Raw genomic sequence first — 56703 nt, 5'->3', positions numbered from 1 at the left:
CCGGCAACGTCAAACATCAGGCCGTCAACGCGGTGACGGCTCAGCGCCTGCGCCGAAACTTCGACGGCGACGGCTTCGACATGACGCTCACGCATGAGCGCGAGGAGCGCGTGCATTTCGCTGGCCTCAGGCGTCGTGAGACGCGACACGATGACCTGACCCGCGATGTGGCGTTCGGCTGTCGACGATAGGCCAGACACGACGCCCAGCTGACGCAGGATGCCCTCCAATAGGTGCGACACGCTCGTCTTGCCATTGGTTCCGGTCGTTCCCAGTAACAGCGGGAGGTCATCGTCTGCGCCCGTGCCGTACGCCCAGGCGCTCATGTCGCCGAGCAGCGCTCGCGGGTCATTAACGATGAGAATCGGCAGACCACTGGGTTCAGCGAGCACGGCACCAGCCTCGTCGGTGACGACGGCCACAGCACCGGTGTCACCCGCGCGCTGCGCGAACGACGCGCCGTGCGTGTTCACGCCGTTGATCGCAACAAAAATCTCGCCGGGGCGCAGATCGGCGGTTGCCAACGTGAGGCCGGAGAACGTGATGTTGTCAAGGTCGCCGAGCGTGCGCGTAGCAAAGCGGTCAGCGAAGGCTCCGAGGGCCTGCTGCGGTGGGTTTTCCGGGCGCAGGACGGGAGGCAGGTTTGAGGCAGGAGTGTCTGTAGACATGTCGCTTCTATCATCCCACCTTGCGGCTGTCACAAAGGTGAGCGTTGTAGCCTCGGCGTGTGACTGTGCTCGCCTTCATCATCGGCATTCTTGTGATTGTCGTCGGACTCGCCGTATCTATCGCCCTGCATGAGATCGGCCACCTGGTGCCCGCGAAGCTCTTTAAGGTGCGCGTTGGCCAGTACATGATCGGTTTCGGGCCGACGCTGTGGTCGAAGAAGTTCGGTGAAACCGAGTACGGTTTCAAGGCGATTCCGCTCGGTGGCTACATTTCAATGGCGGGCATGTACCCGCCGACCGCGGGCGATGCGAAGACGGGGAAAGCCGGTGGCGGCTTCTTCCGCACTATGGTGCAAGACGCCCGCGACGCGAATGACGAAACGATCGGCGCCGACGAAGACCGCGTCTTCTACAAGCTGCCGACCTACAAGCGCATCATTATCATGCTCGGCGGCCCGCTCATGAACCTGCTGTTCGCCGGTGTGCTGTTCACGGTGATTTTGAGCGGCATCGGCATTCAGCAGTCGAGCAACACGATCGCCACGATTAATGAGTGTGTGATTCCGGCATCGTCGACGCAGACCGAGTGCACGCCCGACGACCCGGCGTCTCCTGCAGCCGCCGCCGGCCTCAAGCCGGGCGACACGATCACCGCGATTGACGGCAAGCCCGTCGAAAACTTCGTTGAGGTCTCCACTATCATCCGCGACAACCCGGGCACCGAGCTCAGCTTCAGCATTCTGCGCCCGTCGTCGAGCGGCGGTGAGGCCGAGCCCCTCACGCTCACCGTTACGCCGATGCTGGCGCAGCGCCCCGCGGTCGATGACAAGGGCAACATCGTTACGAACGCTGACGGAACCACGCAAATGGTTGACGTCGGATTCGTCGGCTTTGGTCCGACGCAGGTTCTCACGCCGCAGCCGCTTTCCGCAGGTATCGAGCAGACAGCGTCGAACGTGGGCGCGGTTGCCGGAATTATGGTCGAACTGCCCGTCAAGCTTTACAACACGGCTGTCACCCTTGTGACCGGCGGTGAGCGCGACCCCAACGGCCCGATCAGTGTTGTCGGTGTTGGTCGAATTGCCGGCGAGGTCGCGGCGATCGATGCGCCCATCGCGACGCGCGTCGCTGGTGTGCTGAGCCTCGTGGCTTCCCTGAACATCGCGCTGTTCGTGTTTAACCTGATCCCGCTCCTTCCGCTCGACGGCGGTCACGTCGTCGTCGCACTGTGGGACGCGATCAAGCGTGGCTGGGCAAAACTGTTCCGTCGCCCCGCCCCCAAACCTGTGGACGCGACCAAGCTGGTTCCGCTGACCTTCGTGGTCGTGATAGCGCTCGTCGGCATGGGCGCGCTGCTGCTCATCGCCGACATCGTCAACCCGGTTCAGCTGTTCTAAACCGGGTGTGGGGCACCGTCACCGGCACCCCACACGACGATTAAGCGAGCGCAGCGCGTACGAGGCGCTCGAGCGTGTGGATGCCGTCTTTCGACAGGATCGACTCGACGTGCCCTTGCACCGACGCGACCTTTGGGCCGCGTAGCGCGTAGACATCACCCGTGGCGGCGTCGGCAGACACCGTCACATCGCCGACCAGTTCGGTGCCCGGCGTGACGCGCGCCGTGAACGTGTTGTAGAAACCGATCGTTGCGGGCTCGCCGAACACGTCAACGCTCTTCTGCACGCCCTGGTGCGGTGACGCCAGCGGCGCGAGCTCGATGCCCAACTGGTCAGACAGAATCTGGTGGCTCAAGCACACGGCAACGAGCGGCGCGCTCGTGGCACGGCGCAGCGCAACGACCTCGCGCATGCGGGTGATGCGGGGGCTGGAACCATCACGCGGGTCGCCGGGGCCCGGGCCAGAAACGACGAGGTCGGCGGCGCGCACCGCGTCGTCCGTGACTTCGCTCCACGGCGTGATCGTGACGTCCAGGCCGAGGTGGTGAAGCTGGTGACCCAGCATCGTCGTAAACCGGTCTTCAGCGTCGACAACCAGCACCGAGGTTCCGGTGAACGCCCCACCAGCCGCGGACTGCGCGTTCAGCCAGAACGGGGCCAGGCGCTCGTTGCGTGAGACCAAAAGCTCGGCGATGTCGGGGTCGGCAGCGAGCGACGGGCGTTCGGCAGGCTGGTCGGGGTCGACGGGGGTGTCGCGCGTAATCGCTCCGATCGCGCCCAGCACGCCGGCGGCCTTGCCGTGCGTTTCGCTCACTTCGCCCTCGGGGGAGGAGTGGCGCACCAGCGTTGCGCCGACCGGAACGCGCAGACGGCCGTTCTCGATGTAGGCGGTGCGAATCAGAATGGGGGCGTCAAGGTCGTGGCCGCCCTCAGCGTTGGGCGTGAACAGCGCGGCAACACCCGAGTAGTAGCCGCGCGGCGCCGACTCGTGGCGACGAATGGCGGCACACGCGTTTTGCATGGGAGAGCCGGTCACGGTCGGCGCAAACATCGTTTCGCGCAGCACGTCACGCGGGTCGAGGCGGCTCGAGCCCCGCAGCATGTACTCGGTGTGCGTCAGGCGCGACATTTCTTTGAGGTGCGGGCCGGTGATGCGCCCGCCGTCGCTACAAATGGCGCTCATCATCTTGAGCTCTTCGTCAACGACCATGAAGAGCTCCTCCGTCTCCTTTGTAGAGCGGAGGAATTCGGAGAGCGTCTCTTTCGTCGCGCCACCCGCCGGGTGTCGGAACGTGCCGGAGATCGGGTTCATCGTCACGACACCGCCCTGCGATGACACGTGCGCTTCGGGGCTTGCGCCGACCGCGATGTACTCTTCGGTGACGACCGCAAACGTCCAGTAGGCGCCACGCTCATGCTCGAGAAGGGCATTGAACCATGTGAGGGCCGCCGTGCGCGGGTCGGCTTCGACACCCGCGACGTAATCCCGGCGGATGACGAAGTTGGCGCCTTCCCCCCGGCCGATCTCATCGCGGATGACGCGGCGCACGATCTCGGCGTAGTCCTCGTCCGTGATGTCGAAGCCAGCATCGGCGAGCGCGATGGGCGCCGCAGGCAACGTGTCGAGCGCTTCGGTGCGGGGAAAGAAAGCGTGGTCAGTAACGATCAGGCACCGCAGCGGCGCATCGTCATCGTGCGCTTCGAATCCGCGCTCGCGCACCTGGCGGTACGGGACCATCGCGAAGACTTCGCGGGCGGTTCCGTCAGCGGCGTGAAGCGGAATGTCGGCAAGCAACTCGACATCGGTGACCTCTCCGGTGAGGACTTCAACGTCGTCGGAACCCTGGCGTGCGAGAAGCACGAACGGCGCGTCGAGGGGGAGTGCATCAAGCAGGCCAGACATGAATTCTTTGCTCCTGTTCACGGCGGCATAGACAAAAAAGACCGCCCAGTGGGGACGGTCTCTTCGAAGAATCGCGAACGCACCGCCTAGGAGGCGGGCCACCAGGAACGGTTCGCGATCATGGGGCGAGGTTATCAGAGGAACGGCGTACGCCGCGCCAATAAGTCAACTCATTGCACAGAGTTGCTCAGCGCTCACACACCCGGTTCGGCGTAGGCTGGATACGTGCCAGCAGTTAATCTCGGAATCCCCACCGCTCGTGAAATTCTTGCGCCCCGTCGTAAGTCTCGTCAGATTCGCGTGGGCAAGGTTCTCGTCGGCGGCGACGCCCCGGTGAGCGTGCAGTCGATGACGACGACACCAACGACCGACATCAACGCCACGCTGCAGCAGATTGCCGAGCTCACCGCCTCGGGCTGCGAGATCGTGCGCGTTGCCGTGCCGAGTCAAGATGACGCTGACGTGCTGCACATCATTGCGGCGAAGAGTCAGATTCCGGTGATCGCCGACATTCACTTCCAGCCGAAGTATGTCTTCCAGGCGATCGACGCTGGTTGTGCCGCGGTGCGCGTTAACCCGGGCAACATTCGCAAGTTTGACGACCAGGTCGGTGCCATTGCGAAGGCAGCGAAGGAAGCTGGTGTTTCACTGCGCATCGGCGTCAACGCCGGTTCGCTTGACCGCCGCTTGATGGAGAAATACGGCAAGGCAACGCCGGAGGCTCTCGTCGAGAGCGCCGTGTGGGAGGCCTCGCTGTTTGAAGAACACGACTTCCACGACTTCAAGATTTCGGTCAAGCACAACGATCCGATCGTCATGGTGAAGGCCTACCGTCAGCTTGCTGAGCGGGGCGACTGGCCGCTGCACCTCGGTGTGACTGAGGCAGGCCCGGCCTTCCAGGGCACGATCAAGTCGGCCACCGCCTTCGGAATTCTGCTGTCTGAGGGCATCGGCGACACGATTCGCGTCTCGCTGTCGGCGCCGCCGGCCGAAGAGGTCAAGGTCGGTCACCAGATTCTGCAGTCACTTAACCTGCGCGAGCGCAAGCTTGAAATCGTTTCGTGCCCATCGTGCGGTCGCGCACAGGTCGACGTCTATACGCTCGCGGAGCAGGTAACCGAGGGTCTCAAGGACGTCACGGTTCCGCTTCGCGTGGCCGTCATGGGTTGCGTTGTTAACGGCCCCGGCGAAGCTCGCGAAGCTGATCTCGGTGTGGCGAGCGGTAACGGCAAGGGTCAGATCTTCGTCAAGGGTGAGGTCATCAAGACCGTGCCTGAGTCCGAGATTGTCGCGACGCTCATCGACGAAGCGCGCCGCATCGCCGAAGAGATGGGCCCCGACGCCTCGATCGGAACTGCCCAGGTCGTCACCGGCTAAGAGCCCCGCTCACCGTCGCCGCATTGCGGCAATCACCCTCGCCGCCACCGTGGCGCCGTTCGACTCGGACTGCACCGCGCTCGTGTCGACAGCACGCGCGACGGAGCTCGGGCTCACACCGCGCAATTTCGACGAGACATCGAGCGACGGTCTCGGATGGGAGCCGTTCTACGCCGACAGTGCTGCGCGGATCGGTGCCTTCTCGTGTGGCTGGGTGACAGCAGATGGCATCTCGTATTCGAGCATCCAGGTCATACCGTCGGCCGCGATCAGCGACAGCCTTCGACAGCAGTGGCCAGAGTGGTTCACAGGGGAGTGCGTTTCGATCTTCGAAGATTGCCAGCACCTCATTGAGGCCAATGGCATTGCGGTCGTCGTGAACGCCGCGCCTGACGTTCGAGACGAAGTCGTCGGTGACGTCACCGACGCCCTGGAATCAGCGGACGAACCTGCCATCGGAACGCTACCTCTCGATGCGTGGCAAGAACCTCTGACCTGTGACGTTGTCATGGGGGTGGTGAAAGAGTGGTCGCCGACCGACGAGCTTGAGCCGGGCTTGCCGACAGATGTCATCGGCGTGGGTCCCTTCACCGAGGGGCTACGTGAGACAGCACCCTACGTGTGGTGCCCACTCACGGGTTATCAAGAGAACACGATGATCGCGGCGGTCATTCAGCCCGGGCACGGAGCGCCCAGTGAAGCGCGCCTCGAAGCACTAAAGGCTGAGCCTTACACCGTACTGGGCGCCGACAACGCCTGGGTCGTGCGAGAAATGCCGTACTCGATGACAACGGCTGTCGTGGCCGTTGTGGGATCAAACCGGGTCACCATTGCGATGGGATCACAGACGCGATCGGAAGAAGAGCTGGTGGGAACCGCGACATCGATCATCGCCGAGCTCCTCGCGCGACACCGGTAACCAAGCACCTGCTTGGTTATATTTCCATTTCCGAAAGAATTGCCAATCTTTCTTCTCAAAGTGGTCATTAATTGCTGATCTTTGAGAGGCGTTGCGGATAGTGTTTCCACAGTCGCCTCATCCCCGGTGACTTTCGCTCACATTATTTGAGCATCGCGACTACAAGGCGTTGTGTGGCGCTCCTGCGCCCTGTTGAATTTCGCGAAGGCGAAGAGTTCGTCCGCAATGCAGCGGAGATGGAGAGAACATGGCAGTCATCGGCATTGTTGCCGAGGGGCCCGCAGAGACACGCGTCGCTGCAACGCCCGCTACGGTGACCCAGTTGGCAGGTCTCGGATACGACGTATCCGTCGCCGACGGCGCAGGAGAGCGTTCCAGCTTCTCCAATGGCGCGTACGAAAAGGCGGGCGCACGCATTGTGTCGCCAGCCGAGGCATGGGGCGCCGATATTGTGCTCGCTGTCGCTGCTCCGGAGCAGGCACAGATTGACCAGATGCGCGCCGGTGCCGTTTTCGTCGGAATCCTCGCGCCAGCGTTGAGCCCCGACCTGCTTGCGGCCCTCGCCGCCCGTGGCGTCACCGCTCTCGCAATGGACTCCGTGCCTCGCATTTCCCGCGCGCAGTCGATGGACGTGCTGAGCTCGATGGCAAACATCGCGGGCTACCGCGCCGTCGTCGAAGCCGCTCACGAGTTCGGTCGCTTCTTCACCGGCCAGGTCACCGCGGCCGGTAAGGTTCCGCCCGCGAAGGTGCTCGTCGCTGGAGCCGGTGTCGCCGGCCTCGCTGCGATCGGTGCCGCATCGAGCCTCGGCGCGATCGTTCGCGCCACCGACCCGCGCCCCGAAGTTGCTGACCAGGTCAAGTCGATCGGTGGCTCCTACCTCCCCGTCGAGGTTGAGGTTGAGCAGTCCACCGACGGTTACGCGAAGGCCACGAGCGAGGCTTACGACAAGCGCGCGGCCGAGCTGTACTCCGAGCAGGCTGCTGACGTCGACATCATCATCACGACCGCGCAGATCCCGGGGCGCGCCGCTCCCGTGCTGATCACCGCAGCCGACGTTGCATCCATGAAGTCTGGTTCCGTCATCGTTGACATGGCTGCCGGCTCCGGCGGAAACGTCGTCGGTTCGGTTGCTGGTGAAAAGATCGTCACCGACAATGGCGTCATCATCCTCGGCTACACCGACCTCGCCGGCCGCCTGCCTACCCAGGCATCGCAGCTGTACGGCACCAACCTCGTCAACCTGATGAAGCTGCTGACCCCCGCCAAGGACGGCCAGCTCACGCTCGATTGGGACGACGTCGTGCAGCGCAACGTCACCGTCACCCGTGACGGCGACGTGACGTTCCCGCCGCCGCCCGTCAATGTCTCAGCCGCACCTGCTGCTGCTCCCGCAGCCGAGGTGCCGGTCGCGGCAGCGAAGAAGGGCATGAGCGCGGGCGCCAAGACCGGTCTTATCGCTACCGGTATCGCCGCTCTCTTCCTCGTCAACGCGTTCGCACCCGCACCGCTGCCGCAGCACTTCACGGTGCTGATGCTGTCGGTCGTCATTGGTTTCTATGTGATCGGCAAGGTGGCACACGCGCTGCACACGCCGCTCATGAGCGTCACCAACGCGATTAGCGGCATCATCGTGGTCGGTGCGATCACGCAGCTCAACACGGACGACATCGTGGTGCAGATTCTGGCGGCCGTAGCCGTGCTGCTCGCCAGCATCAACATCTTCGGTGGCTTCGCGGTAACGCGGCGCATGCTCGCAATGTTCTCCCGCGACCCCCGCTCCGAGCGCTAACCCGGCACCGCCAGAACGAGGAATACTTTCGTGTTTGAATCCATGTCTTCGACGGCCGCTGCCGTCGCGGGTGCCGCGTACATCGTTGCCGCCCTGCTCTTCATCCTCAGCCTTGCTGGACTCAGCAAGCACGAGACCGCCAAGAACGGTGTGCGCTTCGGCATCATCGGTATGGCACTCGCACTCGGTGCCACCATTTGGGTGTCGTTCCAGACCGAGAACCCGTCGATCCTGGGCTTCGGCCTGCTGATCGCCGCGATCGTCGTCGGCGCCATCATTGGCCTCTGGCGAGCACGCGTCGTTGAGATGACGGGCATGCCCGAGCTCATCGCGCTGCTTCACAGCTTTGTGGGTCTGGCCGCCGTCATCGTCGGTTGGAACGGCCACCTGCAGCCGCCGCACTACACCGGTGCGCTCGCCGATATCCACCACGCTGAGGTCTTCATTGGTGTGTTCATCGGTGCCGTGACCTTCACCGGTTCGATCGTCGCGTTTGGCAAGCTGTCGGGCCGCATGTCGTCTAAGCCGCTCATGTTGCCGGGTAAGAACGTGCTCAACGTTGGTGCGCTTGTCGCCTTCGTCGCGCTCACAGTTTGGTATGTCATTACGCCGTCGCTCGTGCTGCTCATCGTCGTTACGGTGCTCGCGCTCGCCCTCGGTTGGCACTTGGTCGCCTCGATCGGTGGCGGCGACATGCCGGTCGTCGTTTCGATGCTGAACTCGTACTCCGGTTGGGCCGCTGCCGCCGCCGGTTTCTTGCTCAACAACGACCTGCTCATCGTCACCGGTGCCCTCGTTGGCTCCAGCGGTGCCTACCTGTCGTACATCATGTGCAAGGCCATGAACCGCTCCTTCATCTCCGTCATCGCGGGTGGCTTCGGTATCGCAGCCCCCAAGAAGGACGGCGAAGAGGAGACCGGCGAGCACCGTGAGGTCAGCGTCGATGACGCGGCCGCCATGCTCAAGGGTGCGTCCTCCGTGGTCATTACGCCCGGATACGGCATGGCCGTCGCCCAGGCGCAGTACCCGGTTGCTGAGCTCACGCAGAAGCTGCGCGACCAGGGCGTCGACGTTCGCTTCGGTATTCACCCGGTCGCCGGGCGCCTGCCCGGCCACATGAACGTGCTCCTCGCCGAGGCGAAGGTTCCGTACGACATCGTGCTCGAGATGGACGAGATCAACGACGACCTGGCTGAGACCGATGTCGTGCTCGTCATCGGCGCGAACGACACGATCAACCCCGCGGCGGCTGAAGACCCGTCGAGCCCGATCGCTGGCATGCCGGTGTTGCGGGTGTGGGAAGCCAAGAACGTCATCGTGTTCAAGCGCTCGATGGCCGCTGGCTACGCGGGCGTGCAGAACCCGCTGTTCTTCCGCGAGAACGCCTCGATGCTGTTCGGCGACGCCAAGGCGCGCGTCGAAGACATCTTGCGCGCACTCTAAGCACATAGACCGACCAAGCGCAGCAGGCTTGGTCTGGGCCGCTCTTCCAGGCACGGGGGAGCGGCCCTTCCTTTGTTTCGCCGCGGCGCGCGGGGTGTGAAGATGGACGCATGCAACCCACCACCGTCACGTTTCCGTCCGGCGCCCTCACCGAAGAGACCACCGTCGCCGATGTCAGGCCCCACGCGGGTGGTTCCGTCGTCATCCTGCAGCAGACGCCGTTTCACCCGGTCGATCACACGTGGCCGGATCAGCCGGGAGACACCGGAACACTCACGGCTGACGGAACCACGGTGCGCGTTGCGAACACCGTGATGGTCGCGATTGACGACGCTGGTGTGCTCGCTGTCGGTGAGGAGATTCCGGTAAAGCGCGGTGCCGATGGGTGGGGCTGGCACGTTGGCCACCTTGTTGCTGAGCCGGTTACGTGGGGCGCCGGAACCACGGTGCAGGCGACCGTTGACGGCACGTTGCGCGCGGGGCTGAGCCGCGGCCACACCGCGTGCCACCTCGCCTCCCTCGCCCTGGACGCCGCGCTCGCCGAGCTGTGGCACAAAGACCCCGGAATAGACCCGCTCGGCAGCCCCAACTTTGAGGCCCGGGCGGGAGCCTCGAGCCAGATTCACCCTGACGGCAGCGTTGACACGTATCGCCTCGGTAAGAGTCTGCGTAAGGCGGGCTTCCGCCCCGACGACCTCGCCGCATCGCTCGCGCAGCGCGAAGCACAGATCAACGACCTGCTTGCCGCCTGGGTGGCGTCATCGGGCCGCTCGTGGATCGAAGTTGAGGGCGACACGATCGCCGACCGGCGCACGTGGCACTGCGCCTTGCCGGCGGGCGAAGCACACTTCTTGTGCGGCGGCACGCACGTCGACAGCCTCGACGCGTTTGCGTCGATCACCGTCGCGCTTGACCTCAGCGACCCGCAGCTTCTCGTCATGACGACGACCGTGGTTCCGTCCGACCACTGACGAGTCGCCGACTCAGCTGATGGTTCCGCCGGCTACTGACAGGTCGTCGGTCGTGTCGAGCGCTGTGCGAATCGCGACCTCGATGCCGCGCGCGATGTCGGCGAGGGGGAGTGTGGGCGTCGGCGCCGGCTTTTGCCCGTCGGCCCACGGCACGTGGATGAAGCCCGCGCGGGCGTGACCGGCCGCATCGATCGCTTGAAACATGACGTCGTTGCATACGAACGTGCCCGCGCTGAGCGAGAGTTCGGCGGGCACATTGGCCGCGGCCACCGCGGCGGTCATCGCCTTGACGGGGAGCGTCGCGAAAAGGGCGCTCGCGGCATCCGGAACCACGGGGGTGTCGACCGGCTGGTCGCCCGAGTTGTCGGGAATGCGGGCGTCGCGCAGGTTCACGGCAACGCGTTCGAAACTGAGTGCCGCGCGGTTGCCGGCCAGACCCGTCGCGATGATGAGGTCTGGCGCGTGTTCGGCAATGAGCTCGCGCAGTTTGGCCCCAGCCCCCGCGAACGTAACCGGCAAGACGGCCGTGACCAATGGTTCCGGCCCCTGCCAGGTCTCGGCGATCAGCCGTACGGCGTCGCCGGAGGGGTTTTCGGTGTCGTTTCCGAAGGGGTCAAAGCCCGTCAGCAGGATCGTTGTCACGCGTCGACCTTTCACAATCTCGTCGTAATCAGGCTACGCGTTCGGCGCCCGGCGGGTCGCGCCCTAGAATCGAGGAGTGGTAACACGACTCTCTAACTACTTCGTCCGTACTCTCCGTGAAGATCCCGCTGACGCGGAAGCCATCTCGCACAAGCTTCTCGTGCGCGCTGGCTACATTCGTCGGCAGGCGCCAGGCATTTTTGCGTGGCTGCCACTTGGCCTGCGCGTGAAGGGCAAGTTGGAGAACATCATCCGCGAGGAGATGGCCGCCGCTGGTGCCTTCGAAGTGCACTTCCCGGCCCTCCTGCCGCGCGACATGTACGAGGCGACGGGTCGCTGGGAAGAGTACGGCGACGCGCTGTTCCGCCTGCACGACCGCAAGGGTGCCGACTACCTTCTCGCGCCGACGCACGAAGAGGCCTTCACGCTCATGGTGAAAGACCTCTACTCGTCGTACAAAGACCTGCCGCTGACGATCTACCAGATCCAAGACAAGTACCGCGATGAGGCTCGTCCTCGCGCTGGCCTCCTGCGCGGCCGCGAATTCACGATGAAGGATGCCTACTCGTTTGACTCGTCAGACGAGGGTCTTGACGCGTCGTACCAGGCGCAGCGTGACGCGTACGAGCGTATTTTCCAGCGCCTCGGCATCGAGTACGCGATCGTTCAGGCTGACGCCGGTGCCATGGGCGGCTCGCGTTCTGAAGAGTTCTTGCACCCGACCGCGATCGGTGAAGACACCTACGTGCGTTCCGCCGGTGGCTACGCCGCGAACGTCGAGGCTTTTGCGACGCTCGCGCCCGAGCCTCGTTCGATCGAGGGTCTGCCCGAGCCGGTCATTTACGATTCGCCCAATACGCCCACGATCGAGACGCTCGTCGCGCACACGAATGCCGTGCTCGACGGTGACTATACCGCCGCTGACACGCTGAAGAACGTTGTGCTCGCTCTTACGCACCTCGACGGCACGCGTGAGGTTGTTATCGTCGGTATTCCCGGTGACCGCGAGGTTGACGAGAAGCGCGCTGAGGTTGCATTTGCTCCGGCTGAGGTCGAGCAGGCAACTGACGCTGACTTCGCGAAGAACCCGCTGCTGGTCAAGGGCTACATCGGCCCGTGGACTGCGCAGGGCACCCTTCTCGGTGAAGAGTCTGCGACAAACATCCGCTACTTCCTGGACCCGCGTGTGGTTGACGGAACCACGTGGATCACGGGTGCAAACATCGACGAGAAGCACGTGCACTCGCTGGTTGCCGGTCGTGACTTCGCCGCTGACGGCATCGTTGAGATTGCCAGCGTTCGTGAGGGTGACGAAGCTCCGGATGGTTCCGGCCCCGTCACGCTGCAGCGTGGCATGGAGATCGGTCACGTCTTCCAGCTCGGCCGCAAGTACGCCGAATCGCTGGGCCTCAAGGTGCTCGACGAAAACGGCAAGCTGACGACCGTCACGATGGGTTCGTACGGTATCGGCGTGACGCGTATTCTCGCCGTGCTGGCAGAGCTCAACCACGACGACCGCGGCCTGATTTGGCCCGAGTCGATCGCGCCGTTCGATGTGCAGGTTGTGGCGACCGGTCGTGACGCGCTGGCGTTCGAACTGGCCGAAGAAGTCGCTGCCGCGCTTGAGGGCGCTGGCCGCGAAGTTCTTATCGATGACCGCGCTGGCAAGGTCTCACCCGGTGTGAAGTTCGGCGACGCCGAGCTGCTCGGTGTGCCCCACATCATCATCGTTGGCCGAGGCGCGGCTGACCGTGAGGTCGAGGTCTGGGACCGCCGCACCGGCGTCAAGACGCCGATGCCGGTGGCCGAAGCCCTCGCACAGTTCGGGGCTTAGTAGGTCTGGAAAAGGCGGTGTCAGCTCATGCTGACACCGCCTTTTTCTCATTCCCGCGCAAACGGTTCCGTTGACCCTATGCGAAGAAGCTTGTGGGGTATCGGAACCGTCCTAGCGGTGTTGTCGTTGGTTGCGTGTGGGCCAGTACCCAACCCCGCACCGGGTGCAACTTCGGTGGCGCCGACAGCCACGAGCGCGCCATCTGAGAGCGCATCACCGACGCCGTCGTCGAAGGGGTGGAATGCTCAGGCGGATACTTCTGTGAAGCGACCATGGTCAGAGCGCAAGGGTGGTACTCCATAACCGTCTCCGGGAGCGCGACCAGCGAAGAGGCGGGCGTTGCTCAGTCTCTCCTCGAAATGGCGGCGCACCGCGGCGATGCGCTGCCGGCACCGGTGATCCCTGCAGTGACGACGGCGACATGGGAACGACCGACTCCTGAGTGTGTCGACCTGGGAGTGCTGATCGCCGCACCCGATGGCTCGCCGATCACAAACGAGGGCGAGAACCCGAAGCGCGACTCACTCCTGCGGCCGCTCTATGATCTGCTCGGCAAGGAGTGCAACTTTTCTATGCCCAACCCCGATCCGGACGGCACGAGTAATGAGGTCAGCTTCACCGTTACCGTCGTGCCGGGAGGCGCCGTCGCATTCGACGCTGGAGTCATCAGCGGTAAAGGCACGCCGCTGGAAACTACTAACGGCGAGGCCGCCGCAGTTTTGATGCCAATTATCTACGAGGGCAGTTCGGCTGTTTTTGCGACAGACGGAACCAACACCGTTGCGATTGAGGTCGCGATGCATGCTGAGGCGTCAGATTTCGGATGGGTAGCAGAGCAACTCATTGACGGGCTTGCACCCTAGCGCGCATACTTTCGTCTAACTCGGGAGAGTGAGTCGAATGCGCAAACTGGTGTGGAGTGGGGCGGCGCTCGTCGCGATGTTGTCACTGGTCGCGTGCGGGCCCACATCGAGCCCGACACCGAGCACGAGCTCTGCAGCGCCCACCACCACGAGCGCCCCATCGGAGAGCGCATTACCCACACCGTCGCCCACCGACACCGAACCGGTTTACGCGTTCAACGGCGATTGCACGAACGCGTTCTCTAACATCGAGCTGGCCACTGCCTTCGACCATGCCATGACAGACCTCGGCGTGAACTGGTCGATTGGGCAAGAAGAAGCGCTTGGCGGCGTGAAATGCACATGGTGGGCCGACGACATGTATCTCGGCGCCGTCGTCGTCTTGACCGCACTTCCCGCGGCAGCGGCACCGGATTCTGTCGTTGATGCCGCGCAGTGTGTAGAAAACAATTGCGAAGCAACCATGCTCACTTCGCAGGGCTGGTACTCGATGGTCACCTTCGGAAGCCTGACCAGCGACGACCCTGCCATCATTCAAGGCCTTCTTACGCAAGCCGCGGAGCGCGGCGACGCGCTGCCGCAACCCGTGGTTCCGCAGGCGACGGCTTCGACATGGTCGAGACCGCCCATTGCCTGCGCGGATCTTGCCGAACTTCTCACTCCACCCGACGGCTCGCCGATCACGCTGGTGGTCGAAAACATGGCAGACTCATCGCTCCTGGCCCCGCTCTATGCAACGCTCGGCAACTTCTGCACCTTCTCGATGCCCAGCTCCGATCCGGAGAGCTTAGGTGTCGAGCTGATGTTCAGCGTCACGGTCGTGCCGGGAGGAGCCGTCGCCTTCGACGACGGCGTCATCAGGGGCAAGGGTGTGCCGGTGCAGATCGCGAACGGCGAAGCCGCGGAGGTCGTCATGCCGTTTGTCGCAGAGGGCAACATGGGCATTTTTGCCACCGACGGAACCAACACGGTTGCGGTCGCGGCACCCCATGAGCTCGCGCCGACCGAATTCACCTGGGTTGCCGAGCAACTCATCGACGCACTCGCGCCGTAGCATTCACCCCTTCGTCACCTGGGGGTGAGAGGGTGGAGGCATGAGCACGACGGATATCCCTGAGAACGACCTCACGCCTGAACTCATTGACGACATCGATCGCCTCATCGGTGACGCGGGAATCTCCGACAACCGCACGCTCATCCGCCGCATCCTGACGTCGGGCCTGCAACTCGGCATGGACGACACTGACCGTCTCGACCTCAAGATCACGTCGGCGTCGCTCATCGAAATGCGCAATGCATTCCGACTCTTCGCGCCGTATCACGACGTTCCCAAGGCGACGATTTTTGGTTCCGCTCGCACGCAGCCGGATTCTGCCGCCTACCGTGCCGCGCACGATGCGGCCGCTGCCCTCGCGCGCGACGGCTGGATGGTCGTCACCGGTGCCGGCCCCGGCATCATGCAGGCCGCGGCCGAGGGCGCCGGGCCTGACATGTCGATCGGTGTCTCGATTCGCCTGCCGTTCGAGGAGAAAGCCAACGAGATCATCGGGCAAGACCCGAAGCACGTTGCCATGAAGTACTTCTTCACGCGCAAGCTCATGCTGGTGAAGGAATCGACCGGGTTCATTTGTGTTCCCGGTGGCTTCGGAACCCTCGACGAAATGTTTGAACTGCTCACCCTGCAGCAGACTGGTAAGGCCGAGCCCGTGCCGATTGTGTTGCTCGATGAGCCGGGCGGCGTGTTCTGGAAGAACCTCGAACACTACATTCGCGACACGATGATGCCCGCCGGCGTGATTTCGCCTGACGACCTCGACCGACTGCTCGTCACGGATTCCGTCGAAGCGGCGCACGCTGCCATCGTTGGCTTCTGGCACAACTACGACTCACTGCGCTGGGTCGGCGACACCCTGGTGTTGCGTCTCAAGCACACGCCGACCGATGAGGAGATTGCCGAGCTCAACGAGAAGTTTGCGTTCTTGCTGAAGGAGGGGGAGATTCGCCGCGCCGAACCGTACGCCCCCGAGCGTTCAGACCACGACAAGCTCGACCTGCCGCGCATCTCGCTCGTGCTCAACCAATTCAAGGTGGGCTCGCTCTTCCAACTCGTCAACGCGATCAACGCCCTGCCTTCGGCCCACGCCTAGATTCCGCGCGCAACGCCACCATCCCTAGCACCGCGAGCCGATGGTTGCGCTTGCTCCATGGTTCCGCGAGTCGCGTCGTGACTGTTCTGCAGGAATCTGCGCCCAAATCGGCTCTTTTCAGGCCCAGAATTCCTGCAGATCGTTCCTGATCCTGCATAACGGTCAAGCGGAGCCGGAACCAGGGGGGCGGAACAGGGAGAGCGGAACCACGGAGAGCGGAACCACGCGGTTGCGGAGGGCGCAACGCCCGGGGTGGAGGGCGAAGGTTTCGTCACAGGAGGCATCCGTTAGAATGGTTCGATGCCCCTGCCGGGGTCAGAGCTGAATACGGAGGCCGTTATGGACATTGATCTCTCGCTGTTGCGCACGATCGAGCGTGAGAAGGAGATTCCCTTCGCTGAGCTTGCTCACATTATTGAGCAGGCCGTGTTGACCGCCTACGCCAAGCACACGTCGCCCGACGACGAGCTGCCTGAGGGTGCCCGCGCATCGCTCGACCACAAGACCGGCCACGTCGCGGTTTACATTCCGGTTCTCGACGAAGAAGGCGCCGTCATCGGTGAAGAAGAGACGATGCCGGAAGACTTCGGTCGCATCGCCGCTTTCGCCGCGAAGCAGGTCATCAGCCAGCGTCTGCGCGACATCGCCGACGACGCCGTGCTCGGTGAGTTCCGTGCCAAGGAGGGGGACATCGTTGCCGGTGTCATTCAGCAGGGCCCGAACCCCAAGATGATTCACGTCGACCTCGGCACGATCGAAGCGATTCTTCCCCCGGAAGAGCAGGTTTCGACCGAGGAATACACCCACGGTTCGCGCCTGCGTGTTTACGTGACGAGCGTTTCCAAGGGCAACAAGGGACCGCAGATCACTGTCTCGCGCACCCACCCGGGTCTCGTGCGCAAGCTCTTCGCTCTCGAGGTTCCGGAAATCGCTCAGGGTCTTGTTGAGATCGTGTCGCTCGCTCGTGAAGCCGGCCACCGCACCAAGATTGCCGTCGTTGCAAAAGACTCGTCGATCAACGCCAAGGGCGCTTGCATCGGTGAAATGGGTCGCCGCGTGCGCGCCGTAACCGAAGAGCTCTCCGGCGAGAAGATCGACATCATCGACTACAACCCGGAGCTCGCAGCCTTCGTTGCTCAGGCGCTCTCACCGGCAAAGGTCACCAGCTCGTTCATTCTGGACGCGCAGACCAAGGCCGTTCGCGCCCTGGTTCCGGACTACCAGCTTTCCCTCGCTATCGGTAAGGAAGGTCAGAACGCGCGTCTGGCCGCCAAGCTCACCGGTGCCAAGATCGACATCCAGCCAGACTCGATTCTCGACGAGAACTAGTCCACGCATCCGCGTCTCGTGTTCCGCCGCACCGCTGGCGGGGCGCGAGTAAACGCGGGGGAGGTGTAAGATGGAACCCGTACGAACGTGTGTCGGTTGCCGATCACACGGTTCTCGCTCCTCACTTCTGAGGGTCACCATCCACGACAACCGCCTCGTCATCGACGAGCGGAAAGCGCTGGGTGGGAGAGGATCGTGGGTACATGACGAGGCCAGTTGCCTCGCCAAGGCACTCCAACGCAAAGCGTTCGTACGGGCACTGCGAGTATCGGGTTCGCCCGACACACAGACCATCGAGAAACGGCTGAACGGCTATGGAAACAAAGTGAACGGCTCGAAATGAGACCCGTCCGCCAATAGGTCTGCCCTGCCTGGGTAGACCCAGACAGGAGAATCAGTGGCTGCCAAACCACGCGTGCATGAAATTGCCTCCGAATTCGGAGTAGACAGCAAGCATGCACTGGCCAAGTTGAAAGAACTTGGCGAGTTCGTGAAGAGCATCTCTTCAACGATTGAACCCCCCGTTGCGCGCAAGCTTCGCGCTGCGCTCGAGGCGGAGGGCGCTGCTGCGTCCGCTGCCCCCGCTCCGGCAGCAGACGCTGCCGCGAAGACTCCGGCTAAGCCGGCGGCTGCCAAGGCCGCCGCAGCTAAGCCTGCCGCAGGTGCTGCCAAGCCCGGCCCGAAGCCTGGCCCGAAGCCGGCTCCGAAGGCGCCGGCCGCCGAAGCTCCCGCTGCTGAGGCCCCGAAAGCTGCTGAGAAGCCCGCCACCGACGGTGGTGCTCCGGCTCCGAAGGCTGCCCAGAAGCCCGGTGCTCCGGCACCGAAGGCACCGGCACCGGCACCCCGCCCGGGTGGCGCACCGCGCCCCGGCAACAACCCCTTTGCTTCGTCGCAGGGCATGGGTCAGCGTCCCGCTGGACCCCGTCCCGGCAACAACCCCTTCGCTTCGGCACAGGGCATGGGCCAGCGCCCGACGCCGGGTAACATCCCACGTCCGCAGGCTCCGCGTCCCGGCGCCCCGCGTCCGGGTGCTCCGCGCCCGGGTGGCGCAGGTCGCCCCGGTGGTGGCGGTCGTCCTGGTGCACCGTTCCAGCAGCGTCCCGGCGGTGCCGGTGGTGCTGGTCGCCCCGGTGGCGGCGGTGGATTCCAGCGTCCCGGCGGCGGAACCGGTGGTCCTGGTGCCGGTGGTGGCGGTTTCGCAGGTCGTCCCGGCCCCGGTGGTCGTGGCCGTGGCGGAACAGCTGGTGCCTTTGGTAAGGGCGGCGGCAAGTCGAAGCAGCGTAAGTCGCGTCGCGCGAAGCGCCAAGAGTTTGAAATGCGGGATGCGCCGCTCGTTGGCGGTGTTAACGTTTCGCGCGGTAACGGCGAGACGATTCGCCTGCGTCGCGGCTCCTCGATTTCGGACTTCGCCGACAAGATTGAGACCCTGACGGGTTACACGGTTCAGCCGGGTACCCTCGTCACGATCCTCTTCAACCTCGGTGAGATGGCGACGGCTACGGAGTCGCTCGACGAGGCCACGTTCGAAGTACTGGGCGCTGAGCTCGGCTACAAGATCGACATGGTTTCGCCTGAGGACGAAGACAAAGAACTCCTGGAGGGCTTCGGTCTCGACCTCGAGAACGAGCTTGCAGAAGAAGACGACGAAGACCTTGAGATTCGTCCGCCGGTCGTCACCGTCATGGGTCACGTTGACCACGGTAAGACGCGCCTTCTTGACGCGATCCGTCAGACCAACGTGGTTGCTGGTGAAGCCGGTGGCATCACCCAGCACATCGGTGCATACCAGATCTGGACTGAGCACGAAGGTATCGAGCGTGCTGTGACGTTCATTGACACCCCGGGTCACGAGGCGTTTACCGCTATGCGTGCTCGTGGTGCTCAGGTCACTGACATCGCGATCCTCGTTGTCGCAGCCGACGACGGCATCATGCCGCAGACGGTTGAGGCGTTGAACCACGCACAGGCAGCTAACGTGCCGATCGTGGTCGCGGTCAACAAGATCGATAAGGAAGAAGCCAACCCCGCCAAGGTTCGTCAGCAGTTGACCGAGTACGGTCTGGTTGCCGAAGAATACGGTGGAGACGTTATCTTCGTCGACGTTTCGGCTCGCCAGAACCTGGGTATCCAGGAGCTCGTTGACGCTGTCTTGCTGACGGCTGACGCTGGCCTTGACCTGCGCGCAAACCCGAACAAGGACGCCCGCGGTGTCGCTATTGAAGCCAAGCTCGACAAGGGCCGTGGTTCGGTGGCTACCGTGCTCATCCAGTCCGGAACCCTGCGCGTTGGTGACGCGATCGTCGCCGGTACCGCGTATGGCCGCGTTCGCGCCATGATCGACGAGAACGGCGAGTCGGTCGAAGAGGCCTACCCGTCGCGTCCGGTTCAGGTTCAGGGTCTTAACTCTGTTCCGCGCGCTGGTGACACGTTCATCGTGACCGAAGAAGACCGTACGGCACGTCAGATCGCTGAGAAGCGTGAAGCCGCTGCCCGTAACGCTCAGCTCGCGAAGGCTCGTAAGCGTATTTCGCTTGAAGACTTCACCCGTGCACTCGAAGAGGGCAAGGTCGAGTCGCTCAACCTCATCATCAAGGGTGACGTTTCTGGTGCTGTTGAAGCCCTGGAAGAGTCGCTCCTCAAGATCGAGGTCGACAACTCCGTTCAGCTGCGCATCCTGCACCGCGGTGTGGGTGCCATCACGGCGAGCGACGTTGACCTGGCAACGATCGACGACGCCATCATCGTCGGCTTCAACGTCCGCCCGGACGTTAAGGCTCGCGAGCGCGCCCAGCGCGAAGGCGTCGACATCCGCTTCTACTCGGTTATCTACTCGGCAATCGATGACATCGAGAGCGCGCTTAAGGGCATGCTCAAGCCGGAGTTCGAAGAGGTCCAGTCGGGTGTTGCCGAGGTCCGTGAGGTGTTCCGCTCCTCGAAGTTCGGCAACATCGCCGGTGTCATCGTGCGCTCGGGAACCATTACCCGCAACGCGAAGGCACGCGTCATCCGCGACGGCGTTGTCGTCGCAGACGGGCTGGCTATCGAGTCGTTGCGTCGCTTCAAGGACGACGTCACGGAAGTTCGTACCGACTTCGAAGCCGGTATCGGCCTCGGTAAGTTCAACGACATCCAGATCGGTGACGAGATCGAGACCACTGAAATGGTCGAGAAGCCCCGCGCCTAAGGTGTGATCAAGGCCGCGTGAGTTTACGACTCACGCGGCCTTGTCATCTCAGGCGCAGTACGCTCCCAACAGATCTGTTGCCGCATAGGCACAAGAGGAGGACAACATGGCTGGTGAACGTCAAGGACGATTGGCCGACCGCATCCGCGTGATTCTCGCGGAACGCCTCGACAAAGGCTTGCGCGACCCGCGCCTCGGTTTCGTGACCATCACGGAGGTTCGAGTTTCGGGTGACCTGCAGCACGCTTCGGTGTTCTACACGGTGCTCGGCACCGATGAAGAGCGCGCGTCGAGTGCTGCTGCGTTGACGGCCGCGACGGGCATGCTCCGCAAGGAAGTGGGCAAGCACCTCGGTGTGCGCCTGGTTCCGACGCTGGAGTTCATCTCCGACGCGCTGCCCGAAACGGCTGACCACATTTCGGCACTGCTGCGCGAAGCGCGTGAGCGTGACGCTGAGGTCGCCGGTCTTGCCGCCAAGGCGCAGTACGCGGGTGACGAAGACCCGTACCTGAAGCCGCGCGAAGACGCTGACGAAGACTAATCCCCACGTCACAACGCCGCCCCACCCGAGAGGGAGGGGCGGCGTTGTGCGTTGCTAGCTGCGGGCGAAGCGTGGGTTCAGGAGCGCATCAACCGTCACCAGTGCTGCGCCCGTCACGAGCGCAACGGCGAAGCCCGGCAAGCGGAACCACGAAGCTGGCGGGATCAGTGGCGAGCCACACGAGTCCCACAGCCTGCATCGCGAGGGCGACGACGGTGAGCGCGTTGCTGCTCATGAACCGCAAGAGCGCAGGTGCGAGCACGCCGCCGATCGCGATCATGACGGCTTGGGGGAGAAGTGCGAACCCGGCCATGAGCGCTGATTCTCCACGGGTATCCTGCAGGTGAAGGCTCACGAGGTAGACCGTCGCGGCCGACGCGCCGGTACCGGCGATGAAGCGCAGGTACGCGATCGAAAAGTCGCGAATGCGAAACAGCCGCACGTCAATAAACGGGTCATGCAATCCCCAGCTGGCGGCGCACAAATATCGCGCCAGCCACCCCGCCCGTGATGCCCGTGACGATCGCCGCCAGTGGTTCCGTCGCCACATGCTGCAACGAGCGGAATGCCGCCGTACAGCGTCCATCGCCAGCCCGGCCCCTCGGCGAGAATGCCGCCAGCAACCGGGCCAAACGCGCTGCCGGCGCCGAACGTTGCCGTCCAGAGGCCGTAGCCGAGCACGCGCTCGCCGGGCTGAAACACCGCACCAATCGTCGAGACAACGCTCGCAATGACCGCGGCTTCGCTCGCCCCGAGTAGCGCGCGCATCGCGATGAGTACGAGCGCGGAGTCGGTCATACCGCCGATCAGGTTAAACAGTGCGAAGCCGGCGAGGCCGATTGCCATGACGGTGCGGCGCCCAAACTGGTCGCCAGCACGCGCCGCAATGACGAGCGTGACGGCAAGCGCGAGCGGGTAGATGTCGACGATCCAGATCGCGGCAGCGTCTGTCATGTGCAGGTCTTGCCGCATCGCCGGCAGTGCCGTCGTGGTCGCGCTAATCGCGAGAGCGCCGACGAGAACGCCGAGCAGCATCGGAACCATGGCAAGCCACGTGCGCGCCGATGAGCGCTGGGCGGTGGGGATCGTCATTGCTCTATTCTGCTGCCCCGAGTGCGTCAGATTACGGATCTCGGGCAAGACCCGAGCGGAAGACGACGAGATGGAGTCGCTATGGCGGCGTGCCACGCAAGCCGAGCCGCTGGCGGACAGCGAGATTAGCGCTAGTGGGGCTCAAGCTCACGATCGCTAATGTGCCAGGGCCGTGGAACCCGACCCAAATCGGGCAAATTCATCCTTCGGACTGGATTAGTCAGACGGCTAGCAAACAACAGCGAGAGTCGTTTAGCTCGGGGAACAGGTATTGCTTTTGCGTTGATGCCATGGTTGAGTAAGGCTCAATCGCGACGAAGCGACTGAGAATCACGCGAAGGGAAACCATCATGCAAGCACGAAACTCTCCGCAAAGGCACCGCGGCGTCCTGGGAATCGTGTCACTTTGGGTGCGCTGATCGGCGTCATCGGTGTTGCGGCACCTGCATATGCGGCAGTTGTTGAGAACGGGACGGCTGCGTGCTCAGGCAAGTACAGCTATGTCGATGCGCGCACAAAGGGCGCGACTCGCGCGATTCTGCCTCCAGGGAAGCCTGTAGCGAGTACGGAATACACTTACGGCATGTCGACGACGACTTGGGCGACTGCGACTCGACAGGGCAATAACGGGGGCGGGTACTGGGAAGTCTATTCCACTGCAAACATCGACAACGCATACACGGACGGATACTGTTCTTCCTTTGGATAAGTCCCGCATTACGCACAGGTACTGGGGTCCGGGCATGATCGCAAGCGCGATAGTACTTGTGGGATGCACCGCTCCCGTTAGCCTTCAGGATGAGCGTTTCACTGGCTCGCCAAGAGATTTCACGTTAAGCATCCAGGCTTGCTTGCTCGATAAAGGTTGGGAAACTGAGCTGGTGACGAAGGACGACGGGTCGGTGGCTCTGCAAGCACCTGGTGTGACTTCGGCCGATCTACGCGAACAGTTCCTCGAGGCATCCGACGAATGCAATGCCGCTTTGCCCGCCATTCCGGTTCCTGAAAGTGATGCGGAGTTGCAGCAGTTCTACGTGTCGTGGACAGATATCCATTCGTGTCTTGTCGATGCGGGCTATGACATCGATGCTCCACCGAGCTACCAAGCATTCGTTGACGAGTATCGTGCCGGGAACGGAAGCGACGCCCCCTACTTCCTTATCGCTGATTCCACAGCACGGGAGCAAGCGATGGCCGCTTGTCCTAAAAATCCCGATAGTTGGTGGTGATTCGGTGAGACAGACGCGCATCGCTGATCTGGGTGGCCGATGTTCGTCTTCCTCCGCTAGGTTGTGTAGATGATCGGTTGGGGGTGAGGCCTCCGCGGCTGGTGTGGGGTCTTCGGTGACAGTAGCGGTGGGCCCAGCCCTGGTAGGTGGCGTTTCTGGGCACATCTAAAGTGTAGGTTTCGGCGTATGCGCGTACCGCGTTGAGAATGCGGTTGGAGCGTTCGACCTTGACGTTGGCCTCTGGCAGGTTAGGCCGGATTCGACGGTGATTGGTCGTGACGAGAGCAGCGGCGTAGTCGCGGGACAGGTAGCAGGACCGCCATGTGCGCGCCGATGAGCGCTGGGCGGCGGGGAGCGTCATTGCTCTATTCCGCTGCCCCTGAGGGCGTGAGTTTTACGGATCGCCAGCACGATGCCGGGTGGCACGAATTGGTTCGCGCTCTCTACCAGTAGCTCGCAATACTGATCGGGTCAGGGCACGTGCTCTCAACCGCGCGGAGCTTGCCGGACTGCGCCATCGCCGCGGCAGCCTCCAGGTAGGGGTTCCAGCGTTGCTCTTCGGGTGCATCAAGATAGGTTTGCAGGGCTGGCGGCTCAGAGGTGTCGATATCGAATTCTTGCTTGAGGCACGCTCGCACTTCGATCTGTAGGTCGTAGAGTCGCTAGAGGGAGGCTTGCGGCAACGGCTTGCCACAATTCGGGCAGATTTGCTTCATGCATTCCATCGAGACGGCGGCGTACGCGCTCTGTTGCGCGTCATCCACCTCAAGGCTTGTCGACCCGTCAGCGTAGGCAATGGCGCCCGGAAAACCATTGTCCGCAAGACAATCCACTGCGGCCTGAGCGCGCTCCGCCCTCATCAACTCGAGTTCCTCTTGAAGGACCGCGCTCGGCGCGGTCGCGACATCTGGTTGCGCGGCTCCGGCACACGAAGACAGCAAGAGAGCTATTACCGCGGTCGCCGCTGCGACGAATCCACGCCTCGCCGTGATGGTCGGTCGCTTCGTTTTCCGCATCATCGTCGCACCCCGTTAGTTGTGCCCGAAAGAGTCGGCCGGGTCGGGGCACGTCTGCTGGTAGATCGGGTCTGAGTACAGGTCGATGCCAGCGGCGTCGGCGACGGTGTAGATCGAGTTTACAAATCCGTTCACGAGCAGGTCATCTTCATAAACTGTGTAGCTGGGGAACTCGGGAACATCTATTCCGAGACCGATGAGACAGTCGCGAGTAGCGATTTGAGCGGCGTACTCTCTGGTAGCGAGCTCCTTGTTAAGCGGAGCGGGCGCGGCCGTACCGATGCGGTTCTTCACGTAACACTCTCGGAGGGTGTTGTGGAATGCATCGTATTGGCCGTCGGGGATGTTTGTCTGAAGCCCACCTCGTGTGTTGAGTTCGAGATCCCAGCCTTCGTCGCTCAGGCATGACTGCACTATCGCTTGTACTTCTGACGCGGTGAGCCACGGCGCATTTGGGTCGAACGTGGCGTCGGGGTCTGGTACCGGCCAGCCGTTCTGCAACCACATGTCTTTCTCCGCGTCGTAGGTCGGAGTTGGGGTGGAGGCGGTCGGTGCTGGCGTTGCAATGGTGTCGGGCGCTTGTTGCCCCGAGCAACCCGCCAAGACCATCATGCCCGCTGCGATAAGAACTCCGACGGTCAGTGCGTGTGATGGCCTGTACATGTCGGAAAGCAACTCCTCAACGAGTTCGCGGGATGAGCCTGAAGCCTACCAAGGTAAGCGCTGGTTCGATCGTCTTTGCAACGTTAAGGGGCACAGCGATTCTCATAAAGTAGGCTTCACGCAACGAACGCAACGCGGCGCGAGTGAATGAGGGTGCATGACTACGGATCGGCGAGCAGGGCGGATCGTTTCGCGCGTTGCTGGTGGGGTGGCGTTGGTGGCCGTGGGTGCGGCTGCGGCGTGGGCGGCGCTGACGGTTGTGAAGCCGGCGGAGGATCCGTTGACGGCGTCGCCCTTCACGTATGTTGAGGTGACGAGCGGTGAGGTTGGCTCGAGTATCAACCTCAATACGGTGGCGGAGTGGACGACGGTTCCGGTTGGTGAGAACCGTGCGCAGGGTGTTGTGACGGCGGTCGCGGTCGCTGCGGGCGATGAGGTTTCGCAGGGTGCCGTGCTGTATTTCGTTGATGAGCGTCCGGTGGTGATCGCGCAGGGTACGGTGCCGATGTATCGCGCGATTGGTGAGAAGGCTGTGGGCACGGATGTGGCGCAACTACAGCAGTTGCTGGTCGCGTTGGGCCACTATGACGGTGCTGCTGATGGCGAAGCGGGGTGGGGAACCATCACGGCGATTAAGGCGTGGCAGAAGTCGCTGGGGTTGGAAGCGACGGGAACTGTTGGTGTCGCCGACATTATTTTCGTGCCGTCACTGCCCACACGAATTTCGCTTGACACCGAGGTCATCGCGCGCGGCGCGACGTTGGTGGGTGGTGAGAGCATCGTGAAGGGTTTGCCGGCGTCGCCGTCGTTTACGATTCCGGTGACCGATGGGCAGGCGGCGATGATGCCGACCGGCACGCGTGTGGAGGTGACGAGTCCGAGCGGAACCCTATGGGAAGCGTTTGTGACCGATCAGGTCAGCAGCACCGAAACACAGACCATCACGGTCAACCTCACCGGCGCAGACGGCGCCCTCATCTGCCTGGATGCGTGCGCGGAGATCCCGGTCACCGGCGAAGCCCGCCTCACGTCTCGTATCGTGACAGTCGAACCCGTCAGCGGCCTCGTGGTTCCGTCTGCCGCATTAGTCACTTCTGCCGAGGGCACAGTCGGCGTTATCGATAAGACGGGCACGCGGCACCCGGTTTCGGTACTCGCTGCCGCGCGCGGGATGAGCGTTATCGAGGGCGTTGACGAGGGAACATCGGTGCGGGTTCCGGGCACGACCGGCGGCGGCAAATGACGGCCCCCACCCAGACCACACAGCAGACCCTGTTTTCGGCCGATGATGTCACGTTTGAGTACATCGCGGGCAAGCCGATTCTCGAAGGGTTTTCGGCGGATTTTGCGCCCGGAACCATGACGGCGTTGACGGGGCCGAGTGGGCGCGGTAAGTCCACACTGTTGTACTTGCTGGGGTTGATGTTGCATCCGCAAGCGGGTGAGATTCGCGTGAACGGCGACTCCACGGCCCGGATGAATGACGCGCAACGCGCGCACTTGCGGGCGGATAAGTTTGGGTTCGTTTTTCAAGACGCGGCGCTGGATGCCAGCCGAACCGTGCTCGACAACGTCACCGAAACCGCGCTCTACCGAGGCATACCGCGACACACCGTCACACCCCGCGCGCTTGAGCTGCTCGACACGTTTGGTGTTGATGTCGCGCCGACCCGTAAACCCGGGCAAGTTTCTGGCGGGCAGGCACAGCGCATCGCTCTGTGTCGGGCGTTGTTGAACTCGCCACGCATTCTGCTCGCCGATGAGCCCACCGGTAACCTCGACCCGGCAACCGCCGATCTCGTCGTCACCGCCCTCCACGACCACTCTCGCACCGGAGCTGCGGTCATCATCGTGACGCATTCGCCTGACATTGCATCTGTGTGTGACACCGAGATACGTCTATGACCGGTCAGCTCATTCGAGAAGCGTTCGCATCGGCCCGCTCCCAGCCTGTCGCGTCGATCGTCACGATCATCATGGTCACCGGCATGATCCTCGCCGTCATGCTCACCACCGGCCGCACGGTCGGTGCCGAACAAAACGTGCTCGGCTCCATCGACTCCGCCGGTACCCGCTCCATCGTGATCCGCGCCGACGACTCCGCCGGAATCACCGCCGATGCCCTCGACCGTATGGCCGGCATCGAAGGCATCGAATGGGCTGGCGCCTTCTCCTCGGCCATCGACGCGACCAACGGCGCCAACACCGACGGCACCCGCGTACCGGTGCGCTTCGCATACGGCGCAGGCCTTGCCCGCCTCGGCATCAGCGACCACAGCGCCCTGCCCGGCGAACTCGCCTACGCCTCACAAATCGCGCTCGACCAGTTCGGGCTTATTGACATCGCCGGCGACATCACCCTCACCACCGGCAGCAACTTCGCCGTCGCTGGCCGTATCGACGTGCCCGACTTTCTGACCGGTTTCGAACCCCTCGTTCTGGTTCCGCAACCCAACGCGACCGGCACAGAACCTATCAACATCATCGTCGTCATCGCCGAACGCCCCGACCTCGTCGCCCCGGTCGCCGCCGCCACCCTCAGCGTGCTCGCAGCCGACGACCCCACCAAAGTGACCGTGCAGACCAGCGCCGCACTCGCCGAACTCCGCGCCCTCATCGAAGGCCAACTCGGATCCTTCTCCCGCGGCCTCGTCCTCGCCCTCCTCGGCCTCACCGGCGCGCTCGTCGCGATCCTCCTCTACGGCCTCGTCATGATGCGCCGCAAAGACTTCGGCCGCCGACGCGCCTTGGGCGCTACCCGCAGCTACATCGTCGCCCTGCTTCTCACCCAAACCGCCCTCCTTGCCCTCGCCGGCATCGCGATCGGAACCATCGGTTCCGTCATCGCTCTCATAGCCTTCGGCGACCCCTTACCGGGCCTCGCCTTCACCACAGCCCTCGCGATACTCACCCTCGTGACCGCACTCATCGCAGCACTCGTTCCCGCCCTCGCCGCCAGCCGCCGCGAACCGATCCGCGAACTCCGCGTCCCTTAGGCTGGCTGCTCGCGACGCACACTCAATCACGGGGAGGCGCGTCCTTTGACGTGTCGGAGGGCTACGAATTACCGATCGCCGGCAAGCCGCGCCATATCACCATCGGTCTCGATCAGCCCGTCGGCGAGCAACGTCAGCATGGCGCGGTCTCGCTGATCAGCATCCGGCCATTCCGGGATGATCGCGTCGACGAGAACGCCGGAACCATGGGTGCTGCGGAGAACGGCAAGCACGGCACCGCGCGCCTGACGGTCAGAACCCTCATACTTGGCCTGCTTCGGGCGCTTGTCGCCTGTGTCTGGGTACCCGGCCGCGCGCCACGCACACAGCTGAGCCAGCGGGCACAGTTCGCACCGCGCGGTGCGGGAGGTGCAGACTACCGCACCCAACTCCATAGCCGCAGCGTTCACAATCTGCGCGGCCGATGGTTCCGTCGGCAGAATCTCCGCCATCACCGCGAGGTCACGCTTTGACGCCGGGCCGGGCTGGCTTTTGCCCTCGAGTGCGCGGGCGAGCACGCGGCGCGTGTTGGTGTCGACGACGGGCACCCGCTCGCCGTACGCAAAGGCGGCGACGGCGCGGGCGGTGTAATCACCGATGCCGGAGAGCGCGAGGAGCGCGTCAACATCACGCGGCACGACGCCGCCGTGACGTTCGGTGATTTCGACGGCAGCCTGGTGCAGCCACATGGCCCGGCGCGGGTAGCCGAGGTTGGCCCATGCACGCACCGCGTCAGACGTGGGGGAGGCGGCGAGGCCGGCGGGCGTCGGCCACCGCTCGAGCCACTCTTCGAGCCGCGGAATCACACGCGTCACGGGAGTCTGCTGCAACATGAACTCGCTGACCAGAATGCCCCACGCGCCAAACTCGGGGTGGCGCCACGGCAAATCGCGAGCATTCTCCCGATACCAGTCGATGAGCGGGGAAGCGAGAGGGTGCACCAATCCACTGTACGGTCACGACCGGCCGCGGGGCCGTAGGCTAGAGGCATGCGCCTGCCCATCACTCCCGTGACGACGCTCATGCGTGAGCTCCGCGGCCAACTGTGTCAGCTGTATCCTGCCGGCCGCATCATCGTCTTCATCGACGGTATCGATGCTCCCGCGGTTGATGCGTTCGCCTCGCTGTTCACCGAGATCATTGAGGAGGATGACGTCGCGGCGTTCCACGCACGCCTGGGTGACTTCCACTTGTCGCGCGCTGAGCAAGCCGAGCGTGGCGTCGTCGTTGACGAAGACGCGCTGCGTCGTGCGCTGATCGGCCCGTTCCGCAGTGGATCGCTGGACTCCGCGACGAGCGGCTTTCAACTCGGCACATGGGATGCCGATCGCGACGCGCCGCTCGAGTCACGCTGGGTCACCGCGCCCGCTGACGCGGTGCTCGTGGTGAGCGGAACCGGTGTACTGGCTCCCGAGCTGCGGGGCATGGCGAACTGGAGCGTCTGGCTCGAGACGAACGAGAACATGCTCGCTCGCCGTGCCGGTCGCTCAACCGAACAGCCGTACACAGCCGCCGAGTTCAGCTACCTCAAGAACGCGAAGCCCGCGAGTGCCGCCTCCGTCATGGTCGACAACACCAACGTCAACGCGCCCGTGCACACGTACCGAGACTCCTGCTGATGGCCGCGAACGACAAGCCGCGTGTCGCGGCGCAAATTGTGCTGGTCGACAAGCCCGGCGGAATGACGAGCCACGACGTCGTGAGCCGCGCACGCCGCGCGATCGGCACCCGCAAAATCGGTCACGCCGGCACGCTCGACCCGATGGCGACCGGACTGCTCGTGCTCGGCGTTGAGGGCGGCACGCGCCTACTCACCTATCTCGTTGGCCTCGACAAGACGTACGAAGCGACGATTCGCCTCGGTCAGGCCACGACGACCGATGACGCCGAAGGCGAGGTCACGACGTCGGCTGACCCATCAGGCGTGACGGACGAAGCGATCGCCGCCGGCATCGCCGAATTGAGCGGAACCATTTCGCAGGTTCCGAGTTCGGTTTCAGCCATCAAGGTGGACGGTAAGCGGGCGTATGACCTGGTGCGCGCCGGCGAAGAGGTGGAACTCAAGTCTCGTGAAGTGACGGTGTCACGCTTCGACGTGCTCGCTCAGCGCCGCGGCGATGGCGTCATCGATATCGACGTCGTTGTCGATTGCTCCAGCGGAACCTACATTCGTGCGTTGGCACGCGACCTTGGTGCGGGGCTGGGCGTTGGCGGGCACCTCACAGCACTTCGCCGTACTCACGTTGGCCCTTTTGACGTAAGCCAAGCCAGCGATGCCGACACCATTGGTTCCGTTTCTCTTACTCCTGCTACCGCCGCAGGTCTCGTCATGCCGGTCGTGACGACGACGGCAGACGAAGCGCGCGACCTGCGCCAAGGCAAGAAGACTGCCGGTGCTGATCGGTCTGAGACATACCCTGCCGCCGCCGTTGACCCCGAAGGCGAGCTCATCGGCATCGTTGATAAGCGCGGCAGCAACATCAAGAGCATCATGAATATGCCGGAGGTACAGGCGTGATCACAGGGTTTACATTCGCGTTGATCGGTGTTGCGGCTGTTGCCGCCATCGTGTGCATCGTGATGGGGCTCATCGGCAAGGTGCCCAGCGACCTCACCGTCGGCGCGATCGCGCTCGTCGAAGTGCTCCTCATAGTGCAGGTCGTGATCGCGATCATTGCGCCATTCGCGGGCAACCCGCCCGCTGGCAGCCTTCTCGAATTCTGGACCTACTTGATCTCCGCCGTACTGTTGCCGATCGGCGGCGTGGTGTGGGCGTTTGTCGACCGCACCAAGTGGTCGACGGTGATCATGGGCGTTGTGGCGATGGCCGTCGGCATCATGGTGTGGCGCATGGAAGTTATCTGGACGGTCGGGGCCCCGGTCGCTGGAGCCTAAGATTGTCTAGTGACTTCTGAACTGACGCCCGCAAGTCGGCGCATGACCGGTATCGGTCGTGTCCTGGTGATTCTCTACGCCATCATGGCGCTGGGGGCGAGCGGACGCTCGTTCGTTCAGATCGCTGAGAAGTTCAACGAAGCACCCCTCGCGTACACGCTGTCGGCGGCATCGGCCGTCGTTTACATTCTGGCAACGCTCGCGCTGATCTTCGCAGGCCGCCCCGGCTGGTACGCCGTGGCGTGGGTCGCGATCGTGTTTGAGCTGGTGGGCGTTCTCGTTATCGGCACGCTGAGCATTACGATGCCCGAGTGGTTTGCGCACGACACCGTGTGGTCGTATTTCGGCCGTGGCTACGTGTGGATTCCGCTGGTGTTGCCGGTACTGGGCCTGTGGTGGCTGACCACGCACAAGCCGGCACCCGCCGCAGTTGAAACGGAACAGGTCACGGCATGATCGTCTTTACCGACCCGAACGAGATTCCCGCCGACTTCGGGCCGACGGTCGTCGCGATCGGCAAGTTCGATGGCGTGCACACCGGCCACCGCCTGGTGCTCGAAAAGGCGATCGTCGATGCGGGCTCACAGGGTGCGAAGACCGTCGCCGTCACGTTTGACCGCAACCCGCTCGCAATTCTGCGCCCCGAGCTTTGCCCGACTGAGCTCGTCAGCCTCGCGCAGAAGATTGAGCTGCTGGGCGGAACCGGTATCGACGCCGTCTTGGTGCTCACGTTTGATGAGGTGATGGCTCAGGTGCCCGCCGAAGAGTTCGTCGAGCGCATTCTCGTCGGCAACCTGCACGCTAAGACCGTGCTGCTCGGCCACGACTTCCGCTTTGGTCACCGTGGAGCGGGAAACCCGGAACTGCTCCGCGAAATGGGGGAGAAGTTCGGCTTCACCGTCGACGCCGTGGGCGACGTGACCGACGAGGGCGACCGGGTCTCATCCACGCGTATTCGTGAGCTGCTGGCTGAGGGCGATGTCGCGACCGCAGCGCGCTTGCTCGGCCGCCCGCATGCCGTTGCTGGCGAGGTCGTGCACGGACTGAAGCGTGGCCGCGAGCTGGGCTTCCCGACGGCAAACCTGTCGCCGCAGAGTCAGGGCGACGTGCCCGCTGACGGCGTGTACGCCGGGTGGCTGCGCGCGGCAGACGGTATTCACCGTCGCGCCGCGATCTCGGTCGGCATGAACCCCACGTTTGACGACGTCGAAATGCGCCAGGTTGAGGCCTACGTGCTCGACGAGACCGACCTTGACCTGTACGGCCAGGAGGTCGTCGTCGAGTTTGTCGATCGCATTCGCGGCATGGTGGCTTTCCGCGGCATTCCCGCGCTCATCGAGCAAATGACCGACGACGTCGCCCGCACCCGCGAAATCCTTTCCTAACGCTCGTTCTCGCGCCGGTGCGCACCCGCGCACGGCCGCCTGCTCATATGAGCGAACGGCGCAACGAATGTTGATTCGGCCGCGCGGCGGGGCTACCGTTTTAGTGATGGACGAGCTACTTGCCGTGCGCGTCGCCGAGCTCTACTACGAAGAGAACAAGACGCAAGATGAGGTTGGCGCCCTCCTAGGTATCTCACGCTGGAAGGTGGGACGCCTGCTCACGGCCGCCCGCGAAGCGGGGATCGTGCGCATTGAGATTATTCACCCGCGCGCTCGCCGCCTGGGTCTTGAGCGCGACCTGCGCGAACGTTTCGGCCTCGCTGACGCTGTCGTGGTTCCGCGCCCCGAAGGCACCGACGCTGGCCCCGCCGTCGCACAAGCCGGTGCCGACTACCTCGCCGCAATGCGCCCCGTGCCGAAGATTCTCGGCGTCAGCTGGGGCCGCACCCTCACGGCCGTTGCCGAACGACTGCCCGAAGCCTGGGCCACCGGAGTCACCGTCGTGCAAGTCAACGGTGGTGTCACGCTCAACCGTCGAGCCGGAACCGCGGCGACGCTGGCATCAACAATTGCGCAAAAGGGGCGCGGCGAAGTTGTGCTGTTGCCCGGCCCTGCGATTCTCGAACGCCGTGAGACGAAGGAAGCCATCATGGCTGACCGCACCGTCGCCGGCGTCTTCGACCTCGCCCGTCGCGCCGACGCCTACCTGTACTCTGCCGGCGTTGACGACTCACACTCCGCCCTTATCGAGAGCGGCTACTTGCGGGGGAGTGACGTTGCCGTCCTCGCCAGCAAAGGCGCCGTCGGTGACATCACCGGCCGCTACATCGACGCCAACGGCAACATCGTTGACCCGGCGCTCGATGCCCGCACCCTGGGCGTAGAACTTGACGCGCTGCGCGATGCCGAACGCGGCATCTTCGTCGTTTCTGGCGAAGCCAAGCGCGACATTGCTCGGGCCGTTGTCGTCAACGGCCTGTGCTCCATCCTCATTACAGACGAGGGCACCGCCCGTGACCTGTTGGAGAACGAATGAACACCACCACTGACCTCGCGCTACGCGCGCGGGCGGTCGAAATCCTCGGCGGCGAGCCGAGCAACGAAGCGCTACGGCGCTTCCTGCACGGCCTGCCCGGAGTCGACGCCGTCGGCCTCGAACAGCGCGCCGCTGGCCTCGGCACGCGCTCGATCAAGACCTCGTCGAAGGCGTGGGCGCTCGATCGCATTATCGAGCTGATTGACCTCACGACCCTCGAGGGCGCTGACACGCCCGGCAAGGTGCGCTCGCTTGTTGCGAAGGCCCTGCACCCCGACGCTTCTGACGCCACCTGCCCGCGACCCGCCGCTGTCTGCGTGTATGGCGACATGGTTCCGCATGCTGTTGCGGCGCTCGGAACCATGCACGGCGACCCCGACGACGGCAAGATTTCCGTCGCGGCTGTTGCCACGGCGTTCCCCTCCGGCCGCTCGTCACTGGCAATCAAGCTGGCAGACACCGCCGAGGCCGTCGCCCACGGTGCCGATGAAATCGACATGGTGATTGACCGTGGTGCTTTCCTCGCCGGCGACTATGCCTTTGTGTACGACCAGATCGTGCAGGTGAAGGAGGCATGCCGCCGCACCGACGGCACGTACGCGTCGCTCAAGGTGATCCTGGAGACGGGCGAACTCAACACGTATGACAACGTGAAGCGTGCGTCGTGGCTCGCGATTCTCGCCGGCGGCGACTTCATCAAGACGTCGACCGGCAAGGTGCAGCCCGCGGCCACGCTGCCGGTGACGCTGCTCATGCTTGAGGTCGTGCGCGATTGGCACAAGCTCACCGGCGAGAAGATCGGCGTGAAGCCAGCCGGTGGCATTAGCTCCTCGAAAGACGCGATCAAATACGTCGTGACGGTCGCTGAGACGCTGGGTGAGGAGTGGCTCGTGCCGCACCTGTTCCGCTTTGGCGCCTCGAGCCTGCTCAACGACGTGCTGATGCAGCGCCAGAAGATGACCACCGGACACTACTCCGGACCCGACTACCTGACGATTGCGTGAGGCGACAATGAGCTTTCTGGAATACGCACCCGCGCCCGAGTCGCGCTCGGTGCTGAACCTGCAGTCCGAATACGGGCTGTTCATCAACGGCGAGTTCCGCGAGGGGAGTGGCACGAGCTTCGCGAGCATTAACCCGGCCGATGAGACCAAGATCGCGATGATCGCAATGGCCGACGAGGCTGATGTCGACGCTGCGGTTGCCGCCGCGCGTACCGCGTTCGACAAGACATGGTCGAAGATGAGCGGACGCGACCGCGGCAAGTACCTGTTCCGCATCGCGCGCATCATTCAGGAGCGAGCCCGCGAACTCGCGGTTGCTGAGTCGCTCGACAACGGCAAGCCCATCAAAGAGAGCCGCGACGTTGACGTGCCTCTCGTCGCCGCCTGGTTCTTCTACTACGCCGGGTGGGCAGACAAGCTCGACTACGCGGGTCGGGGTGCCAACCCCAAGGCCCTCGGTGTCGCCGGTCAGGTCATCCCGTGGAACTTCCCGCTGCTCATGCTCGCGTGGAAGGTCGCTCCCGCGCTCGCGGCGGGCAACACCGTCGTGCTGAAGCCCGCCGAGACCACGTCGCTCACCGCGCTGCTGTTTGCTGAGATCGTGCAGCAGGCGGGTCTGCCTGCGGGTGTCGTCAACATTGTGACGGGTGCCGGAACCACGGGGGCGGCTCTCGTGCGTCACCCCGACGTCAACAAGGTGGCGTTTACTGGTTCCACTGCCGTCGGTCGTGAAATTGCGAAGACGATCGCCGGAAGCGACAAGAGCCTCACGCTCGAGCTCGGCGGCAAGGCCGCAAACATTGTGTTCGATGACGCCCCGCTTGACCAGGCCATCGAAGGCATCGTCAACGGCATCTTCTTCAACCAGGGCCACGTTTGCTGCGCGGGTTCGCGTCTGCTGGTGCAGGAGTCGATTCACGATGAGGTCGTTGACCGTCTGAAGACGCGTCTGCAGACCCTGCGCCTGGGCGACCCGCTGGACAAGAACACCGACATCGGTGCCATCAACTCCCGTGAGCAGCTGGATCGCATTCGCGAACTCAGTGCCGTCGGCGAGGCTGAGGGTGCTGAGCGCTGGAGCCCGGCGTGCGAGATTCCCGACAACGGATTCTGGTTCGCGCCGACGATCTTCACCGGTGTGCAGGCATCGCACCGCATCGCTCGTGAAGAGGTCTTTGGCCCGGTGCTGTCGATTCTCACGTTCCGCACGCCCGCTGAAGCGATCGAAAAGGCGAATAACACGCCCTACGGTCTATCAGCAGGTATTTGGTCTGACAAGGGCTCGCGCATTCTGGCGGTCGCCGACCGTCTGCGCGCCGGCGTTATTTGGGCCAACACGTTCAACCGCTTCGACCCGGCGAGCCCGTTTGGTGGCTACAAGGAGTCGGGCTACGGACGCGAGGGTGGCCGTCACGGCCTCGCCGCGTACCTGAAGGGAGCATCCGCATGAGCAAGCGACTCACGGTTCCGAAGACTTACAAGCTGGCCATCGGCGGCGCCTTCCCCCGCAGTGAATCCGGTCGCACCTATGAAGTGACGTCGCCGAGCGGAGAGTTTCTCGCGAACGCGGCACTGGCTTCCCGCAAGGATGCCCGCGACGCCGTGAAGGCAGCACGTGGTGCTGTCAAGGGTTGGTCGGGCGCGACCGCGTACAACCGCGGGCAGGTGTTGTACCGCATCGCCGAGGTTCTCGAAGGACGTCGCGCGCAGTTCGTTGACGAGATCGTGCAGCAGGAGGGCGTGACCGCCGCTGTAGCCGGTGCGCAGGTTGATGAAGCCATTGACCGCTGGGTTTGGTACGCCGGATGGTGCGACAAGTTCGCGCAGGTGACCGGCAACGCGAACCCCGTCGCCGGCCCGTACTTCAACATTTCGGTGCCCGAACCGACCGGTGTTGCCGTCATCGTGGCACCGCAAGACTCGGCACTGCTGGGCCTGGTCTCGGCTGTTGCTCCGGCGCTCGTCGCCGGCAACGCGGTCGTCGTGATCGCGAGTGAGAAGTTCCCGCTGTCGTCGATCTCGTTCGCTGAGGTGCTTGCGACGAGCGACGTGCCCGGTGGCGTTGTGAACGTGCTGACCGGTTCGCCCGCTGAGATGGCGCCGTGGCTTGCCTCGCACCAAGACGTCAACGCGCTCGATCTCGTCGGTGCTGACGGCCTGGACTGGGTTGACCTGCAGCAACGGGCCGCCGAAACGCTAACGCGCGTGACGTCGCCCGAGCGCGGTGCCGATGTTGCGGCACCGTCGCTGTCGCGCATCACCTTCTTCACCGAAACGAAGACGGTCTGGCACACCAAGTCGATGATCTAAATTGCCACGAAAGCCCGGGCTTGACGTGAGTCATCCCGGGCTTTCGCCATTTCTTCAAACTTTTCGGCCGATCCAGGAATACCCCAGGGGGGTATACACTTGTGTTCTAGTGAGCGATGATTTATCGCGACGTGAATGACACAAAGGAGCATCATGACCACTCAGGCTTACCTCGTTGAAGGCATGACGTGCGGACACTGCGCAGGCTCGGTCTCGAGCGAAGTCTCGGGCGTTGCGGGTATTGAGAACGCTGTTGTTGACCTCGACGCGAAGACCGTCACCGTGACCGGTGTCGCCAGCGACGACGCCATCGCGGCCGCTGTTGCCGAGGCCGGTTACACCTTCGCAGGCCGCGCATGAGTACGGCGCTGCACACCGATGACGAGCTTCGTGCCGCGACACTCGACATCGAGGGAATGACGTGCGCGAGCTGTGTTGCTCGCGTCGAAAAGCGTCTCGCCTCGGTCGCAGGTGTGCAGGCCGCCGTTAACCTCGCGACCGAATCTGCCAAGGTCTCGATTCCGGCTGGCGTGAGCGACGAAGACCTCGTCGCCGCCGTCGAATCGGCAGGCTACGGCGCACGCGTTCGGGTGGCGGGCTCTAAGCCCGCCGCCATGGACGAACACGACCACACCGACGAAGGCCGCACCCAGCTTGGCACCCGGCTGTTGGTCTCGGCAATTCTCGCTCTCCCCGTTATCGTCACCGGCATGGTTCCGGCCCTCCAATTTCCGGGCTGGCAGTGGATGGCCTTGGTGCTCACACTGCCCATCGTGGTCTGGGGTGGCTGGCCGTTCCACCGCGCAACGTTGCAGAATGCGCGCCACTTCACCGCCACGATGGATACCCTCATCACCCTCGGCACGTCGGCCGCGCTCATCTGGAGCGTGTGGGCGATGTTCTTCGGCTCAGCCGGTGAAATCGGTATGACCCACGACGTCGTGTTGTTCGGCCCGGTGCACGACGCGACCTCGCTCGTGTACTTCGAGGTCGCCGCCGGTGTCACGGTCTTCCTGTTGCTCGGCCGCTGGATCGAGCACCGCTCCAAGCGCCGCGCGGGCGACGCCCTGCGCACGCTCATGAATCTGGGCGCGAAGGCTGTGACCCTCGCGACCGTTGCCGGCGCCGATGGCCCGACCGTGCCGATCGACGAACTTCAGGTGGGCGACCGCTTTGTGGCGCGCCCCGGCGACAAGATCGCCACCGACGGCACCGTGGTTTCTGGTTCCGCCGCCGTCGACGCCAGCATGCTCTCGGGTGAAAGTGAACCGGTTGCGGTCGAAGCCGGGTCGGTTGTCACGGGCGGAACCATCGCTACCGATGGTCGCCTGGTGATCGAAGCGACCGCGGTGGGGGAGAACACCCGCCTTGCCGCGATGGCACGCCTCGTCGAAGACGCGCAGACCGGCAAGAGCGCCGTGCAGCGCCTCGCCGACCGCATCTCCGGCGTCTTCGTGCCAATCGTTATTCTGCTGTCGATCGCGACGCTCATCGCATGGATCGTTTTTGATGGTTCCGTCGCCGCCGGATTCACCGCCGCGGTCGCTGTCCTGATCATTGCCTGCCCGTGTGCGCTCGGTCTTGCGACGCCGGTCGCGATTCTGGTCGGTACGGGTCGTGGCGCCCAGCTCGGCATTCTCATCACGGGACCCGAAGCCATTGAGTCGGCAGGGCGCATTGACGTGCTGCTGGCGGATAAGACCGGAACCATCACGACCGGAACCATGAGCCTCGTGGACGTCGTGGTTGCGGAAGGCGTGGAGCGTGACGCCACTGTGCGGCGTGTGGCCGCTGTCGAAGCGGCAAGCGAGCACCCCGTGGCGCGAGCCATCCGTGCGGCGGTACCCGAGGTTCCGCTCGTCTCCGACTTTGTCTCGACCGCCGGCCACGGCGTTTCGGGTGTTGTCGAGGGGGAGACGGTGTTTGCCCGCAAGCTGGCCGTTGGCGAGCTCGAGACGCTGCCTCTTGCGTTGGGGAATGCCGTGCGTGAAGCGCAGACCACGACGATCGTTGCCGGCCGATTGGTTGACGGCAGCGAAGTTGTTGACGGCGTGATCTTCGTCGCCGATACCGTGCGCGACGACTCGGCCCACGCGGTTGAGCAACTCGCGGCGCTGGGCGTTGAGGTGCGGATGCTGACCGGCGACAACGCCGAAGCCGCTCGCCGCGCAGCGATCGCCGTGGGTATTACCGACATCACCGCCGGGGTTTCGCCCGAGGGTAAGATCGATGCGGTGCGCGCCGCGCAGTCCGAGGGTAAGTCGGTCGCGATGGTGGGTGATGGCGTGAACGACGCGCCCGCGCTCGTGGCAGCTGACCTGGGCCTCGCGATGGGCGGTGGCACGGACGCGGCGATGCACGCGAGTGACATCACACTCGTGCGCCAGTCGCTGTCTGCTGCGGCCGATGCCATTCGGCTGTCGCGCAAGACGATGTCGACGATTCGGGGCAACCTGTTCTGGGCGTTTGGCTACAACGTCGCGGCGATTCCGTTGGCGGCCCTCGGACTCTTGAACCCGATGCTGGCCGGAGCCGCGATGGCGTTCTCGAGCGTCTTTGTCGTGCTGAACAGCCTGCGGCTGCGAGCATTTCGTTAGAATCGCTCGCCTTTGATGGGCTTTGGCATAGGATAGCGGCAGGGAATCTTTCGTCCTGTTGTGCTTTCCGCTGAAGCGGGGTCTGCAAACGGGTGATGAGAGATCGTGCCCGATCCCGTATGTGAGACGGGCACTCCCACGTAGTTCAACTCTTCGTTGGACGATCCGTAGTTATTGCTCCACTCACGCACAGGAGAAGCATGCCGAGCTCGGCAACAGCATCAGCATCACGGCGCCGCAAGTCGTCGTCACGTCGCGACGACGACGCCCCCATCATCCCGATCCTCGCGCGCAAGGTGCGCGAGGTCGAAGCCAAAGCCCAAAAGGGCAAACTCGGCCCCACCAACCGGGTGAAGTTCCAGGTGATTGCCTTCTTGGTGCGCGAAGAGCGCGCGCGGGTGAAGGCTGACAGCGAGATCAGCGACGGTACGCGCGCCGAACTGCTCAAGCGCCTTGATGGCGTCGCGCAGATTCTCGCGAAGACGGCCGCCCGCGACACGTCGATCATTCCGTTGCTTGAAGCGGACCAGGCGACGAGCCCGGTCGCCAAGCGCATGCGCCGTGACTGGCTGCTCGAGTCGGGTGCGGAGCTTGCTCCTGACGAGCTGATCATTACTGACGTTGCTCCTGTTGCCGCCACCCCCGTGGTTCCGGCAGCCCTCGCGGAGCGTCAAGTGACCCCGCCGTCGGTGGAGTCGCGCATTGAGTCGAACCCGTTCTTGACGCCTGACCTGTCGCGCGTCATCCCGAAGGAGACGCCGCGTCGTCGCCTCGATGGTTGGGACCTGATGGGCCCGCTGTACAAGGCGTTCGAGCAGGGTGCTGGTGGTTCGGTCGCTTCGATGGAATTGCCGCCGCTGCCAGAGTTTGACCATGTGTCGCCTAAGGGGCTCGAGGTCATGGCGCACCAGGCGCGCTTCGTCGAGTCGGTGCGTGCCGGTCACCGTTCGTTCTTGCTGGCAGACGAGCCGGGTCTTGGTAAGACGGCGCAGTCTGTCATTGCCGCTTCCGTTGCCAACGCCTACCCGCTTCTTGTCGTGGTTCCGAACGTCGTGAAGATGAACTGGGCGCGCGAGGTTGAGCGGTGGACGCCGCAGCGTCGCGCCACGGTGATTCAGGGTGACGGTGACGCGATTGACGCGTTTGCCGACATCTTCATCGTGAACTACGAGATTCTTGACCGTCACCTGTCGTGGCTGGGCAAGATCGGTCTGCGCGGCATGGTCGTTGACGAGGCGCACTTCATCAAGAACCTGTCATCGCAGCGTTCGCAGAACGTGCTCGCGTTGGCGAGCCGTGTGCGCGAGCAGACGCCCGGCGGCGACCCGCTGATGATTGCGCTGACAGGTACGCCGCTCATCAACGACGTTGAAGACTTTGACGCCATTTGGCGCTTCCTCGGCTGGACGAACGGCGAAAAGCCCGGTGCGGAGCTGGCCGAGAAGCTGGACGCGACGGGCCTTACGCCCGCCGATAAGGCGTTCTACCCCGAGGCTCGCGAGGCCGTCATCTCGATGGGTATCGTGCGTCGCAAGAAGAAAGACGTCGCCGCCGACCTCCCCGACAAGCTCGTCGCCGATATGCCGGTGCAGCTCGACGACGAATTTGGTCGTTCGATTCGTGCCGCCGAGCGTGAGCTGGGCGACCGCATGGCGGCGAAGTACCGCCGCATCATTGAGGCCCGTGGTCGCGAGACCCGCGGCATTGATGAAGACATTGTGCGCCTTGTGGCACAGCACGAGTTTGAAGAGTCGAAGAACGCTGACGCCGGTGGCGACAACGTCTTCACGATGGTGCGCAAGATTGGTCAGGCCAAGGCCGGACTCGCCGCCGACTACGCGGTACAGCTGCAGCGCTCGGTGGGCAAGGTCGTGTTCTTCGCGAAGCACATCGACGTCATGAACCAGGCCGAGGCGCTGTTCGCGGCCAACGGCCTGAAATCGGTATCGGTGCGTGGTGACCAGACCGCGACCGCCCGTCAGGCCGCCATTGACGCGTTCAACAACGACCCCGAGGTTTCGATCGCGGTATGTTCGCTGACCGCCGCCGGTGTTGGTCTCAACATGCAGGCCGCGTCGAACGTCGTGCTGGCCGAGCTCAGCTGGACGGCCGCCGAGCAGACGCAGGCGATCGACCGCGTGCACCGCATCGGTCAGGATGAGCCCGTCACCGCATGGCGCATCATCGCCGCGCACACGCTCGACACGAAGATTGCCGAGCTGATCGACCAGAAGCAGGGGCTGGCGCTGCGCGCGCTCGACGGTGTTTCGGTCGAGCCGGGCTCGCAAGACTCCGTGCAGCTGTCGGCGCTCATGCACCTGTTGCGTGAGGCGCTGCGCCGCTAGTCATAACAAGCGTGAAGATTCCCACTTCTTAGCGTTGAAATCTCGGTTTCGGCGCAGGAAGTGGGAATCTTTTCGTTTCGGCGGGAAATGGTGGCGTAAGAATTGGGAAAATCGCCGACTTCGAATGGAATTCTGGTGCGCTGGCCGATATGGTCGAGAAAGGCAGCGTCGCCCGATCCCTTTTCCTTTCCCCCAGCAAAGCAGGCACCATGAAGATCGGCATTCTGACGTCCGGCGGCGATTGCCCCGGACTCAACGCGGTTATCCGCGGCATTGTGCTCAAGGGTACGACTTCGTACGACCTTGAGTTCGTCGGTATTCGTGACGGTTGGCGCGGTGTTGTCGAGGGTGACTTCGTTCCGCTCACGCGTCACGAAGTAAAGGGCCTGTCGAAGGTCGGCGGAACCATTCTCGGCACGAGCCGCACGAACCCCTACGAGGGTGACCGCGGCGGCGCTGACAACATCGCCAAGACCCTGTTTGGCCACCGCATTGACGGCATCATCGCGATCGGTGGCGAAGGTACGCTGGCTGCGGCCGATCGTCTGTCGAAAGACGGCATCAAGGTCATCGGGGTTCCCAAGACCATCGACAACGATCTGCGCGCGACCGACTACTCGTTCGGCTTCGACACCGCCGTCAACATCGCGACCGAGGCGATGGACCGCCTGCGCACCACGGGTGACTCGCACCAGCGCTGCATGGTGGCCGAAGTTATGGGCCGTCACGTTGGTTGGATCGCCCTGCACGCCGGCATGGCAGCGGGCGCTCACGCGATTCTGATTCCCGAAAACCCAATGTCGCTCGACGAAATTGCTGAGCTCGTGCAGTCGGCGCACGATCGTGGCCGTGCGCCGCTCGTCGTCGTCTCCGAGGGCTTCAAGCTCAAGGGGATGGACGAAGCCTTCAGCGACAAGGGTCTCGACGCCTTCAACCGACCGCGCCTCGGTGGCATCAGTGAGATCCTTGCACCCGAGATTGAGCGCATCACCGGCATTGAGACCCGTTCGACGGTGCTCGGCCACATTCAGCGCGGTGGCTCGCCCTCCGGCTTTGACCGCGTGCTCGCCACGCGTCTCGGCCTGCACGCAGCCGACGCGATCGTCGACGAAGCCTGGGGTGAAATGGTCGCGATGCGCGGCACCGACATCGTTCGCGTGCCGTTCTCCGAAGCCCTCGGCGAGCTCAACACCGTGCCCCAGTACCGCTACGACGAAGCCGCCGCCCTCTTCGGCTAACCAGCCCCTGGTTCCAGCCCTCAGATTCCGGCCCTCTGGTTCCGAACCTCTGGTTCCGGCCTCCTGCTTCCGCCAGCCACACGTCACGAAAGCCGCGTCTCCCTCACCGGGAGCCGCGGCTTTCGTCGTTTCTCGGCAAATACGTCACCACCACCGCCGCATGTCGGGGAAATGAGTCGACCGGCCGCCGAAATCGCCTCGTCGCGACATGCGTGCCGTCTTCTTCGGACGTGCGGCTTCATCACGGTGCACCGCGGGCGGAACCCGCGGTCGCGCCGCACGGTTGACTCGCCCTGGCCTGGCCTGGCCTGGCGAGGCCTGGCTTGGCTTGGCTTGGCTTGGCGTAGCCCGGCTTCGCCTAGCCCGGCTTCGCCTTCGCGTTAACGCGCGCCGCACGTCGGGGTTTTCGGCAAAGCTCGTGCGGATCAGCTCGATCCGTGCTTGCGTAACGTGATTTCCCCGACGCGCGGTCGACGGAACCAGGGTGTGACGACCGCGGTTCTCCAAGCGTGCCCATCGCACGAGTCGGAACGATGGCAGGGCAGGGCCGGGCACGGCTGAGCAGGGCTGGACTGGGCTGGGCGCGGGGCCAGCGATACAACCGGATGTCGGTAAAACTGCCCGAATGAGTGCGATTTCTCGCCTCATCGCTACGGGATGAAAGAAATCCCCGACATCCGGCAGTGCGTGCTTCCTCCCCAACTCGCCTGATCTGCCACCTCTCCCCAGACGCGTCTGCCGCGGAGACCGCAAGAACGTGTGCGGCGAACCTGAGGGAATGAACAGTGAACCAGTGATCGATGTCGGACATGTCTTTCGTACGGAAGCTCTGCGCACCGCGGGCATGTCTCGTGCCGACATCGAGACCGCCCTCGCAAGTGGGCGCCTGACACGAATCAGAATCGGCGTATACGTCACAGTTGCGAATAGCCCCCTCGCTGTCGCTGCGCACCATGGGGGCATGCTGGCGTGCGCTGCCGCATTGCGCATTCACGGTGTCTGGGTGCGCGCGGATATTAGGGGTGTGCACGTCCGTGTCGGGGAACACTCTCGAGTGCACGCACATGACGGATGCTCTTGTGTCGTGCATCGCGATGCGCACTCGCGTGGTTTCGGAGTCGTTCCGGTCCGCGTCGCCCTTGTGCAGGTGGCCAAGTGCCTTGGTGGCGATGTCTTCTTTGCGGCGCTCGAGTCGGCGCTAAAGAAGCAGCTCATCTCCCGTGCAGACCGGGCCTGGATTCGAGCGCGCGTCGCGCACCGACACAGGAGATTGGTTGATTTTGCACGTTTGGATGTTGAGAGCGGCCTCGAATCGCTCACACGACTGCGGCTTCATGAACTGGGAATTTCGGCGCGCACGCAGGTAAGGATCACCGGCGTCGGGATAGTCGACCTCCTCATTGATCGCGTCATCATCGAGCTTGACGGCCGGGAGAACCATGAGGGCCCGTCAAAACGCCACAAGGATCTCAAGCGCGACGCAGCGGCAACGCGTCGTGGCTATCGGCCGCTGCGGTTTGACTACGAAATGGTCATTCACGAATGGCCACTTGTTCAAGCGACGATCCTTGCCGTGCTCTAACCAGAGGTTCCGTGTCATCCTTCGAATGTCGCCGACCCCCGAGCCGGAGGTCTCCCTCACCGGGAGCCGCGGCTTTCGTCGTAAGAATTATGAACCGAGGGAGAAACCCCAGCCTTAGTCGCCAGCGACGCCGAGGACGTCGAACATCCAGGCCAGTTCGTAGGCGCGCTCGCGCCACGAGTTGTAGCGTCCGGTGACGCCGCCGTGGCCGGCCACCATTTCGCACTTGAGCTGTACGTCGGCGCCGACGTCACGAAGACGCGCGACCCACTTCGCCGGCTCGACGTAGTAGACGCGAGTGTCGTTGAGTGAGGTCACCGCGAGAATCCGCGGATACGTCACGCCCTCGGCGACATTCTCGTAGGGCGTGTACGACTTCATGTATTCGTATACATCGGCGTTGTGCAACGGGTCGCCCCACTCGTCCCACTCGATCACCGTGAGGGGGAGAGACGGGTCAAGAATCGTGGTGAGTGCGTCGACAAACGGAACCGACGCGAGCACGCCAGCAAAGAGTTCCGGCGCCAGGTTGGCCACGGCACCCATAAGCAGCCCACCCGCACTGCCGCCCTCGGCAACCATGCGATCGGCCGTGGTCACGCCCGAGTCGACGAGGTGACGCGCGACCGCGACGAAGTCAGAGAACGTGTTCTTCTTCGCGAGGAGCTTGCCCTCCTCGTACCACGCACGCCCCATTTCGCCGCCGCCACGAATGTGGGCGACCGCGAAGATCACGCCGCGGTCCAGCGCCGACAGGCGCATGCTCGAGAATCCGGGGTCGATCGAGTGCTCGTACGAGCCGTATCCATACAGGTGCACGGGGCGGGGCGAATCGCCGGGCTCGCCGAACGAGCGCTTCCACACGAGGGACACCGGAACCTCGGTGCCGTCATCAGCACGCGCCCAGACGCGAGATTGGCCGTAGTCCGCGGCATCGTAGCCACCGAGCACCGGCTGCTGCTTACGCAAGAACTTCTCGCCCGTCGCCGGATCCCAGTCAAACACCGACCCCGGCGTCACAAACGACGCGTAGCCAAAGCGAATCAGTTGCGGTGCCCACTCGGAGTTGCCGCTGACACCAACGGCAAACAGTGGCTCGTCAAACTCAACCTCACTGACGGCACCGGTCGCGTGGTCGAGCTTCGCCATGCGGGCGAGACCTTCGCGACGGTACTCAACAACAGTGAAGTCACGGAAGCAGTCGATGTCGAGAATTCGCGTGCCCGTCGTGTGCGGCATGATCACGGTGCGCTCGCCTTGCGGGTCGTTCGCGGACACGCGCACCAGCTCAAAGTCGAGGGCGCCATCGTTGTGCACGATGAACAGCACATCCTCGCCGTCAATCACCGCGTGGTCGACGCTGTACTCGACACCCTCCGCTTGCGGCCACACGATCCGTGGTTCCGCCAGCAGATCGTCGGCATCAAGCAGCAGCACCTCGCTCGTGATGGACGTGCTCTGTCCGATCATCAGGTACCGGTCTGACCGGCAGAAGCCCGCACCGACCCAAAAGCGCTCGTCGGGCTGGTGGAAGAGTCGGGTGGGGGCCGTGACGTCTCCGCCGATCGTGTGCATCCACACGGTATCGGGGCGCCACGCCTCGTCGACCGTCGTGTAAATGATGGCGAGGCCGTCGGGCGTGAGCTCTGCGCCGCCCGCGGTGCCTTCAATCACGTCGGCGAACGTTTCGCCCGTGACGAGGTCGCGCACGCGCACGGTGTAGCGCTCGTCACCCGTGACGTCGGTTGCCCACAGCATGCGGGTTCCGTCGCGCGAAATGTCGAAGCTGCCGAGGGAGAAGAACTCGTGGCCTTCGGCTTCGACGTTGCCATCGAAGAGAATTTGCTCGCCCGGAACCTCGGTGTCAGGGGAGAGGACGGGTGGCGTCCAGTCATCGGGGGAGGTGAGCGGTGCCCGGCACTGAATGCCGTACTGCTTGCCCTCGAGCGTGCGACCGTAGTACCACCAGTCGCCCTTGCGGGTCGGAACCGACAGATCAGTCTCCTGGGTGCGGGACTTGAGCTCCTGGATGATTGTCTCGCGAAGCGGCTCGAGGTGAGCGTTCTCTTGCTCAGTGAACGCGTTTTCTGCTTCGAGGTGCGTAATGACCTCGGCATTGTCCTTCTCGCGCAGCCATTCGTAGGGATCCATGAAGGTGTCGCCGTGGTGGGTGCGGGCCTGAGGGTGCTGTCGCGCACGCGGGGCAGAGAGTCGTTCAGTCACTTCTCCACGCTACCCGGTGGTAGCCAAAGGTCTAGTGCTGAGTTGACCGAATCGCGGAGGGATGAAAAGATTTGATCGGCCGGTTGCCGGTTCGTGAAATAACGGTGAACTCTTCGTTCGTCATGTCGAGTCCTTCGACGCCTGTTCCCTTTTCCTTCCCCCACGAAAGTCAACGGTGGAAACCGCAGCCTTAATTGTTGTGCTGGTCATCCTGCTGGCACTGTTTTTTGATTTCACTAACGGATTTCATGACACCGCGAACGCGATGGCAACGCCCATCGCGACGGGCGCGCTGAAGCCCAAGACCGCGGTTATTCTTGCCGCCCTCTTGAACCTGGTTGGTGCCTTCCTCTCCACGGAGGTCGCCAAGACCATTTCGGGCGGCATGATCAAGGAAGACGCGCTGATGTCGGCGGATAACCCCGCGAGTCTCTTCCCCTCGCTGATCTTCGCCGGCCTGATCGGCGCCATTACGTGGAACATGCTGACCTGGTTGCTCGGCCTGCCGTCGAGCTCGTCGCACGCTCTGTTCGGCGGCCTGATCGGTGCCACGCTCGTGGGTGCCGGTGCGTTGGCCATCGACTTCGGCATCGTCATCACCAAGGTTGTGCTGCCCGCGCTGATCGCACCGCTCACCGCCGGAATTATCGCGTTCGTCGTGACGAAGGTCGCGTACGGCATGACGCGTCGCTACGACGGCAAGCCTGACGGTCGCGACGGATTCCGCTGGGGCCAGATCTTCACGTCGAGTCTCGTTGCGCTGGCACACGGAACCAATGACGCACAAAAGACGATGGGTGTCATTACGCTCGCGCTCATCGCGATCGGTTGGCAGACGGCGTCGCAGCCGCAGTTGTGGGTCGTTATCGCCTGTGCTGTCACGATCGCCCTCGGAACCTACATGGGTGGCTGGCGCATCATCCGTACCCTCGGTAAGGGCCTCACCGATGTGAAGCCCGCGCAGGGCTTCGCCGCGGAGTCGTCGACTTCGGCCACGATTCTCGCGTCTTCGGCTCTCGGTTTCGCACTGTCGACCACTCAGGTTGCCTCGGGTTCCGTCATCGGTTCTGGTCTTGGTCGCCGCGGGTCTAAGGTGCGTTGGGGCACCGCTGGTCGCATCATGATCGGTTGGGTTCTCACACTTCCGGCTGCCGGTGGTGTTGGCGCTCTCGCAGCTCTCGTCGTCGTATGGCTTGGCACGTGGGGTGTCGTTATCGATGCTGTCATCGCCGTCGCCGTTATTCTCGGCATCTTCCTGCGTTCGCGTCGTGACGAGGTCTCCGCTAACAACGCGATGAGCGAGGTCGCTGACTCGGGCACCGCCGTCAAGGTGAAGAAGAACCCGCCGCCCACGCGCCGCCAGCGTATGATCTTGCAGGCTGAGAAGGCTGCTAAGAAGGCAGAGAAGCGCGCTCAAGACAAGCACCACACCGCTGACGTTCTTCGCGAGAAGGAACGCATTGACGTGGAGCGTAAGGCCAAGAAGTCGGCTGAAAAGGCGACAAAGGCTCCCGCGAATGGCAGTAACCCGAGCAACGACGAGGGAGGCGCACGATGAACATCGAAATTGACTGGGGGGCGTTCGCTCAGGTCTTCATCGCCGCGTTTATCGGCGCAACCGTGCTCGTGTCGTTCTACGCGATGGGCTTGCGGCTGCTGGTTCGCGCTGGCCGCGCACCCGTCGTTGGTCCCGCTGAATTTACTGACGCGATTGCCGTGATTTCCGAAAAGGAACGCCAGCGTGCGGCAAAGGCCGCGGCCAAGGCTGCCAAGCGTAGCCCCCTGACGGACGGGCAGAAGAAGCTCGCGCTGTTCGGTGCGTACGCCTGCTTCGCCGTTTGTGGCGGTGCTGTGATCTTCGCGATTCTGCTGATCGTGTTCAATCACTAATTAATGCTCAATAAGTGCCACGGTGTTCCCGCGACACCGTGGCACTTTTGCATTCCGTGGTTCCTTCCGCCGCAAGACCGCTCGGCGCAATGGTCTGGGTGCGAATACCGGGCTAGGCTGGGAGGACCCTCCCCACATTGGCCGCGACCCACAAGGAAGCAACATTGGACGCAACGATGCGCACTCGTACCGAATCTGACTCCATCGGATCCCTCGAGATCCCCGCGGATGCCTATTGGGGCATTCATACGGCACGAGCGCAGGAAAACTTTCCGATCGCCAAGCGACCGATCTCGGTGTACCCGGATCTGGTTCGCGGACTCGCGATGGTCAAGCAGGCTTCTGCTCGAGCGAACGCCGAAATCGGTGTGCTTTCGCAGGAGAAGGCTAACCTGATCGACGCCGCTGCGCGGCGCGTGATCGATGGCGAGTTCATCGAGGAATTCACCGTTGGTGTGATTCAGGGTGGTGCCGGAACCTCGTCGAACATGAACGCGAACGAGGTCATCACCAACATCGCGCTGGAGATGGCGGGTCGCGAAAAGGGCGACTACGACTTCCTCTCACCGATCGATGACACGAACCGCAGCCAGTCGACGAACGACGTCTACCCCACGGCAATCAAGATCGGGCTGGCGCTGACGCTGCAGACCCTGCTGGAAGAACTCGCACTGCTGCGAAAGAGCTTCCTCGACAAGGCTGTCGAGTTCCACGACATTCTCAAGGTGGGGCGCACCCAGCTGCAGGATGCGGTTCCGATGACCCTGGGCCAGGAGTTCCACGGCTTCGCCACGACTCTCGGCGAGGATTACAGCCGCATGTCGGAGAACGCGAAGCTTCTCACCGAGATCAACATGGGTGCCACCGCTATCGGCACCGGTATCACGGCGCACCCGCAGTACGCGGCCGTTGTGTTGAAGCACCTCAACGAGATCACGGGTCTTGACCTCGAGACGGCGACCGACCTCGTCGAGTCCACCAGCGACACGGGTGCATTCATGTCGTTCTCGGCATCGCTCAAGCGCAATGCCATCAAGCTCTCGAAGATCTGCAACGACCTGCGTCTGCTGTCGTCGGGGCCGCAGGCTGGTTTTGGCGAGATCAACCTGCCTGCACGCCAGGCCGGCTCGTCGATCATGCCCGGCAAGGTCAACCCGGTTATCCCCGAGGTCGTCAACCAGGTCGCGTTCGCGGTCGCCGGTGCTGACGTCACGGTTACGATGGCGGTCGAGGGTGGTCAGCTCCAGCTGAACGCGTTTGAGCCGGTTATCGCGCACTCGATCTTCCAGTCGATCACCTGGATGCGCCAGGCCATGTGGACGCTGCGCGTCAACTGCGTCGACGGCATCACGGCTAACCGTGAGCGCCTCGGTGCCATGGTGGGCTCGTCGGTTGGCGTTGTCACGGCTCTCACGCCGTTCATCGGCTACTCGTCGGCAGCAGCATTGGCCAAGACGGCTCTCATGACCGGTCACAACATTGCTGACCTGGTTGTCGAGGCTGGCCTCATGTCGCGCGAAGAGGTCATGAAGCAGATCTCGCCCGCACGCCTGTCGGGTCTTGAGACTGTCACCGCAGCGGTTCCGGTTGTGCAGGCTGCGGAGAACATCATCACGAGCGACGACGTTCAGAACTAACGACGTCGCAAAACGACTGTGGGGCCTCACCAATCGGTGGGGCCCCACAGTCGTTTAACGAAAAGTTAGTCGGTGATGCGACAGTGTGTCGTGAGCTCGCCAATGCCATCGATGCCGACGGTCACGGTCGAACGATCGCGCAGGAAGATCTGCGGATCGCGCGAGTACCCGGCACCACCGGGGCTGCCGGTCGAGATGAGCGTGCCCGGCTGCAGCGTGACCGACTGCGACAAGTGCGCAATCAGGGTGGCAACCGAGCGCACCATCTGGTCGGTCGATGCGTCTTGCACGGTGTGACCGTCGACGACGGCCCAAATGTGCAGATCTTGCGGGTTCGCAATTTCATCACGCGTGACGACAACAGGGCCGGTGGGCGTGAAGCCGTCAAACGACTTGCACCGGCACCACTGAGCTTCAGAGAACTGAATGTCACGTGCGGTGATGTCGTTGACCACGGTATAGCCCCACACGTAGTCGAGTGCTTCGTCGGCGGTGACATTGAGTGCCGGGCGGCCGATGATGACGCCGAGCTCTGCTTCGTAGTCGACCGACTCGCTGAGGGCTCGCGGCCACACCGTGGTCTGCTCGTGACCGGTCAGTGAGTTGGGCCACAGTGTGAAGACGGTGGGCGCGCTATCGGTCTTGAGTCCGAGCTCAGAAGAGTGCGCGGCGTAGTTCAGGCCGACCGCCAAAATTGCGGGCGGGGCCGGTACCGAAGGGCCGAAGCCGAGGTCGGCGAGCGGAACCACGGGAGCGGCGGCTGAAGCGTCGCGCACGCGGGCAAGAAGATCGTCACCGCCGGCGATAAGTTCATTAAGGGTTGATGGGGCTCCGCTGAACAAATTCGACACGACGACGGCCGTGTTGTCACTCATCAGCGCGCACAACTGGGGATCCGTACCGGAGACTCCGGTCAGGTGGGCAAAACGCATTCTTCTAATCTATCCCGGTGAATATGTGCCGAGGCCTGTAGGTTTGTGCCATGACGTATGGCAATGGTTTGACACCGCCAACGGGGGACTACGGCTATCAGCCACAATATGCATCTCCGATGGCGCAACCGCAGTGGGGACACCCTGCGACAATTACACAAGCACCGGCGCATCACGTGAACGTTTTCGCAAACGTCACGATGAAGCCTGGTCGCCATGTTCCGTGGTGGATCTGGGTGATCCTCGGGTTCGTGCTCCTTCTGGTCGGTGCGTACTTTACGGCCGGTCTCGGGCAAGGCGCATCCACGCTCGGGTTCATCATGGCGCTGGTTCCCCTCGCCATCGTGATCACTGGTGTTCACCTCATTGACCGGTGGGAGCCGGAACCCCTGCGCATGATGATTTTCGCCCTCGGGTGGGGTGCCATCGTGAGTATTGCGCTTACGCTCCTCGTGGTGATGGCCACCGATCCGATGGTGCCGCGCGGCTATGACGGCCTGTTTATCAGCAGCGTGATTCGCGCACCCATCGTCGAAGAAATTGCGAAGGGCCTCGGCCTCTTGCTCATCATGGTCATCGGTAAGCGTGCGCTGGACGGCCCCGTCGATGGCGTCGTGTACGGAGCGCTCGTCGGTGCGGGCTTCGCGTTCACCGAAAACATCCAGTACTTCGGCGTGCAGTTCATCTCCGGCGGTGCCGAGAGCCTCGGCCCGATCTTCTTCATGCGCGGCATCATGTCGCCGTTCTGCCACGCGATGTTCACCGCCTGCACCGGCTACGCGCTCGGTCTCGCGGCGCGAAAGGGACGCAAGGGTGGTGCCGTGTTGCCCTCGTTCTTCGTCGGTTTGCTCGCCGCCATTGCTCTGCACGCACTGTGGAATGGTTCCACTTTCCTTCCCGGAGAAGGAACCTTCTTCCTCCTCTACGCCGTGATTCAGTTTCCGCTGTTCATCACGTTCATCCTCGTTATTCGCTGGCTGAAAATTGAAGAAGCACGCCTCACCCGCGCGCGCCTCGGTGACTACGCGATGGCCGGATGGTTCACTCCGCAAGAGGTGGAAATGCTCGCCACAAAGCCGGGGCGTGCCTCCGCGATGCACTGGGCGCGCAGCCTGCCGGGCGATCGGGCCAAGGTCATGAAGCAATTCATCGCCGACGCGAACGAGCTCGCGGCCACGCGTCAGCGTGCAATTTCGGGCCGTGACCCGCAGGCGGGGATCGATGAGCACGTGCTGTTGCAGCGCACGATGGCAACGCGGAACCAGTTGCTGGCGCGCTGAGAAAGTCACCGAATAAAAGACTCAGCACCCGGTGCTGCGGCGAAGCCTGCAAGTCTTCCGGGTGCTGAGTTGATCTGCCATCAGAATGCGCCCGCCCGTGAACAAAGTCAAGGCTTTCCCTGTTTTTGATGAGAAACCCGGCGAAGCTTTGACCGCACGCCTCACACACGATTGGATTGAGACATGACAAACCTTACGAAGCCTGAGTTCGACGCTCCCGAGGGCCCCGCGCCCGCTGAGCTTGTCATTCGCGACATCACCGTTGGTGATGGCGACGAGGCTAAGCCCGGCGACAACGTCACCGTTCACTACGCTGGCGTCGAGTACGACACCGGTGAAGAGTTCGACTCGTCGTGGGGCCGTGGCGAGACGATTCAGTTTCCGCTGCGCGGCCTGATCCAGGGCTGGCAGGACGGCATCCCGGGCATGAAGGTCGGCGGTCGCCGCGAACTCGTGATCCCGCCGCACCTCGCGTACGGTCCGGCTGGTTCCGGTCACTTCCTCGGCGGCAAGACCCTCATCTTCATCATCGACCTGGTCGCTGTCGGCTAAGTCCTGATACCTGAAACAGCCCTCGGCATCACGCCGGGGGCTGTTCTTTGCTCCAAGCGCACCCGAATCCGCACCTGGCACGCCGACCCCATGGTTCCGCCCGTCGTTCTTCTTAAGCCCCCGCGCGACGCTGACGCGTTGCTGGTCCAGCTGTAGTTACGGCTTCGGGTCGCGGGCGTCGTACGCGCGGAACGATGCGCTCGCGCGCAGCAGCGTCGCCACCAGCACCATGATGATGAGGCCGCCGAGCAGGGGCGGCACCCAGATCGCGCCGATCGTGGCGAGCGTGCCCATGTAGAGCGCGCCGAGGCGGGGCCCGCCGGTCACGACGACCGTGAAGACGCCCTGCAGGCGTCCGCGCATCGCATCGGGCACAGCTGCTTGCATCATGGTGTTGCGGAAGATTGCGCTCACGTTGTCGGCGGCGCCCGCAATCGCGAGGAAGACGCAGGCGAGCACAATGAGCGTGATGTTGGCGTGCTTGTCGTCGATGATGCCGGGGGAGAACGCGTCCCAGCTCGCGAGGAGTAGTACGCCACCGAACAGCGTCGTTGCGGCACCGAACACGATGATCGAGCGGGCAATGCCGACGCCCTGCCAGCGCACGCGGCCGAAGGGGCCGGAGAAGATGCTGCAGATGAAGGCGCCGGCGGCGATCGATGCGGTGAGGATGCCGACGGTGACGGAACCACCGCCCAGGATGAGAGCGCCGACGGCGGGGAAGAGGGCGACGGGGTGCCCGAACGTCATGGCGATGATGTCCATGATGTACTGCATGCGGATGTTGGGGGAGGTGCGGATGAAGGTCCAGCCGTCGACGAGGGAGCGCAAGCCTGGTCGCACGGTTTCACCTTCGGGCGGGAGGTGCGGGAGCGTCCAGAGGCCGAGGAACAGGAACGACATCAGTACGACGTCGATCGTGTATGTCCAGGCGTAGTCGGTGAAGGCGACGAGGAGGCCGCCGAGTGCGGGGCCAGCCATCACCATGATGCCAACCGTGATGCCCTGCAGAGCAGAAGCGGCGGGCAGGAGTTCGCGGGGGATGAGACGGGGAACAATCGCGGCGCGAGTGGCCATGACGATGGAGTTCGCGGCCGAGTTGATGATCGAGAGGATGTAGAGCGAGGCTTCGGTGGTGTTGCCTGTCCAGGCGAGGGCGGCGAGCACGGCCGTCGAGCCAAACGTGACGATCGCGGCGAGCAGGGCGACGGTGCGGCGGTCAAACGCGTCGGCGAGCATGCCGCCGTAGAGCCCGGCGATGATCATCGGCACGAGGCCCGCGACCGCAATCATGGCGACCGCGAAGGTCGACTCCGTGAGCGCATACATGTGCAGCATGACCGCGACGAGGGTGAGCTGGCCGCCCAAGCCCGCGAGAGTAGAACCCACCCACATACGGGCGAAGGCCGGGCTGACCTTAAACGGGCGCAGGTCGATAAAGGCGCCGCGATGTTCGGTCATGAGGGGGAGTCTCCGGTCAGTAGCGCGATCGCTTCATCGACGGTGTCGACGAGGTGAATGTGATTCTGCATCGAGCGACCGGCGGCGAGGCTTTCGAGGAGCGGCCACGCCGGCAGAATCTGCTGCCACTGGGCCTTGCCGACGAGCACCATCCGAGCGATGTTTTCTTCCGCCGCGTAGTAGTTTTCGCACGCGTCCATGAAGACTTCAGACACGGTTCCGGCAGCCCCTGGTAGATAGACGATGCCACCCTGGCAGCGCTCCAGCAGTGTGGCTTCGCGCAGCGGGTTGGCGAAGTACTTCGCGATGACCGTGGCGAACTGGTTGGGCGGCTCGTGCCCGTAGAACCAGGTCGGAATGCCGACCGAGCGCACAGTCGCGTCGGCGAGCGGCCAGCGGCGGCGTACGTCTGCGGCAGCGTCTGCCCACGCGTCAATGTCAGGAGTGAACGTGGGTGCGGCGGCCAGGATCTCGAGCGCTCGCGGCAGGGCGTAGTCATCGTGCGGTGCGAGCCACGCACCGAGGTTCGCGGCCTCCATCGCGCCCGGACCACCGCCGGTAAAGACGGCGTAGCCAGCGCGCGCAACGGCGCGGCCGAGATTCGCGGCCTGGGCGTAGTTGGCTGAGCCGCGGGTGGAACCGTGACCGCCCATGATGCCGACGCGGTGGTGGAGTGGAACCGCGGCGAGGGCTTCGGTGAGTGACTCGGTCATCGCGTGGTCGTGCAGTGCGCTCGCGATGGAGTCGACGACGGTGTGTGTCTTTTGGTGCTGGCGACTCCATGCGTACACGCGCGCGTCAAAGCTGTCGGCGTACGCAGCGGTGTCGAAGAGTTCGGCAGCGGTGTACGGCTCGGCGCGGTACGGGTCGAAGGGAACCGTGGGAACCTCGGGAAAGACCAGAGCGCCGCGCGCCTGCAAGTCTCCACTGACACCCGGGGCGAGTTCGCAACCGAGGAAGAGGGCGCAGAGCACGCTCACACGCTGGAGTTCGCTGGTGCGCTCGCGGAGGTCAATCGACTGCATCGTGACGCCACTCAGCGTGGCGCGGTGCGAAAGCACGTGGTCGAAATCGGCGAGGGTTTCAACATCAACGTGGTGTCGGGTCATCAACACCACGACCTCTCGTGCTCAGCCATTCCTTGAGCCTACCCGTGAGGTTTACACCGGGAGCGGCCGTGGCGTTCGCTCCCGTAATAATGCGATAGACTCTTGAGGTTGCCGTTTGATCGGCCGCGGATAAAGAGAGCTCGCACACCATGTGACGAGCGCCGCGCAGCTAACAGAGAGGGGATCGGTTCTATGGCACTCGAAGCAGACGTCAAGAAGGCGATCATGGAAGAGTACGCAACGCACCCCGGTGACACCGGTTCCCCCGAGGTGCAGGTTGCAATGCTGACGCAGCGCATCAAGGACCTCACCGAGCACCTGAAGGCACACAAGCACGACCACCACTCGCGTCGTGGCCTGTTCCTGCTCGTTGGTCAGCGCCGCCGCCTGCTGGGTTACCTGCAGGACGTCGACATCAACCGTTACCGCTCGCTTATCGAGCGCCTCGGTCTGCGTCGCTAAGCAGCCCGCGTTCAATCGCGCAAAACATTCTTGGAGAGCCGCCCCTGGTGTGGGGCGGCTCTCGTTTTGTATCTGAGCGACTTCTCGCTCCCGCGCTCCCGGCCCCAGTCTCTGAACCCGCCCCAATGGTTCCGCGGCGCCTTTGACCTGCCCCCTGGTTCCGCCCCCATGGTTCCGCGGCGCCACTGACCTGCCCGCCTGGTTTCGCGATGCCACAGCCCCAGCGTTTTTCCTGTTATGCACGACCAGATTTGGCAGACGGGGCGAAACGCCGTGTTTTGAGCGCCGTGGCATGGTTCGATCGTGCACAACAAGGGGCGCGGAACCAAGGGGGGCGCGGAACCAAGGGGGACGAAATTAGCGCACGGAGCCAGGGGACGGAACCAGGGCACGGAGCCAGGGGCGGAACCAAGGAGCAGAGCCTGGAGTGGGGAGCCAGGGGTGGAACCAGGGCCTCAGAAATTGACGACGCGCAACCCCTCGGCCACAACGCGACCGTTGTGAATCACCGTGCGATCTGCACCGCGGTCCATCACAGCACTCGTCGGCGTCTCACCGTCGACAAGCAGCAGATCCGCGCGGTCGCCCACCGCGGTTCCGTCGTGCTGACCAATACTGGTCACGCGCGGTGCCGTCGACGACATGATGGACGCGCCACCCAACGACGCGATACCGAGCGCGAGTTCGATGTGGTCATCGCGACGGAATCCGTTGGTGAAAGCCAGTTGCCATGTGCGGTCGAGCATGTCGCCATTGCCG

Annotated in this window: 53 protein-coding genes and 1 pseudogene (2 of these 54 running past the window's edge); 39 read left to right on the top strand and 15 right to left on the bottom strand. The window is 63.6% G+C overall.

Going from position 1 to position 56703, the window contains the following annotated elements; all coding sequences use genetic code 11:
* On the bottom strand, positions 1-668 hold the 5' end (the start) of the coding sequence (locus ACQUSY_RS06130) for a Mur ligase family protein (RefSeq protein WP_428903619.1). It extends 955 nt beyond the left edge of the window; 668 of the gene's 1623 nt are visible here — the first part of the coding sequence; its start codon is at positions 666-668; its stop codon lies beyond the left edge, outside the window.
* Positions 669-727: 59 nt separating this feature from the next.
* Here ACQUSY_RS06130 and ACQUSY_RS06125 point away from each other — a divergent pair, with 59 nt between their 5' ends.
* Complete coding sequence (locus ACQUSY_RS06125) at positions 728-2065, top strand: M50 family metallopeptidase (RefSeq protein ID WP_428903618.1); 1338 nt, start codon at positions 728-730, stop codon at positions 2063-2065.
* Between the two features lie 40 nt (positions 2066-2105).
* On the opposite strand, the gene ACQUSY_RS06120 is transcribed toward ACQUSY_RS06125, so the two are convergent.
* Positions 2106-3968 (bottom strand): chorismate-binding protein, encoded by a 1863-nt coding sequence (locus ACQUSY_RS06120; protein WP_428903617.1) that lies wholly within the window; start codon positions 3966-3968, stop codon positions 2106-2108.
* 225 nt (positions 3969-4193) lie between these two features.
* Here ACQUSY_RS06120 and ispG point away from each other — a divergent pair, with 225 nt between their 5' ends.
* From ispG to ACQUSY_RS06095, 5 genes are all read left to right on the top strand, one after another.
* Positions 4194-5345: a flavodoxin-dependent (E)-4-hydroxy-3-methylbut-2-enyl-diphosphate synthase gene (ispG, locus tag ACQUSY_RS06115; protein ID WP_428903616.1), complete on the top strand. Its 1152-nt coding sequence runs from the start codon at positions 4194-4196 to the stop codon at positions 5343-5345.
* Positions 5346-5427: 82 nt separating this feature from the next.
* On the top strand, positions 5428-6264 hold the full coding sequence (locus ACQUSY_RS06110; protein ID WP_428903615.1) for a hypothetical protein: 837 nt from the start codon (positions 5428-5430) through the stop codon (positions 6262-6264).
* 247 nt (positions 6265-6511) lie between these two features.
* Positions 6512-8056, top strand: a complete 1545-nt coding sequence (locus ACQUSY_RS06105; RefSeq protein WP_428903614.1) for a Re/Si-specific NAD(P)(+) transhydrogenase subunit alpha — start codon at positions 6512-6514, stop codon at positions 8054-8056.
* A 42-nt stretch (positions 8057-8098) separates the two neighbouring features.
* Positions 8099-9499, top strand: coding sequence for a Re/Si-specific NAD(P)(+) transhydrogenase subunit beta (gene pntB / locus ACQUSY_RS06100; protein ID WP_428903613.1), 1401 nt, complete (start codon positions 8099-8101; stop codon positions 9497-9499).
* 110 nt (positions 9500-9609) lie between these two features.
* On the top strand, positions 9610-10470 hold the full coding sequence (locus ACQUSY_RS06095) for a hypothetical protein (protein WP_428903612.1): 861 nt from the start codon (positions 9610-9612) through the stop codon (positions 10468-10470).
* A 12-nt stretch (positions 10471-10482) separates the two neighbouring features.
* On the opposite strand, the gene pcp is transcribed toward ACQUSY_RS06095, so the two are convergent.
* Positions 10483-11112, bottom strand: a complete 630-nt coding sequence (gene pcp / locus ACQUSY_RS06090; protein WP_428903611.1) for a pyroglutamyl-peptidase I — start codon at positions 11110-11112, stop codon at positions 10483-10485.
* 76 nt (positions 11113-11188) lie between these two features.
* Here pcp and ACQUSY_RS06085 point away from each other — a divergent pair, with 76 nt between their 5' ends.
* Entirely contained in the window at positions 11189-12946 is a 1758-nt protein-coding gene (locus tag ACQUSY_RS06085; protein ID WP_428903610.1) for a proline--tRNA ligase, read from the top strand.
* Positions 12947-13218: 272 nt separating this feature from the next.
* On the top strand, positions 13219-13809 hold the full coding sequence (locus tag ACQUSY_RS06080) for a hypothetical protein (RefSeq protein ID WP_428903609.1): 591 nt from the start codon (positions 13219-13221) through the stop codon (positions 13807-13809).
* A gap of 15 nt (positions 13810-13824) precedes the next feature.
* Here ACQUSY_RS06080 and ACQUSY_RS06075 read toward each other — a convergent pair whose 3' ends face one another.
* Positions 13825-14007, bottom strand: coding sequence for a hypothetical protein (locus ACQUSY_RS06075; protein ID WP_428903608.1), 183 nt, complete (start codon positions 14005-14007; stop codon positions 13825-13827).
* A gap of 79 nt (positions 14008-14086) precedes the next feature.
* Between ACQUSY_RS06075 and ACQUSY_RS06070 the strand changes: the two genes are divergently transcribed.
* The 6 genes from ACQUSY_RS06070 (at position 14087) to rbfA (ending at position 21010) form a co-directional block, all read left to right on the top strand.
* On the top strand, positions 14087-14863 hold the full coding sequence (locus ACQUSY_RS06070; protein WP_428903607.1) for a hypothetical protein: 777 nt from the start codon (positions 14087-14089) through the stop codon (positions 14861-14863).
* A 40-nt stretch (positions 14864-14903) separates the two neighbouring features.
* Positions 14904-15956, top strand: a complete 1053-nt coding sequence (locus ACQUSY_RS06065; RefSeq protein WP_428903606.1) for an LOG family protein — start codon at positions 14904-14906, stop codon at positions 15954-15956.
* Between the two features lie 339 nt (positions 15957-16295).
* Complete coding sequence (gene nusA, locus ACQUSY_RS06060) at positions 16296-17285, top strand: transcription termination factor NusA (RefSeq protein WP_428903631.1); 990 nt, start codon at positions 16296-16298, stop codon at positions 17283-17285.
* Between the two features lie 70 nt (positions 17286-17355).
* Positions 17356-17628, top strand: coding sequence for a YlxR family protein (locus tag ACQUSY_RS06055; protein ID WP_428903605.1), 273 nt, complete (start codon positions 17356-17358; stop codon positions 17626-17628).
* A gap of 54 nt (positions 17629-17682) precedes the next feature.
* Entirely contained in the window at positions 17683-20469 is a 2787-nt protein-coding gene (gene infB / locus ACQUSY_RS06050; protein WP_428903604.1) for a translation initiation factor IF-2, read from the top strand.
* 106 nt (positions 20470-20575) lie between these two features.
* Positions 20576-21010 carry a 30S ribosome-binding factor RbfA gene (gene rbfA, locus ACQUSY_RS06045; RefSeq protein WP_428903603.1) on the top strand — a complete coding sequence of 145 codons (435 nt, stop codon included), beginning with the start codon at positions 20576-20578 and terminating at the stop codon, positions 21008-21010.
* Between the two features lie 88 nt (positions 21011-21098).
* On the opposite strand, the gene ACQUSY_RS06040 is transcribed toward rbfA, so the two are convergent.
* Both ACQUSY_RS06040 and ACQUSY_RS06035 read right to left on the bottom strand, forming a co-directional pair.
* A complete protein-coding gene (locus tag ACQUSY_RS06040) occupies positions 21099-21323 on the bottom strand; it encodes a hypothetical protein (protein WP_428903602.1) in 225 nt (74 codons plus the stop codon).
* A 38-nt stretch (positions 21324-21361) separates the two neighbouring features.
* Positions 21362-22102, bottom strand: a complete 741-nt coding sequence (locus ACQUSY_RS06035; RefSeq protein WP_428903601.1) for an MFS transporter — start codon at positions 22100-22102, stop codon at positions 21362-21364.
* An 881-nt stretch (positions 22103-22983) separates the two neighbouring features.
* On the opposite strand from ACQUSY_RS06035, the gene ACQUSY_RS06030 reads away from it, so the two are divergent.
* Entirely contained in the window at positions 22984-23331 is a 348-nt protein-coding gene (locus tag ACQUSY_RS06030; RefSeq protein ID WP_428903600.1) for a hypothetical protein, read from the top strand.
* Here the strand turns inward: ACQUSY_RS06030 and ACQUSY_RS06025 are convergent.
* From ACQUSY_RS06025 to ACQUSY_RS06015, 3 genes are all read right to left on the bottom strand, one after another.
* Positions 23306-23692: an integrase core domain-containing protein gene (locus tag ACQUSY_RS06025; protein WP_428903599.1), complete on the bottom strand. Its 387-nt coding sequence runs from the start codon at positions 23690-23692 to the stop codon at positions 23306-23308. The two genes, ACQUSY_RS06030 and ACQUSY_RS06025, sit on opposite strands and share 26 nt — an antisense overlap.
* A gap of 82 nt (positions 23693-23774) precedes the next feature.
* The gene (locus ACQUSY_RS06020; RefSeq protein WP_428903598.1) at positions 23775-23969 is read right to left on the bottom strand and encodes a hypothetical protein; all 195 of its coding nucleotides are present in this window, start codon (positions 23967-23969) and stop codon (positions 23775-23777) included.
* A gap of 393 nt (positions 23970-24362) precedes the next feature.
* A complete protein-coding gene (locus ACQUSY_RS06015) occupies positions 24363-25010 on the bottom strand; it encodes a hypothetical protein (RefSeq protein ID WP_428903597.1) in 648 nt (215 codons plus the stop codon).
* 157 nt (positions 25011-25167) lie between these two features.
* On the opposite strand from ACQUSY_RS06015, the gene ACQUSY_RS06010 reads away from it, so the two are divergent.
* Genes ACQUSY_RS06010 through ACQUSY_RS06000 form a run of 3 tightly spaced genes read left to right on the top strand, consistent with a single transcriptional unit; the run spans position 25168 to position 28006 of the window.
* Positions 25168-26253, top strand: a complete 1086-nt coding sequence (locus ACQUSY_RS06010; protein WP_428903596.1) for a peptidoglycan-binding protein — start codon at positions 25168-25170, stop codon at positions 26251-26253.
* Entirely contained in the window at positions 26250-26915 is a 666-nt protein-coding gene (locus ACQUSY_RS06005; RefSeq protein WP_428903595.1) for an ABC transporter ATP-binding protein, read from the top strand. The genes ACQUSY_RS06010 and ACQUSY_RS06005 overlap by 4 nt, the downstream gene beginning before the upstream one ends.
* A complete protein-coding gene (locus ACQUSY_RS06000; RefSeq protein WP_428903594.1) occupies positions 26912-28006 on the top strand; it encodes an ABC transporter permease in 1095 nt (364 codons plus the stop codon). Before ACQUSY_RS06005 ends, ACQUSY_RS06000 begins: the two co-directional genes overlap by 4 nt.
* A 68-nt stretch (positions 28007-28074) precedes the next feature.
* Here ACQUSY_RS06000 and ACQUSY_RS05995 read toward each other — a convergent pair whose 3' ends face one another.
* Positions 28075-28947 (bottom strand): HhH-GPD family protein, encoded by an 873-nt coding sequence (locus ACQUSY_RS05995; protein WP_428903593.1) that lies wholly within the window; start codon positions 28945-28947, stop codon positions 28075-28077.
* A 48-nt stretch (positions 28948-28995) separates the two neighbouring features.
* On the opposite strand from ACQUSY_RS05995, the gene ACQUSY_RS05990 reads away from it, so the two are divergent.
* The 15 genes and pseudogenes from ACQUSY_RS05990 (at position 28996) to ACQUSY_RS05920 (ending at position 44398) form a co-directional block, all read left to right on the top strand.
* Positions 28996-29625, top strand: coding sequence for a nucleoside/nucleotide kinase family protein (locus ACQUSY_RS05990; protein WP_428903592.1), 630 nt, complete (start codon positions 28996-28998; stop codon positions 29623-29625).
* On the top strand, positions 29625-30524 hold the full coding sequence (gene truB / locus ACQUSY_RS05985) for a tRNA pseudouridine(55) synthase TruB (protein ID WP_428903591.1): 900 nt from the start codon (positions 29625-29627) through the stop codon (positions 30522-30524). The genes ACQUSY_RS05990 and truB overlap by 1 nt, the downstream gene beginning before the upstream one ends.
* Positions 30521-30901 carry a hypothetical protein gene (locus ACQUSY_RS05980; protein ID WP_428903590.1) on the top strand — a complete coding sequence of 127 codons (381 nt, stop codon included), beginning with the start codon at positions 30521-30523 and terminating at the stop codon, positions 30899-30901. The genes truB and ACQUSY_RS05980 overlap by 4 nt, the downstream gene beginning before the upstream one ends.
* A gap of 42 nt (positions 30902-30943) precedes the next feature.
* Complete coding sequence (locus ACQUSY_RS05975; RefSeq protein WP_428903630.1) at positions 30944-31357, top strand: hypothetical protein; 414 nt, start codon at positions 30944-30946, stop codon at positions 31355-31357.
* Positions 31354-32286, top strand: coding sequence for a bifunctional riboflavin kinase/FAD synthetase (locus tag ACQUSY_RS05970; protein WP_428903589.1), 933 nt, complete (start codon positions 31354-31356; stop codon positions 32284-32286). The genes ACQUSY_RS05975 and ACQUSY_RS05970 overlap by 4 nt, the downstream gene beginning before the upstream one ends.
* 106 nt (positions 32287-32392) lie before the next feature.
* Positions 32393-33322 carry a sugar-binding transcriptional regulator gene (locus tag ACQUSY_RS05965; protein ID WP_428903588.1) on the top strand — a complete coding sequence of 310 codons (930 nt, stop codon included), beginning with the start codon at positions 32393-32395 and terminating at the stop codon, positions 33320-33322.
* Positions 33319-34326, top strand: coding sequence for a deoxyribose-phosphate aldolase (gene deoC, locus ACQUSY_RS05960; protein WP_428903587.1), 1008 nt, complete (start codon positions 33319-33321; stop codon positions 34324-34326). Before ACQUSY_RS05965 ends, deoC begins: the two co-directional genes overlap by 4 nt.
* Before the next feature lie 7 nt (positions 34327-34333).
* Entirely contained in the window at positions 34334-35776 is a 1443-nt protein-coding gene (locus tag ACQUSY_RS05955) for an aldehyde dehydrogenase family protein (protein ID WP_428903586.1), read from the top strand.
* Positions 35773-36636: an aldehyde dehydrogenase family protein gene (locus ACQUSY_RS05950; RefSeq protein ID WP_428903585.1), complete on the top strand. Its 864-nt coding sequence runs from the start codon at positions 35773-35775 to the stop codon at positions 36634-36636. Before ACQUSY_RS05955 ends, ACQUSY_RS05950 begins: the two co-directional genes overlap by 4 nt.
* A gap of 153 nt (positions 36637-36789) precedes the next feature.
* Positions 36790-36996 (top strand): heavy-metal-associated domain-containing protein, encoded by a 207-nt coding sequence (locus ACQUSY_RS05945; protein ID WP_428903584.1) that lies wholly within the window; start codon positions 36790-36792, stop codon positions 36994-36996.
* Positions 36993-39233 carry a heavy metal translocating P-type ATPase gene (locus ACQUSY_RS05940; RefSeq protein ID WP_428903583.1) on the top strand — a complete coding sequence of 747 codons (2241 nt, stop codon included), beginning with the start codon at positions 36993-36995 and terminating at the stop codon, positions 39231-39233. The genes ACQUSY_RS05945 and ACQUSY_RS05940 overlap by 4 nt, the downstream gene beginning before the upstream one ends.
* Before the next feature lie 200 nt (positions 39234-39433).
* Positions 39434-41578, top strand: a complete 2145-nt coding sequence (locus ACQUSY_RS05935) for a DEAD/DEAH box helicase (RefSeq protein ID WP_428903582.1) — start codon at positions 39434-39436, stop codon at positions 41576-41578.
* 209 nt (positions 41579-41787) lie between these two features.
* Complete coding sequence (locus ACQUSY_RS05930; protein WP_428903581.1) at positions 41788-42816, top strand: ATP-dependent 6-phosphofructokinase; 1029 nt, start codon at positions 41788-41790, stop codon at positions 42814-42816.
* Between the two features lie 778 nt (positions 42817-43594).
* Positions 43595-43720, top strand: a pseudogene (locus ACQUSY_RS05925) (type IV toxin-antitoxin system AbiEi family antitoxin domain-containing protein); the annotation flags it as partial.
* A gap of 180 nt (positions 43721-43900) precedes the next feature.
* A complete protein-coding gene (locus ACQUSY_RS05920; RefSeq protein ID WP_428903629.1) occupies positions 43901-44398 on the top strand; it encodes an endonuclease domain-containing protein in 498 nt (165 codons plus the stop codon).
* A 114-nt stretch (positions 44399-44512) separates the two neighbouring features.
* On the opposite strand, the gene ACQUSY_RS05915 is transcribed toward ACQUSY_RS05920, so the two are convergent.
* Positions 44513-46621 (bottom strand): S9 family peptidase, encoded by a 2109-nt coding sequence (locus ACQUSY_RS05915; protein WP_428903580.1) that lies wholly within the window; start codon positions 46619-46621, stop codon positions 44513-44515.
* 175 nt (positions 46622-46796) lie between these two features.
* On the opposite strand from ACQUSY_RS05915, the gene ACQUSY_RS05910 reads away from it, so the two are divergent.
* From ACQUSY_RS05910 to ACQUSY_RS05900, 3 genes are all read left to right on the top strand, one after another.
* Complete coding sequence (locus ACQUSY_RS05910) at positions 46797-48179, top strand: inorganic phosphate transporter (protein ID WP_428903579.1); 1383 nt, start codon at positions 46797-46799, stop codon at positions 48177-48179.
* On the top strand, positions 48176-48511 hold the full coding sequence (locus tag ACQUSY_RS05905) for a peptidase (RefSeq protein WP_428903578.1): 336 nt from the start codon (positions 48176-48178) through the stop codon (positions 48509-48511). Before ACQUSY_RS05910 ends, ACQUSY_RS05905 begins: the two co-directional genes overlap by 4 nt.
* A 176-nt stretch (positions 48512-48687) precedes the next feature.
* Positions 48688-50148 carry an aspartate ammonia-lyase gene (locus ACQUSY_RS05900; RefSeq protein WP_428903577.1) on the top strand — a complete coding sequence of 487 codons (1461 nt, stop codon included), beginning with the start codon at positions 48688-48690 and terminating at the stop codon, positions 50146-50148.
* A 65-nt stretch (positions 50149-50213) separates the two neighbouring features.
* Here ACQUSY_RS05900 and ACQUSY_RS05895 read toward each other — a convergent pair whose 3' ends face one another.
* Positions 50214-51080 (bottom strand): fumarylacetoacetate hydrolase family protein, encoded by an 867-nt coding sequence (locus tag ACQUSY_RS05895; protein ID WP_428903576.1) that lies wholly within the window; start codon positions 51078-51080, stop codon positions 50214-50216.
* 176 nt (positions 51081-51256) lie between these two features.
* Here ACQUSY_RS05895 and ACQUSY_RS05890 point away from each other — a divergent pair, with 176 nt between their 5' ends.
* Both ACQUSY_RS05890 and ACQUSY_RS05885 read left to right on the top strand, forming a co-directional pair.
* Positions 51257-52360, top strand: a complete 1104-nt coding sequence (locus ACQUSY_RS05890; protein ID WP_428903575.1) for a PrsW family intramembrane metalloprotease — start codon at positions 51257-51259, stop codon at positions 52358-52360.
* 183 nt (positions 52361-52543) lie between these two features.
* Complete coding sequence (locus tag ACQUSY_RS05885; protein WP_428903574.1) at positions 52544-52912, top strand: FKBP-type peptidyl-prolyl cis-trans isomerase; 369 nt, start codon at positions 52544-52546, stop codon at positions 52910-52912.
* 156 nt (positions 52913-53068) lie between these two features.
* Here the strand turns inward: ACQUSY_RS05885 and ACQUSY_RS05880 are convergent, their stop codons facing one another.
* Positions 53069-54373, bottom strand: coding sequence for an MFS transporter (locus ACQUSY_RS05880; protein WP_428903573.1), 1305 nt, complete (start codon positions 54371-54373; stop codon positions 53069-53071).
* Positions 54370-55482, bottom strand: a complete 1113-nt coding sequence (locus ACQUSY_RS05875; RefSeq protein ID WP_428903628.1) for an LOG family protein — start codon at positions 55480-55482, stop codon at positions 54370-54372. The genes ACQUSY_RS05880 and ACQUSY_RS05875 overlap by 4 nt, the downstream gene beginning before the upstream one ends.
* Positions 55483-55674: 192 nt before the next feature.
* Between ACQUSY_RS05875 and rpsO the strand changes: the two genes are divergently transcribed.
* Positions 55675-55944, top strand: coding sequence for a 30S ribosomal protein S15 (gene rpsO, locus ACQUSY_RS05870; RefSeq protein ID WP_428903572.1), 270 nt, complete (start codon positions 55675-55677; stop codon positions 55942-55944).
* 455 nt (positions 55945-56399) lie between these two features.
* Here the strand turns inward: rpsO and ACQUSY_RS05865 are convergent, their stop codons facing one another.
* On the bottom strand, positions 56400-56703 hold the 3' end of the coding sequence (locus ACQUSY_RS05865) for an amidohydrolase family protein (protein WP_428903571.1). It continues 908 nt past the right edge of the window; the window shows 304 of its 1212 coding nt (coding positions 909-1212); its start codon lies beyond the right edge, outside the window; its stop codon occupies positions 56400-56402.

The organism is Microbacterium daqui (assembly GCF_050408675.1).
In the GTDB taxonomy this organism is placed as follows: Bacteria; Actinomycetota; Actinomycetes; order Actinomycetales; family Microbacteriaceae; genus Microbacterium.
This window is presented reverse-complemented; position numbering and strand designations above follow the sequence as displayed.

What these genes read in the sequence shown, in the direction of transcription:
- ACQUSY_RS06120 (WP_428903617.1), bottom strand. Translation starts at nt 3,968, where the DNA reads ATGTCTGGCCTGCTTGATGCACTCCCCCTCGACGCGCCGTTCGTGCTT.
- deoC (WP_428903587.1), top strand. Translation starts at nt 33,319, where the DNA reads ATGAACACCACCACTGACCTCGCGCTACGCGCGCGGGCGGTCGAAATC.
- ACQUSY_RS06005 (WP_428903595.1), top strand. Translation starts at nt 26,250, where the DNA reads ATGACGGCCCCCACCCAGACCACACAGCAGACCCTGTTTTCGGCCGAT.
- ACQUSY_RS06065 (WP_428903606.1), top strand. Translation starts at nt 14,904, where the DNA reads ATGAGCACGACGGATATCCCTGAGAACGACCTCACGCCTGAACTCATT.
- ACQUSY_RS06105 (WP_428903614.1), top strand. Translation starts at nt 6,512, where the DNA reads ATGGCAGTCATCGGCATTGTTGCCGAGGGGCCCGCAGAGACACGCGTC.
- ACQUSY_RS05945 (WP_428903584.1), top strand. Translation starts at nt 36,790, where the DNA reads ATGACCACTCAGGCTTACCTCGTTGAAGGCATGACGTGCGGACACTGC.
- ACQUSY_RS06000 (WP_428903594.1), top strand. Translation starts at nt 26,912, where the DNA reads ATGACCGGTCAGCTCATTCGAGAAGCGTTCGCATCGGCCCGCTCCCAG.
- ACQUSY_RS05940 (WP_428903583.1), top strand. Translation starts at nt 36,993, where the DNA reads ATGAGTACGGCGCTGCACACCGATGACGAGCTTCGTGCCGCGACACTC.
- rpsO (WP_428903572.1), top strand. Translation starts at nt 55,675, where the DNA reads ATGGCACTCGAAGCAGACGTCAAGAAGGCGATCATGGAAGAGTACGCA.
- truB (WP_428903591.1), top strand. Translation starts at nt 29,625, where the DNA reads ATGGCCGCGAACGACAAGCCGCGTGTCGCGGCGCAAATTGTGCTGGTC.
- ACQUSY_RS05900 (WP_428903577.1), top strand. Translation starts at nt 48,688, where the DNA reads ATGCGCACTCGTACCGAATCTGACTCCATCGGATCCCTCGAGATCCCC.
- ACQUSY_RS06080 (WP_428903609.1), top strand. Translation starts at nt 13,219, where the DNA reads ATGGTCAGAGCGCAAGGGTGGTACTCCATAACCGTCTCCGGGAGCGCG.
- ACQUSY_RS06095 (WP_428903612.1), top strand. Translation starts at nt 9,610, where the DNA reads ATGCAACCCACCACCGTCACGTTTCCGTCCGGCGCCCTCACCGAAGAG.
- ACQUSY_RS05965 (WP_428903588.1), top strand. Translation starts at nt 32,393, where the DNA reads ATGGACGAGCTACTTGCCGTGCGCGTCGCCGAGCTCTACTACGAAGAG.
- ACQUSY_RS05895 (WP_428903576.1), bottom strand. Translation starts at nt 51,080, where the DNA reads ATGCGTTTTGCCCACCTGACCGGAGTCTCCGGTACGGATCCCCAGTTG.
- ACQUSY_RS05905 (WP_428903578.1), top strand. Translation starts at nt 48,176, where the DNA reads ATGAACATCGAAATTGACTGGGGGGCGTTCGCTCAGGTCTTCATCGCC.
- ACQUSY_RS06035 (WP_428903601.1), bottom strand. Translation starts at nt 22,102, where the DNA reads ATGACGATCCCCACCGCCCAGCGCTCATCGGCGCGCACGTGGCTTGCC.
- rbfA (WP_428903603.1), top strand. Translation starts at nt 20,576, where the DNA reads ATGGCTGGTGAACGTCAAGGACGATTGGCCGACCGCATCCGCGTGATT.
- ACQUSY_RS06040 (WP_428903602.1), bottom strand. Translation starts at nt 21,323, where the DNA reads ATGGCCGGGTTCGCACTTCTCCCCCAAGCCGTCATGATCGCGATCGGC.
- ACQUSY_RS05880 (WP_428903573.1), bottom strand. Translation starts at nt 54,373, where the DNA reads ATGACCGAACATCGCGGCGCCTTTATCGACCTGCGCCCGTTTAAGGTC.
- ACQUSY_RS05935 (WP_428903582.1), top strand. Translation starts at nt 39,434, where the DNA reads ATGCCGAGCTCGGCAACAGCATCAGCATCACGGCGCCGCAAGTCGTCG.
- ACQUSY_RS06070 (WP_428903607.1), top strand. Translation starts at nt 14,087, where the DNA reads ATGACAGACCTCGGCGTGAACTGGTCGATTGGGCAAGAAGAAGCGCTT.
- ACQUSY_RS06025 (WP_428903599.1), bottom strand. Translation starts at nt 23,692, where the DNA reads ATGACGCTCCCCGCCGCCCAGCGCTCATCGGCGCGCACATGGCGGTCC.
- ACQUSY_RS06010 (WP_428903596.1), top strand. Translation starts at nt 25,168, where the DNA reads ATGACTACGGATCGGCGAGCAGGGCGGATCGTTTCGCGCGTTGCTGGT.
- pntB (WP_428903613.1), top strand. Translation starts at nt 8,099, where the DNA reads ATGTCTTCGACGGCCGCTGCCGTCGCGGGTGCCGCGTACATCGTTGCC.
- nusA (WP_428903631.1), top strand. Translation starts at nt 16,296, where the DNA reads ATGGACATTGATCTCTCGCTGTTGCGCACGATCGAGCGTGAGAAGGAG.
- ACQUSY_RS06055 (WP_428903605.1), top strand. Translation starts at nt 17,356, where the DNA reads ATGGAACCCGTACGAACGTGTGTCGGTTGCCGATCACACGGTTCTCGC.
- ACQUSY_RS06015 (WP_428903597.1), bottom strand. Translation starts at nt 25,010, where the DNA reads ATGTACAGGCCATCACACGCACTGACCGTCGGAGTTCTTATCGCAGCG.
- ACQUSY_RS05885 (WP_428903574.1), top strand. Translation starts at nt 52,544, where the DNA reads ATGACAAACCTTACGAAGCCTGAGTTCGACGCTCCCGAGGGCCCCGCG.
- ACQUSY_RS05875 (WP_428903628.1), bottom strand. Translation starts at nt 55,482, where the DNA reads ATGACCCGACACCACGTTGATGTTGAAACCCTCGCCGATTTCGACCAC.
- ACQUSY_RS05975 (WP_428903630.1), top strand. Translation starts at nt 30,944, where the DNA reads ATGACCGGTATCGGTCGTGTCCTGGTGATTCTCTACGCCATCATGGCG.
- ACQUSY_RS05950 (WP_428903585.1), top strand. Translation starts at nt 35,773, where the DNA reads ATGAGCAAGCGACTCACGGTTCCGAAGACTTACAAGCTGGCCATCGGC.
- ACQUSY_RS05990 (WP_428903592.1), top strand. Translation starts at nt 28,996, where the DNA reads ATGCGCCTGCCCATCACTCCCGTGACGACGCTCATGCGTGAGCTCCGC.
- ACQUSY_RS05930 (WP_428903581.1), top strand. Translation starts at nt 41,788, where the DNA reads ATGAAGATCGGCATTCTGACGTCCGGCGGCGATTGCCCCGGACTCAAC.
- ACQUSY_RS05970 (WP_428903589.1), top strand. Translation starts at nt 31,354, where the DNA reads ATGATCGTCTTTACCGACCCGAACGAGATTCCCGCCGACTTCGGGCCG.
- ACQUSY_RS05955 (WP_428903586.1), top strand. Translation starts at nt 34,334, where the DNA reads ATGAGCTTTCTGGAATACGCACCCGCGCCCGAGTCGCGCTCGGTGCTG.